This window comes from Actinokineospora globicatena (assembly GCF_024171945.1).
Lineage (GTDB): Bacteria > Actinomycetota > Actinomycetes > Mycobacteriales > Pseudonocardiaceae > Actinokineospora > Actinokineospora globicatena.
Genome location: NZ_JAMTCR010000009.1, coordinates 1 through 57,533 on the forward strand (window position 1 = coordinate 1; position 57,533 = coordinate 57,533).

At 71.1% G+C, this 57,533-nt stretch carries 50 protein-coding genes, 1 rRNA gene and 1 pseudogene (1 of these 52 running past the window's edge); 27 read left to right on the forward strand and 25 right to left on the reverse strand.

Annotated features, from left to right (window positions below; genetic code table 11):
• Window positions 1-193 precede the first annotated feature (193 nt).
• Window positions 194-310: ribosomal RNA gene (gene rrf, locus LV79_RS33220) — 5S ribosomal RNA — on the forward strand.
• Window positions 311-651: 341 nt separating this feature from the next.
• On the opposite strand, the gene LV79_RS33225 is transcribed toward rrf, so the two are convergent.
• From LV79_RS33225 to LV79_RS33250, 6 genes are all read right to left on the reverse strand, one after another.
• On the reverse strand, window positions 652-1,587 hold the full coding sequence (locus LV79_RS33225) for a GNAT family N-acetyltransferase (RefSeq protein WP_253842298.1): 936 nt from the start codon (window positions 1,585-1,587) through the stop codon (window positions 652-654).
• A 171-nt stretch (window positions 1,588-1,758) separates the two neighbouring features.
• Window positions 1,759-3,405, reverse strand: a complete 1,647-nt coding sequence (locus LV79_RS33230) for a glycosyl hydrolase family 18 protein (RefSeq protein ID WP_253842299.1) — start codon at window positions 3,403-3,405, stop codon at window positions 1,759-1,761.
• A gap of 149 nt (window positions 3,406-3,554) precedes the next feature.
• Window positions 3,555-5,078 (reverse strand): glycoside hydrolase family 3 protein, encoded by a 1,524-nt coding sequence (locus LV79_RS33235; RefSeq protein WP_253842300.1) that lies wholly within the window; start codon window positions 5,076-5,078, stop codon window positions 3,555-3,557.
• Window positions 5,078-5,911: a carbohydrate ABC transporter permease gene (locus LV79_RS33240; RefSeq protein WP_253842301.1), complete on the reverse strand. Its 834-nt coding sequence runs from the start codon at window positions 5,909-5,911 to the stop codon at window positions 5,078-5,080. Before LV79_RS33240 ends, LV79_RS33235 begins: the two co-directional genes overlap by 1 nt.
• 4 nt (window positions 5,912-5,915) lie before the next feature.
• Complete coding sequence (locus LV79_RS33245) at window positions 5,916-6,893, reverse strand: carbohydrate ABC transporter permease (protein ID WP_253842302.1); 978 nt, start codon at window positions 6,891-6,893, stop codon at window positions 5,916-5,918.
• Window positions 6,894-6,902: 9 nt separating this feature from the next.
• Window positions 6,903-8,201 carry a sugar ABC transporter substrate-binding protein gene (locus tag LV79_RS33250; protein ID WP_372495525.1) on the reverse strand — a complete coding sequence of 433 codons (1,299 nt, stop codon included), beginning with the start codon at window positions 8,199-8,201 and terminating at the stop codon, window positions 6,903-6,905.
• A gap of 183 nt (window positions 8,202-8,384) precedes the next feature.
• Here LV79_RS33250 and LV79_RS33255 point away from each other — a divergent pair, with 183 nt between their 5' ends.
• A complete protein-coding gene (locus LV79_RS33255; protein WP_253842303.1) occupies window positions 8,385-9,173 on the forward strand; it encodes a GntR family transcriptional regulator in 789 nt (262 codons plus the stop codon).
• Window positions 9,174-9,445: 272 nt separating this feature from the next.
• On the opposite strand, the gene LV79_RS33260 is transcribed toward LV79_RS33255, so the two are convergent.
• The 4 genes from LV79_RS33260 to LV79_RS33275 form a co-directional block, all read right to left on the reverse strand.
• Entirely contained in the window at window positions 9,446-10,957 is a 1,512-nt protein-coding gene (locus LV79_RS33260; RefSeq protein WP_253842304.1) for a beta-N-acetylhexosaminidase, read from the reverse strand.
• A 112-nt stretch (window positions 10,958-11,069) separates the two neighbouring features.
• Entirely contained in the window at window positions 11,070-12,080 is a 1,011-nt protein-coding gene (locus LV79_RS33265) for a lactonase family protein (RefSeq protein ID WP_253842305.1), read from the reverse strand.
• The gene (locus tag LV79_RS33270; RefSeq protein WP_253842306.1) at window positions 12,077-13,684 is read right to left on the reverse strand and encodes an N-acyl-D-amino-acid deacylase family protein; all 1,608 of its coding nucleotides are present in this window, start codon (window positions 13,682-13,684) and stop codon (window positions 12,077-12,079) included. Before LV79_RS33270 ends, LV79_RS33265 begins: the two co-directional genes overlap by 4 nt.
• A 1-nt stretch (window position 13,685) precedes the next feature.
• On the reverse strand, window positions 13,686-14,990 hold the full coding sequence (locus tag LV79_RS33275; RefSeq protein WP_253842307.1) for an alanine racemase: 1,305 nt from the start codon (window positions 14,988-14,990) through the stop codon (window positions 13,686-13,688).
• A 314-nt stretch (window positions 14,991-15,304) separates the two neighbouring features.
• Between LV79_RS33275 and LV79_RS33280 the strand changes: the two genes are divergently transcribed.
• From LV79_RS33280 to LV79_RS33300, 5 genes are all read left to right on the forward strand, one after another.
• Complete coding sequence (locus LV79_RS33280) at window positions 15,305-16,252, forward strand: sugar kinase (protein WP_253842382.1); 948 nt, start codon at window positions 15,305-15,307, stop codon at window positions 16,250-16,252.
• Window positions 16,249-17,004, forward strand: coding sequence for an IclR family transcriptional regulator (locus LV79_RS33285; RefSeq protein ID WP_253842308.1), 756 nt, complete (start codon window positions 16,249-16,251; stop codon window positions 17,002-17,004). The genes LV79_RS33280 and LV79_RS33285 overlap by 4 nt, the downstream gene beginning before the upstream one ends.
• 63 nt (window positions 17,005-17,067) lie before the next feature.
• Complete coding sequence (locus LV79_RS33290; RefSeq protein ID WP_253842309.1) at window positions 17,068-17,445, forward strand: RidA family protein; 378 nt, start codon at window positions 17,068-17,070, stop codon at window positions 17,443-17,445.
• 83 nt (window positions 17,446-17,528) lie between these two features.
• Window positions 17,529-18,488 carry a sporulation protein gene (locus LV79_RS33295; RefSeq protein ID WP_253842383.1) on the forward strand — a complete coding sequence of 320 codons (960 nt, stop codon included), beginning with the start codon at window positions 17,529-17,531 and terminating at the stop codon, window positions 18,486-18,488.
• A gap of 39 nt (window positions 18,489-18,527) precedes the next feature.
• Window positions 18,528-18,902, forward strand: coding sequence for a PPOX class F420-dependent oxidoreductase (locus LV79_RS33300; RefSeq protein WP_253842310.1), 375 nt, complete (start codon window positions 18,528-18,530; stop codon window positions 18,900-18,902).
• 113 nt (window positions 18,903-19,015) lie between these two features.
• Here the strand turns inward: LV79_RS33300 and LV79_RS33305 are convergent, their stop codons facing one another.
• Window positions 19,016-19,798: a peptidase M10A gene (locus tag LV79_RS33305; RefSeq protein WP_253842311.1), complete on the reverse strand. Its 783-nt coding sequence runs from the start codon at window positions 19,796-19,798 to the stop codon at window positions 19,016-19,018.
• A 224-nt stretch (window positions 19,799-20,022) separates the two neighbouring features.
• Between LV79_RS33305 and LV79_RS33310 the strand changes: the two genes are divergently transcribed.
• Window positions 20,023-20,745 (forward strand): response regulator transcription factor, encoded by a 723-nt coding sequence (locus LV79_RS33310; RefSeq protein ID WP_253842312.1) that lies wholly within the window; start codon window positions 20,023-20,025, stop codon window positions 20,743-20,745.
• Window positions 20,746-20,752: 7 nt separating this feature from the next.
• Here the strand turns inward: LV79_RS33310 and LV79_RS33315 are convergent, their stop codons facing one another.
• Both LV79_RS33315 and LV79_RS33320 read right to left on the reverse strand, forming a co-directional pair.
• Window positions 20,753-21,568: a peptidase M10A gene (locus tag LV79_RS33315; protein ID WP_253842313.1), complete on the reverse strand. Its 816-nt coding sequence runs from the start codon at window positions 21,566-21,568 to the stop codon at window positions 20,753-20,755.
• Between the two features lie 105 nt (window positions 21,569-21,673).
• A complete protein-coding gene (locus LV79_RS33320; protein WP_253842314.1) occupies window positions 21,674-22,480 on the reverse strand; it encodes a DNA/RNA non-specific endonuclease in 807 nt (268 codons plus the stop codon).
• Between the two features lie 488 nt (window positions 22,481-22,968).
• On the opposite strand from LV79_RS33320, the gene LV79_RS33325 reads away from it, so the two are divergent.
• From LV79_RS33325 to LV79_RS33340, 4 genes are read left to right on the forward strand one after another with little or no spacing between them, the layout of a single operon-like run.
• A complete protein-coding gene (locus tag LV79_RS33325; RefSeq protein ID WP_253842315.1) occupies window positions 22,969-25,461 on the forward strand; it encodes a nitrate- and nitrite sensing domain-containing protein in 2,493 nt (830 codons plus the stop codon).
• Between the two features lie 26 nt (window positions 25,462-25,487).
• On the forward strand, window positions 25,488-25,955 hold the full coding sequence (locus tag LV79_RS33330; RefSeq protein WP_253842384.1) for a roadblock/LC7 domain-containing protein: 468 nt from the start codon (window positions 25,488-25,490) through the stop codon (window positions 25,953-25,955).
• Window positions 25,955-26,326 carry a DUF742 domain-containing protein gene (locus LV79_RS33335; RefSeq protein ID WP_092774327.1) on the forward strand — a complete coding sequence of 124 codons (372 nt, stop codon included), beginning with the start codon at window positions 25,955-25,957 and terminating at the stop codon, window positions 26,324-26,326. Before LV79_RS33330 ends, LV79_RS33335 begins: the two co-directional genes overlap by 1 nt.
• Complete coding sequence (locus LV79_RS33340) at window positions 26,307-26,903, forward strand: GTP-binding protein (RefSeq protein WP_253842316.1); 597 nt, start codon at window positions 26,307-26,309, stop codon at window positions 26,901-26,903. The genes LV79_RS33335 and LV79_RS33340 overlap by 20 nt, the downstream gene beginning before the upstream one ends.
• A 383-nt stretch (window positions 26,904-27,286) precedes the next feature.
• Here the strand turns inward: LV79_RS33340 and LV79_RS33345 are convergent, their stop codons facing one another.
• On the reverse strand, window positions 27,287-28,318 hold the full coding sequence (locus tag LV79_RS33345) for a hemolysin family protein (protein ID WP_253842317.1): 1,032 nt from the start codon (window positions 28,316-28,318) through the stop codon (window positions 27,287-27,289).
• Window positions 28,315-29,664: a hemolysin family protein gene (locus LV79_RS33350; protein WP_253842318.1), complete on the reverse strand. Its 1,350-nt coding sequence runs from the start codon at window positions 29,662-29,664 to the stop codon at window positions 28,315-28,317. The genes LV79_RS33345 and LV79_RS33350 overlap by 4 nt, the downstream gene beginning before the upstream one ends.
• 637 nt (window positions 29,665-30,301) lie before the next feature.
• Between LV79_RS33350 and LV79_RS33355 the strand changes: the two genes are divergently transcribed.
• The 9 genes and pseudogenes from LV79_RS33355 to LV79_RS33390 all read left to right on the forward strand — a co-directional run bounded on the left by LV79_RS33355 (window position 30,302) and on the right by LV79_RS33390 (window position 40,652).
• Window positions 30,302-31,402 carry a tryptophan dimethylallyltransferase family protein gene (locus tag LV79_RS33355; protein WP_253842319.1) on the forward strand — a complete coding sequence of 367 codons (1,101 nt, stop codon included), beginning with the start codon at window positions 30,302-30,304 and terminating at the stop codon, window positions 31,400-31,402.
• Between the two features lie 39 nt (window positions 31,403-31,441).
• Window positions 31,442-32,812 carry a tryptophanase gene (locus LV79_RS33360; protein WP_253842320.1) on the forward strand — a complete coding sequence of 457 codons (1,371 nt, stop codon included), beginning with the start codon at window positions 31,442-31,444 and terminating at the stop codon, window positions 32,810-32,812.
• Window positions 32,813-32,853: 41 nt separating this feature from the next.
• The gene (locus LV79_RS33365) at window positions 32,854-33,510 is read left to right on the forward strand and encodes a DUF998 domain-containing protein (protein ID WP_253842321.1); all 657 of its coding nucleotides are present in this window, start codon (window positions 32,854-32,856) and stop codon (window positions 33,508-33,510) included.
• 495 nt (window positions 33,511-34,005) lie between these two features.
• Window positions 34,006-34,821 (forward strand): uracil-DNA glycosylase family protein, encoded by an 816-nt coding sequence (locus tag LV79_RS33370; RefSeq protein WP_253842322.1) that lies wholly within the window; start codon window positions 34,006-34,008, stop codon window positions 34,819-34,821.
• 160 nt (window positions 34,822-34,981) lie between these two features.
• On the forward strand, window positions 34,982-38,089 hold the full coding sequence (locus tag LV79_RS33375) for a phage tail family protein (protein WP_253842323.1): 3,108 nt from the start codon (window positions 34,982-34,984) through the stop codon (window positions 38,087-38,089).
• 23 nt (window positions 38,090-38,112) lie between these two features.
• On the forward strand, window positions 38,113-38,976 hold the full coding sequence (locus LV79_RS33380) for a hypothetical protein (protein ID WP_253842324.1): 864 nt from the start codon (window positions 38,113-38,115) through the stop codon (window positions 38,974-38,976).
• Window positions 38,966-39,637: a leucine-rich repeat domain-containing protein gene (locus tag LV79_RS33385; RefSeq protein WP_253842325.1), complete on the forward strand. Its 672-nt coding sequence runs from the start codon at window positions 38,966-38,968 to the stop codon at window positions 39,635-39,637. The genes LV79_RS33380 and LV79_RS33385 overlap by 11 nt, the downstream gene beginning before the upstream one ends.
• Window positions 39,525-39,869 (forward strand): annotated as a pseudogene (locus LV79_RS34925) (DNA topoisomerase IB-related protein); the annotation flags it as partial. The gene LV79_RS33385 and the pseudogene LV79_RS34925, both read left to right, overlap by 113 nt.
• 6 nt (window positions 39,870-39,875) lie before the next feature.
• On the forward strand, window positions 39,876-40,652 hold the full coding sequence (locus LV79_RS33390; RefSeq protein WP_308208981.1) for a DNA topoisomerase IB: 777 nt from the start codon (window positions 39,876-39,878) through the stop codon (window positions 40,650-40,652).
• On the opposite strand, the gene LV79_RS33395 is transcribed toward LV79_RS33390, so the two are convergent.
• Window positions 40,632-43,013, reverse strand: coding sequence for a glycoside hydrolase family 65 protein (locus LV79_RS33395; RefSeq protein ID WP_253842327.1), 2,382 nt, complete (start codon window positions 43,011-43,013; stop codon window positions 40,632-40,634). The genes LV79_RS33390 and LV79_RS33395 overlap by 21 nt on opposite strands.
• Entirely contained in the window at window positions 43,010-43,744 is a 735-nt protein-coding gene (locus LV79_RS33400; RefSeq protein ID WP_253842328.1) for an HAD family hydrolase, read from the reverse strand. The genes LV79_RS33395 and LV79_RS33400 overlap by 4 nt, the downstream gene beginning before the upstream one ends.
• Here LV79_RS33400 and LV79_RS33405 point away from each other — a divergent pair.
• Entirely contained in the window at window positions 43,743-44,240 is a 498-nt protein-coding gene (locus tag LV79_RS33405) for an STAS domain-containing protein (protein ID WP_253842329.1), read from the forward strand. The two genes, LV79_RS33400 and LV79_RS33405, sit on opposite strands and share 2 nt — an antisense overlap.
• 323 nt (window positions 44,241-44,563) lie before the next feature.
• Complete coding sequence (locus LV79_RS33410; RefSeq protein WP_253842330.1) at window positions 44,564-44,821, forward strand: WhiB family transcriptional regulator; 258 nt, start codon at window positions 44,564-44,566, stop codon at window positions 44,819-44,821.
• Between the two features lie 10 nt (window positions 44,822-44,831).
• On the opposite strand, the gene LV79_RS33415 is transcribed toward LV79_RS33410, so the two are convergent.
• Window positions 44,832-45,614 carry a SigB/SigF/SigG family RNA polymerase sigma factor gene (locus LV79_RS33415; RefSeq protein ID WP_253842385.1) on the reverse strand — a complete coding sequence of 261 codons (783 nt, stop codon included), beginning with the start codon at window positions 45,612-45,614 and terminating at the stop codon, window positions 44,832-44,834.
• Between the two features lie 17 nt (window positions 45,615-45,631).
• A complete protein-coding gene (locus LV79_RS33420) occupies window positions 45,632-45,958 on the reverse strand; it encodes a hypothetical protein (RefSeq protein ID WP_253842331.1) in 327 nt (108 codons plus the stop codon).
• Window positions 45,959-46,210: 252 nt separating this feature from the next.
• Here LV79_RS33420 and LV79_RS33425 point away from each other — a divergent pair, with 252 nt between their 5' ends.
• Genes LV79_RS33425 through LV79_RS33435 form a run of 3 tightly spaced genes read left to right on the forward strand, consistent with a single transcriptional unit; the run spans window position 46,211 to window position 47,159 of the window.
• Window positions 46,211-46,609, forward strand: coding sequence for a phage holin family protein (locus LV79_RS33425; protein ID WP_253842332.1), 399 nt, complete (start codon window positions 46,211-46,213; stop codon window positions 46,607-46,609).
• Window positions 46,606-46,890 carry a DUF3618 domain-containing protein gene (locus LV79_RS33430; protein WP_253842333.1) on the forward strand — a complete coding sequence of 95 codons (285 nt, stop codon included), beginning with the start codon at window positions 46,606-46,608 and terminating at the stop codon, window positions 46,888-46,890. Before LV79_RS33425 ends, LV79_RS33430 begins: the two co-directional genes overlap by 4 nt.
• A 2-nt stretch (window positions 46,891-46,892) precedes the next feature.
• Window positions 46,893-47,159, forward strand: coding sequence for a DUF4235 domain-containing protein (locus LV79_RS33435; protein WP_253842334.1), 267 nt, complete (start codon window positions 46,893-46,895; stop codon window positions 47,157-47,159).
• Window positions 47,160-47,163: 4 nt separating this feature from the next.
• Here the strand turns inward: LV79_RS33435 and LV79_RS33440 are convergent, their stop codons facing one another.
• Entirely contained in the window at window positions 47,164-47,361 is a 198-nt protein-coding gene (locus LV79_RS33440; protein ID WP_253842335.1) for a hypothetical protein, read from the reverse strand.
• A 101-nt stretch (window positions 47,362-47,462) separates the two neighbouring features.
• Here LV79_RS33440 and LV79_RS33445 point away from each other — a divergent pair, with 101 nt between their 5' ends.
• Window positions 47,463-49,397, forward strand: a complete 1,935-nt coding sequence (locus LV79_RS33445) for a SpoIIE family protein phosphatase (protein WP_253842336.1) — start codon at window positions 47,463-47,465, stop codon at window positions 49,395-49,397.
• A gap of 732 nt (window positions 49,398-50,129) precedes the next feature.
• Here LV79_RS33445 and LV79_RS33450 read toward each other — a convergent pair.
• The 5 genes from LV79_RS33450 to LV79_RS34750 form a co-directional block, all read right to left on the reverse strand.
• Window positions 50,130-50,618 (reverse strand): hypothetical protein, encoded by a 489-nt coding sequence (locus LV79_RS33450; protein ID WP_253842337.1) that lies wholly within the window; start codon window positions 50,616-50,618, stop codon window positions 50,130-50,132.
• A complete protein-coding gene (locus LV79_RS33455) occupies window positions 50,619-51,038 on the reverse strand; it encodes a hypothetical protein (protein WP_253842338.1) in 420 nt (139 codons plus the stop codon).
• A gap of 35 nt (window positions 51,039-51,073) precedes the next feature.
• A complete protein-coding gene (locus LV79_RS33460) occupies window positions 51,074-52,561 on the reverse strand; it encodes a CYTH and CHAD domain-containing protein (RefSeq protein ID WP_253842339.1) in 1,488 nt (495 codons plus the stop codon).
• Window positions 52,562-52,662: 101 nt separating this feature from the next.
• A complete protein-coding gene (locus LV79_RS33465; RefSeq protein ID WP_253842340.1) occupies window positions 52,663-53,778 on the reverse strand; it encodes a carboxylate-amine ligase in 1,116 nt (371 codons plus the stop codon).
• A 268-nt stretch (window positions 53,779-54,046) separates the two neighbouring features.
• On the reverse strand, window positions 54,047-57,533 hold the 3' portion of the coding sequence (locus LV79_RS34750) for an nSTAND1 domain-containing NTPase (RefSeq protein ID WP_253842343.1). It continues 212 nt past the right edge of the window; only the last 3,487 of its 3,699 coding nucleotides appear in the window; its start codon lies off the right edge, out of view — the gene reads right to left on this strand; the stop codon is at window positions 54,047-54,049.

Here is a 57,533-nt window from a genome sequence, read left to right on the forward strand (position 1 = left end):
CTGGGTTGATAGGCTGGAGATGGAAGCCTCGTGAGGGGTGGAGTCGACCGGTACTAATAGGCCGAGGGCTTACAACAAAGAAGCTACGCATCCACTGTACGGTGTCTGAGACACCAACCACTCCACACCTGGGGTCGACCAGTATATGTCTGGGCGCCTGGTGTGGGTCGAGGTTGTGATTGTTTCATAGTGTTTCGGCGGTCATAGCGGTGGGGAAACGCCCGGTCCCATTCCGAACCCGGAAGCTAAGCCCACCTGCGCCGATGGTACTGCACTCGTGAGGGTGTGGGAGAGTAGGACGCCGCCGGACAATCATTCGGGAAGCCCCCAGCACATCGTGCTGGGGGCTTTTCCGTTTTCCGGGGTTTGTGGTGGGCTGGGTTGTGGGGTTGTCCACAAGGGGCCTCTACGACACCCGTGGCAGGACCGCGAAGCAGGGGCCGAAAAGCATGGCCCTGTCCGCTACCGACGCTACGGGCACCGCACACACACAAAGCCAAGTCCACCCCATCGAGCAGTTGGCACCAGCGCCTTCGTGGAGCGGTGAGCGGCCAACATCGTCGGCGGGCGTTGTTGGCCGAGGGTGGGGGAGGTAGGTAAAGAAAATCGCGCCCTCAGCCATGCTGAGGACGCGACTAGAGAAGCCTGGGTTCAGCCGATGGGCAGCTCCGCGCGGACGTCATCGCCCCGGTGGATCAGCGTCGCACCACAGGTCCTCAGAGCGCCTAGGGCGGCTGCGTTCCCCGTCGTGGTGTCAGCCACTATCGTCCGCACACCAGCGGCCGCGGCCTCCGCGACCAAAGCCCGCAACGCCGCTGTTCCGATGCCCTTGCCGCGGGCGGAGCGGCCGAGCCACATGCCGGTCTCGGCCTCGTCCTGGGAGACGCGGGCCAGGCGGATCATGCCGGAGAGGCTGCCCTCGGATTCGACCGCGTACATCACGGTGCCGTTGGCGCCGTGGAAGTGGGAGCGGTGGAACTCGCGGAAGGCGTTCTCGGTGGCCGGGGTCCAGGTGTCGGAGCCCTCGGGGACCGGCATGACGTCGATGGGGCGGGCCTCGTGCACGGCTACCGTGAGCAGGCGCTCGGTGGTGGCCTCGTCCAGGGGGACCAGGCGGACCACCGGGTTGGTGGGCTTGTCGGCGCGCACCACGTCGTGCATGCGTTCCAGGAACCGGCGGGCCACGCCCAGTTCCGCGCCGTCGAACTCTCGCATCGCGTCGACCATGTCGGTGATGATGCCACCGTAGAACGACCAGCCGAGGCGGACCGCGTCGTCGCCGACGGTCAGCAGGACCCGTCTGCGGTCCCGGTTGTCCCTGGTGCGCCGCACGTACCCGGCGCGGACCAGCCGGTCCACGAGCGCGGTGACCGACGCCGAGTTCAGCGCCAGCTTCCCGCTGAGCCAGCCGGGCGTCGCCGCGAGCTCCTCGCGCCGCGCGTCCAGCAGGTGGATGAGCGCGCGCAGGTCGGTGGGGTGCAACCCGTTGGCCGCGGCGAACTCCGCCGCCATCAGGTCGAGCCTGCCGGTGATCCGGCGCAGCAGGTGGACCAGTTCCAGTCCCGCGTCCCCGTCGTCCACGTCCACGTGGCACCTCCGCGTGAGCGCTGCCGTCGTGGGCAGCGCGCCGAGTGTGGATAAACAAGCCTTGCGGCGGACCTGGGGTCCGCCGGGGAGAACCCCCGGGGAAACGGGCTGAGCGGCTGCCCGGGGTTGACCCGAGCAGCCGCCCACATCCGGCCCGTCCCAGCCGGAGATCTAGCCGCGCAGCGCGGTGATCAGCTCACCGTTGGAGGTGTCGCCGGAGAGCTCCCAGAAGAAGGAGCCACCGAGACCCTGCGCCTTGCCCCAGTTGCGCTTGCCCGCGACAGTGGCGGGGGTGTCGTAACCCCACCAGTTGCCACCGCAGAACGCGTAGGCCGTGCCACCGATGGTGCCGGTCGCGGGGCACTTGGTCTTGAGGACCTTGTAGTCCTCGAAACCGGCCTCGTAGGTGCCCGGAGCGGCGGCGGTCGCGGTGCCACCCGGGGTGGCCTGCGTGACGCCGGTCCAGCCGCGGCCGTAGAAGCCGACACCCAGCAGGATCTTGCTCGCCGGGATGCCCTTGGACTTGAACTTGTTGATCGCGCCCTCGGTGGTCCACTTGTCCTTCGGGATACCGGGGTACGCGGTCAGCGGCGAGTGCGGGTTGGTCGGGCCCTTGGCGTCCCACGCACCGAAGAAGTCGTAGGTCATCGGCATGACCCAGTCCAGGTACTGGACCGCGCCCGCGTAGTCCGCGACGTCGAGCTTGCCGCCGTCAGCACCGTCGGCCGAGGTGGCCGCGGTGATGAGGTTGTTGGCGCCGAACTTGTTGCGCAGCGCCTGGGTGACCGCCTTGAAGGAGTCCGGACCGCTGGTGTCGCAGGTCAGGCCACAGGCGTTCGGGTACTCCCAGTCGATGTCGATGCCGTCGAACACATCGGCCCAGCGGGGGTCCTCGACGAGCTTGTAGCAGGAGTCCGCGAACGCGGCCGGGTTCTTCGACGCCTGGCCGAAGCCACCGGACCAGGTCCAGCCACCGAAGGACCAGAGGACCTTCAGGTTCGGGTACTTCTTCTTCAGCTTGCGCAGCTGGTTGAAGTTGCCCCGCAGCGGCTGGTCCCAGTTGTCGGCGACACCGTCGACGCTGTCGGCCGCGGTGTACGCCTTGTCGTAGTCGGCGTAGGCGTCACCGATGGTGCACTGGCCGTTCTGGACGTTGCCGAACGCGTAGTTGATGTGCGTCAGCTTCGCCGCGGAACCGCTGGTGTCGACGTTCTTCACGTGGAAGTTGCGCCCGTAGACGCCCCACTGGATGAAGTAACCCACGAGCTTGTCACCGGGGGGCGGGTTGCCCGTGGTGGTGGTCGTGGTGGTCGACGAGGAGGTCGTCGTGGTCGTCGAGGACGACGTGGTGGTCGTCGTCGACGAGGTCGGCTTCGTGGTGGTCGTAGTCGTCGTGGTGGTGGTGCTGGTGGGGTTCGTGCCACCGCCACACGCCTGACCGTTGAGCGTGCAGTTGCTCGGCGAGCCGGGGCCCGAGCCGTTGAAGCCGAACGAGGCCGTACCGCCAGCCGGGACGCTGCCGTTCCAGGACAGGTTCGTGAACTTGTAGTGGTTACCCGTCTTGGTCAGCGCGGCGTCCCACGCCGACGGGATGCTGGTGCCCGCGGGGAGGTCGAACTCGACCGCCCAGCTGCTCAGCGCGGAGCTGCCACCGTTGCGCACGGTGACCTTGCCCGTCCAACCGGAGCCCCAGTCCTGCGTCTTCTGGAACTCGGCGGTGGGCGAGGCGGCGCCACTGGCTGGCGCGGCCACGATGCCGAACGTGACGGCGGCCGCGGCGATGGCCGCCGCGGTCAGGTGCCATCTGATCCTGGACAATTGTTCACCTCGGGAGGGAGCAGGGATAACACTGTCTACCGTGGTCCAGACCAATTATTCGGGACAAGGTCTAGACCAATAGTCTCACTCGAATGGAGCAATGGCGCCAGTCGAACGGACCGTCTGGGTGCGCGTGCGACCACGCGCGGTCACCGGTCGGCGAGGCCGGTGGGGTTGGTGTGCCTGGTCTGACCGGACACCGCCGAACCGCTGATCACCTCCGCCGCGGCGCGCAGGCTCGAGCGCGAGCCGCCGAAGGTGTCGATCCGGCCCAGGGTGCCCAGATCGGGCCCTGACGTGCCGGTTTCCACGTGCACGACCGCCGTCGCCGTCTTCAGCAGCTCGGCGACCAGCGCCAGCACCGCCGGGTGGCGGTGGGCGTCACGGGTGGTCACGACGACCTCCCTGCCGTGCGCCAGTTCGAACAGCTCGCCCGGCTCCGCCGCGGTCACCCGCAGGGCCCTCGTGCCGGGGAGCAGTTCGACCAGGTGTGGACCAAGACCCCACGGGACGGGTCCCGCGGCGATGGTCGGTTCGACCTCCACGTCCACCACCAGCGGCTCGGCCGAGAGCGCGGGCAGGTGGCTGGTCCGCAGCGCCTTGCGCGCCACGGCCATGCCCAGCGCGCCGTCGTCGCGCCGGGGGACACCGTCGTGCGTGGTGACCCCGCCGCTCGGCGGCACCCCGAGCGACCGGGTGCGCTCGGCGGCCTGCGCGAGGCGCTCCTCGGTCAGCGTGCCCGCGTGCACCTCGGCCACGATGCGCTCCACGATGGCCGCCACCGCGTCCGCGTCGGCGATCTCACCGCCGATGCACAGCGCGTCCGCACCGGCCCGCAGCGACCGCACAGCGGCGTCCGCGAGCCCGGCGGCGTTGCCCAGGTGCCCGGCCACCGCGCCCATCTCCAGCGCGTCGGTGACCACCGCCCCGGTGAAGCCGAGTTGACCGCGCAGCACGTCCAGGATCGCCGTCGGGTTGACCGTGGCGGGCTCGGACCCCCACTGCGGCACCACCAGGTGCCCGGTCATCACCGAGCGCACCCCGGCGGCGATGGCCGCCCGGAACGGCACGAGCTCCACCGCGTCGAGCTCCTGCGGGGTGCGCGGCAGCACCGGCAACGTGAAGTGCGAGTCCGATGTGGACGCCCCGTGCCCGGGGAAGTGCTTGGCGCAGGCGGCGACACCGGCGCTCTGCATGCCGCGCACGTAGGCGGCCACGTGCGCGGCCGCCGCGTAGGGGTCGGCGCCGAAGGCGCGCACCCCGATGATCGGGTCGTCCAGGGTCAGCGTGAGGTCCGCGCACGGCGCGAGGTCGAGCGTGACCCCGCAGGCCGCGAGCCGGGTGCCGAGCGCGGTGCCGACCTCGGCGGTGAGGCCGAGGTCGCCTGCCGCGCCGAGCGCCAGCGGGCCGGGCAGCGTGGATCCGGTGGCGGCGTCGAGCCTGGTGACGTCGCCACCTTCCTCATCGATGCCGATGACCACGTCGTCGCGCTCGCCGCGCAGTTGCGCGGTGAGCGCCGCGACCTGCGCGTCGTCGACGATGTTGCGACCGAACAGCACCACGCCGCCGAGACCGCCCGCGATCCGCTCGCGGACCCAGTCCGGCGCGCTCGTCCCGGCGAACCCCGGGAGCAGTACCGCCTCGGCGAGCGCGTGCAGCCCCGACCGCGCCATCAGCCCTTCACCGCCCCGGCGGTCGAGCCGGAGACCAGCTTGCGCTGCACCAGCAAGAAGAAGATCAGCGCGGGGATCGCGTAGATCACCGAGGCGGCCATGATGCCGCCCCAGTCGGTGCCGAACGCGGTCTTGAACGACGAGAGCCACACCGGCAGCGTCTGCTTGTCCTTCTCGCGCATGAACACCAGCGCGTAGAGGAACTCGTTCCACGCGGTGATGAAGCTGAACACCGAGGTGGCCACCAGACCGGGACCCAGCAGCGGCAGCGTGACGCGGGTGAACACGCCCCACCGCCCGCAGCCGTCGACCATCGCGGCCTCTTCGAGCTCGATCGGGATGCCCTTGACGAAGCCGCGCAGCGTCCACACCGTGAACGGCAGCGTGAAGGCCACGTAGACCAGCAGCAGGCCCCACAGCGAGTTCAGCAGGTCGGCGTCGCGCATGATCAGGTACATCGGCACGAACAGCGCCTCCAGCGGCGCGAGCTGCGCCACCAGCACCAGCATGATGAAGCCCTTGCGGCCGCGGAAGCGCAGCCGCGCCAGCGGGACCGCGGCCAGCAGCCCGGCCACCAGGGCGAAGGCGACCGCGCCGAGGGTGACGGTGAGGCTGTTGGTGAGGAACGTCGTGAAGCCCGGCTTGGTGATGGCGTTGACGAAGTTCTTCAGCGTCGCCGACAACGGGACCAGGTCGTAGGCGGGCGAGAGGATCTGCGCCGGGGTCTTGAGCGCGGTGGTGAACATCCAGTAGGTCGGGAACAGGAAGAACCCGGCCAGCACCAGGCCGAACACCGCGAGTGCCACGCGCTGGGCGGGCGACTTGTGCAGCATGGCTCTACAGCTCCGTTTCCGGTGAGCGGACCAGCAGTCGCATGTACCGCCAGGTCACCGCGACCAGGACCACCAGCATCAGCACCGCGACCGCGGCGGACACGCCGAAGTGGCTCGCCGCGATGCCCCTGAGGTAGAGCAGCACCGGCAGCGTCGTGCTCTCCCCGTCCGGACCGCCCTGGCGGATGGCCCAGACCTGGGTGAAGACCTTGAAGTCCCACAGCACCGACAGGAAGGTGACCAGGGTCAGCAGCGGCCGCACCGAGGGCCAGCTCACCGCGCGGAACGCCGACCACCCGGAGGCGCCGTCGATCGCGGCGGCCTCGTAGAGGTCGCTCGGGGTGTTGACCAGCCCGGCGTAGAGGGTGAAGGCGATGAACGGCACCGCCTGCCAGATCACGAGCAGGCCGATCACCGCCAGCGTGGAGGTGCCGCTGGTGAACCAGGAGTAGCCCTTGAACGAGTCGAACCCGATCAGCACCAGGGTCTTGTTCAGGATCCCGTACTGCTGGTCGAAGATCCACTGGAAGACCGTGGTGGTGGCGATGATCGGCGTGGCCCAGGCCAGCACCAGGCAGACCTGCAGCACGCCGCGCACCCAGCCGCTCAGGTGCCGCATCAGCACCGCGATGCCCAGGCCCAGCAGCAGCGTGGCGAGGACGACGGTGATGGTGAACAGGAGCGTGCGCAGCCCGATGACCCAGAACTCCGGGTCGGTCAGGATCGAGGTGTAGTTGTCGAACCCGACCCACTTGATCTCGCCGCGGACGAGCTCGCCGAGGTCGAGCTTGCGGAAGCTGATCGCCAGCACCTGCAGCGCGGGCCAGGCCAGCAGCGCCAGCATGACCACCACAGCGGGTGCGAGCATCAGGTAGGGGAGGGCTGTCTCGGACAGGGGGCGACGGGCCCGGCGCCGCGCGCCGGGCCGCGCGGCCGGCGGGGGAGTCCCCGCCGACCGCGCGGTGTCCACGGTTGAGGTCATCGTGTCCCGCTAGCCGGAGAACGCCTTGTTCAGCGTTTCGTTGGCGTCCTTGGTCGCCTGGTCGACCGGCTTGGCACCGGTCAGGAACGCGGTGAGCAGGTCCTTGATCGGGTTCTGCCCGGCCTCGATGGTCGCCCAGCCCGGGGTGGCCGGGACGGCCCGGCCGTTGACCGACGCCTTGGCCATCGCGGCGTTGACCGGGTCGGCCTCCAGGGCGCTGACGTCCTTGGAGGTGCCGGGGATCATGCCGACCTTGGCGAACTCACCCTGGTACTTGTCGCTGGCGATCAGCTTCAGGTAGTCGCGGGCGAGGTCCTTGTCCTTGCTGTTGGCCGGGATGGCCAGGTTCGAGCCGCCCTGGAAGACCGGCGCGGTCTTGCCTGCGGTCTTCGACGGGATCGGGAACGCCGAGGTCTTGTCCTTGATGGACGGGTCCGACTTGGCCGCGGTCCCGACCTCCCACGGCAGACCGATGAACATCGCGACCTTGCCGCCGCCGTAGATGCCCGCCTGCTCCGGGGTCTGCTCGTCGGCGTCCTTGGGCGCCTTGGTGCCCGACTCCTCGACCAGCTTCTTGTAGAAGTCCAGCGCCGCCTTGGCCTCCGGGCTGTCGAGCGTGGCGGTGAACTTGGTGCCGTCCTTCTTGGCGATGTCGCCGCCCTCGTCCCAGATGAACGACAGCAGGGTGTACCAGTTCTGGCCAGGCAGGTAGAGCGCCTGGAAGTCCGGGTCGCTGCCGAACTTGGTCTTCAGCTTGCCGATCGCGGCCAGCCACTCCTCGCGGGAGGTGGGCGGCGCGGTGATGCCCGCCTGCTCGAAGAGGTCCTTGCGGTAGAGCACCTCGCGGTTGGCGGCGTAGAACGGGATGGCGTACTGCTTGCCGTCCCAGGAGCCGGACTCCTTGAGGGCGCTGAGCCAGTTGGCGCCGTTGAAGTCACCGACGTTGGCGGTGAGGTCCTCGAGCACGTTCTCGCTGGCGAACTTGGGCGCCTGGGTGTTGCCGATCTCGATCACGTCAGGCGCGTCGTTGCTGGCCAGGGCGGTGGTCAGCTTGTCCTGGATGCCGTTCCACTGCTGGATCTCGTACTTGACGGTGACGTCCTTGTGCGAGTCCTGGAACTCCTTGTGCAGCCCGTCGGTCAGCACGGTGGGAGCCGACCCGTTCATGAGCCACACGGTCAGCGTGCGCGGACCCGAGGGCGCGCTCGTCTGCCCGCCCGTGTCGTTGCCGGAACCGGACCCGGCACACCCCGCGACCGCGAGTGCGACCGCGAACCCCCCGACCATTGCCTTCGACCAACTTCTCACGGTGATGCATTCCTTCCGGACGCTGCTCCCCCCGGCACGAGAGGAGCGAAGGACTTGAGTGGTTTAGACCATTGCGATTAGAGTGGTCCGAGCTTCTCCGGCTTGTCAAGATAAATGCTTAAACGTGACATCAGATGTCCACCCCGACACGGGTCGCCGACGCACGGGCGAGCGAGGAACAACATGGGTGAGAACCTGCCCGGCGATGCCGTGGAAAACGGGAAGAAATCGCCTCGAACACCGAAGCACTGGGAGCTCAAGGAGCGCCTGGCCGAGCTGCTGCGCGCGGTCTCGCCGGGCGGTTCGCTGCCCGGTGAACGCGCCCTGGCCAGCGAGTTCGGCGTCTCCCGCACGACCGTGCGCAAGGCGCTGGCCGAGCTGACCGCCGAGGGCAGGCTGACCAGGGTGCACGGCAGCGGGACCTTCGCCGGGGAGGGCAAGCTGACCCAGCGGCTGCAGCTGTCCTCCTACACCGAGGACATGCGCTCGCACGGGCGCAGACCGACGTCGTCGCTGCTCGACGCCCGGATCGGGGCCGCCGACCCGGAGCTCGCCGCCCTGCTGGGCATCCGCTCCGGCGACGACGTGCTGCGGTTGCGCAGGCTGCGCCGGGCCGACGGCGAGCCGATGGCCATCGAGACCTCGAGGCTGCCGCTGCCGCGCTTCCCCGGCCTGGACCGCTACGTCGGCGACGGCTCGCTTTACGGCGTGCTCTACCAGCACTACGGCGTGGAGCTGGGGCACGCGGAGGAGACGATCGAGACCGCGCTGGCCACCCCGGCCGAGGCCGCGCTGCTCGGGAATGAGGCGGGCGCGCTCATGCTGCTGCTGTCGCGGCATTCGTTCGACACCGACGGCCACCCGGTGGAATGGGTTCGGTCGGTATACCGCGGCGACCGTTACAAGTTCGTTGCGACCCTGGTGTCGCCGCAATCGTCGGATGATTCCGTGCACGCCCGGCTTGAACGCTGAACAACGATTCCGGTCCGGCGTGTTCGCCGGGCCGGAATGCATTCCCCGACCACCGGTGGTGGCCGCGCGCGCGGTTGTGCGATCGCGGTCGCGCTGGTGGTCGGCGCCTTTTCCGGGCGGGTGCGGGTCGACGGTCTCGGCGTGCTCCCCTCGGGGTCTCGACGTGCTCTGCTGGGTGGTGCTCTGCTGGGTGGTGCCGGGGTGGTCGGTGCTGCGGTCCGTCCTGGTGCGACTGGGGGAGCCGGGTGCCGGTGGGGGCGGCGCGGCGGCGGTCACCGGTCCGCGCGGGGCCAGCCGGGCGCGCCCGGTCTGCGGTGCCACGGCCGGGGTCCGGCCAGTGGCCGGTACTCCACGCCCAGGGCGTCGAGGCGGGGCAGGTGGTGGGTGGCCACCCGGTCGACGAACTCCTCGGGGTCCACGGGTCCACGTGGGCTCCAGACCACCTCCGCGAACGCCGCGAGGCGGGGGAAGGCAGCGTAATCGACGCGGCGCGGGTTGTCGAAGTGCTCGGACCACAGCTGCGCCTGGGCGCCGAGCACCCGCTGGTGCGCGGCCTCGGGCAGCTCGGCCGGGACCGGCTCGTAGGCCCGGACGTCGGTGAGGGTGCGCACGAAGCCCACCGGGGTCGGCTCGTCCGGGTCGTCGGACTGCCGGTGGTCGAGGTAGACCCGCTGCTCCGGGCACATGACCACATCGTGCCCCGACACCGCCGCCCGCACACCCGCTGCCTCACCCCGCCAGGAGGCCACGATCGCGCCTTCCGGCAGGTCACCGGCGTCGAGGATCTCGTCCCAGCCCAGCACGCGTCGCCCGTTCGCGGCCAGGTGCGCGGCCAGCGTGCGGATGAACCAGGCGTGCAGGTCGTCGGGGGAGTCCAGGCCGAGCTCGGCGACCCTGGCCTTGACCGCGGTGCTGGCGTGCCACTGCGTGGTCGGCACCTCGTCGCCGCCAAGGCAGATCACCGGGGAGTCGAAGACGGCCATCACGTGGTCGAGCACGGCGCGGAAGAAGTCCACCGTGGACTCGGCCGGGTCGAGCACGTACTCGCTGACGCCCCAGGCGTGCCAGACCGGCACCTCGTCCTTGGTCACCCCGAGTTCGGGGTAGGCGGCGATCGCGGCCTGGCTGTGCCCGGGGACGTCGATCTCGGGCACCACGGTGATGTGCCGCGCGGCGGCGTAGGCGACGATCTCGCGCAGGTCGTCGGTCGTGTAGAAGCCGCCGTGCGGGCGGTTGTCGTGCGTCGGGTCGCCGTCGGGCTGCCTGCCGACCCAGGACCCGGCCCGCCACGCGCCGACCTCGGTCAGCCTGGGGTAGCCGGGGACCTCCACCCGCCAGCCCTGGTCGTCGGTCAGGTGCAGGTGCAGCACGTTGAGCTTGTGCGCGGCCAGCAGGTCGATGAACCGCAGCACCCCGGCCTTGGGCATGAAGTGCCGCGCCACGTCCAGCAGCACGCCGCGCCAGCCGAACCGGGGGTGGTCGGTGATCACCCCGCAGGGCAGCTCCCACGGACCACGGTGGATGTCGGCGGCGCGGAACGCGTCCGGGCCGAGCAGTTGCCGCAGGGTCTGCGTGGCGTGGAAGGCACCCGCCGCGTCGTGCGCGACGGCGTCTACGCCCGTGGACGTTATGGAAAGTCGGTATCCCCCGGCGAGTGGCACGGCGACCGGGTCGAGCGCCACTGTGGAGGGGTCGAGCAGTGCCGCGGTGGACTCGACCGCGAGCACCCCGGGTTCCCGCCGGGCCGAAACCGGCTGGGGGAGCAGCGTCTCGAAGCCGGACATCGGCAGCAGCGTCCCTTCCACCTCAAGGTTGCGCTATGTGCAACCTTTGTTTCACTGGCAGCAACGCAGTGGATGGTAGGGCCGCCATCGCGGTCACACAAGCACCGCTCGACTAGGCGAACGCGACCCAGCAGGCACCACGCACCGTGACCTCACCCGCGACCGGGCCCAGCAGTCCGGTCGCCGGGTCTCTCGGCAGCCAGACCACCGAGCCGGGGCGTTGGGTGGCCACGTAGAGCCAGGTCCCGCCCGGTCCGAGCGCGCAGTGCCTCGGCCAGGCACCGCCCGCCGGGGAGGTCTGGACCAATTGTGGCGCACCGGGGCCGATCCGCAAAACCCCGACCGCGTCCTCACCGCGCGTGGTCGCGTAGAGGAACCGCCCGGCACCGTCGCTGATGATCTCCGCGGGGTAGGTCGGGTCCGGCGCGCCCGGCCCGGTGACGTGCGCGGAGTCCCCGCGCTCCAGCGTCCCCGCAGTGGCGTCCCACGCCGCGGCGGTGACCGTCGGGCGCAGCTCCCCGAGCACGAACACCCGCGTGCCGTCCGGGTGGAACACCAGGTGCCGCGGCCCGGTCCCGGCGGGCAGGTCCATCCGGGAGTGCTCGGCGAGCGCGCCGGTCGCCTGGTCGAAGCGCAGCACGAACACCGCGTCGAGCCCCAGCGCCGTCGCCAGCAGCCACCGCCCGCTCGGGTCCGGCACCACCTGGTGCGCGTGCGGCGAGGCGGCGCTGCCCGGGGTCTCCAGCAGCAGCGCGGACCCCAGCGGGCCGAGCGACCCGTCGCTGCCGATCGGGTGGCTGGCCACGACGCCGTCGCTGTAGTGCGCGGTCACCAGGTGCTTGCCGAACACCTCGAGGTGCGTCGGCCCCGCGCCGCCGGAGGGCTGCGATGTCAGCACCACGGGCCGCTGCGGGTCGGAGATGTCCACGGCGGTCACCACGCCGTCTGGCAGCTCGGACACCGCGTACAGGGTGGACCGGTCCGCCGAGAAGGCCAGCGCGGAGGGCTCGCGGACCTCGGGCAGCGCGCCGGTGACGGTGAGGGCCCCGTCGCGCACGGTGGCCACCACCACCCCGTCGCCGTCGAGCGTGCCGATGTAGGCGGTCTGGTCGGGGCTGGTCATGATCGGGCACCTGTCCGTCGGATGGAGTGGCCGGGCAGCGCGCCGGTCGGCTCGCCGTCGGTGAGCACCGGCACGCCGTTGACCAGCACGTGCTCGATGCCGGTCGCCCGCTGCCGGGGCTCGGTGTAGGTCGCGGTGTCGCCGACCGTGGTCGGGTCGAACAGCACCAGGTCTGCGGCGCTGCCCACGCGCACCACGCCGCGGTCGGTCAGCCGGAGCCTGCGCGCGGCCCGCCCGGTCAGGTGCGCCACGCACTCCTCCAACCCCAGCACGCCCTGCTCGCGCACGTAGTGGCCCAGGTAGCGCGGGAAGGTGCCCCAGGCCCTCGGGTGCGGCCGGTCGCCGACCAGCAGGCCGTCGCTGCCGCCGGTGTGCCCGGGGTGGGCCATGATCGCCCGCACGTTGGCCTCGTGGCCCACGTGCATCAGGCACGAGGTGCCCAGCCGCTCGGCCAGCAGCGTGTCGGCGAACAGCGTGAACGGCGCCACCCCGGCCGCGGCGGCCGACTCGGCGACCGAGCGGCCGACCAGGTGCCGGTTGGCCTCGAGCCGCACCCCGTTGACCTCGATGGTGGTCCAGTCCACCGGGACGCCGTGGCAGCCGTCGGACCCGGCCACCTCCAGGTCCGCCCTGATCCGCTCCCGGGTGTCCACATCGGACAGGCGGGCCAGCGTCGCGTCCACCCCGCCCTCCGCCGCCCAGCTCGGCAGCAGCGCGGAGAGGTAGGTCGCGCCCGCCAGGTACGGGTAGCTGTCGAGGGTGATGTCGGCACCGCGCGCGGCGGCCTCGTCGAGCAGGGCCAGCAGGTCGCCCGCCTTGCCCTCGTTCTCCGGGAAGTTCATCGTCGCGTGCGCCAGGTGCAGCGGGCAGCCGGTGCGCAGGCTCAGCTCGACCATCTCCCGGTACGCCGCCAGCGCGCCCGCGCCGTAGCTGCGGTGGTGCGGGCTGAAGTACCCGTCGTGCGCGGCGACCACCTCGCACAGCGCGTCCAGCTCCGCGGTGTCGGCGTACATGCCGGGCGCGTAGGTCAGCCCGGCGGAGAGCCCGACCGCGCCCTCGCGCAGCCCGGCGGCCACCACCTCGCGCATCCGCGCCAGCTCCGCGGGCGTCGCGGGCCGGTCGGCCCAGCCCATGACCAGCATCCGCACCGTGCCGTGCGGCACCAGGTACGCGGCGTTGACCGCGATCCCCTTGTCCAGCCTGCCCAGGTAGCAGCCGACGTCGCGCCAGTTCCAGTCGAACCCGGGCGGGTCGCCGTTCCACCCGGCCAGCTGCGCGCGCAGCAGCCCCAGCGTGGTGTCGTCGACCGGCGCGTAGGACAGCCCGTCCTGCCCGAGGACCTCCAGGGTCACCCCCTGCGAGACCTTGGCGACGTGGTCGGGCTCGGCCAGCAGCCGCAGGTCCGAGTGCGAGTGCATGTCGATGAACCCGGGCGCCAGCACCAACCCGGCCGCCTCGACCACCCGGCCGCGCCCGGCCAACCCGCCTGCCGGGTCGATGGCGACCACCCGGCCCGCGGCGACGAGCACGTCGGCCCGGTAGCCGGGGGAGCCGGTGCCGTCTACGACTGTTGGCCCTCGGAACAGGGTCTCCGGTTCGGTCATGTCAGAAGAAGGTACGGACAAGGTCGACGACCGTCTCCCCGTCGGTCCCGGTGAGCGGCACCAGTTGCCACTTGTCGAACACCGTGCACGGGTGCGACAGGCCGAGACCGACCCAGTCGCCGACCGCGATCCTGGTGTGCGAGCCGACGGCGAGGTACGCGTGCTGGTCGTTGAGCGCGGTCACCCTGGCGTCGTGCAGCCCGTGCGTGCCCGTCGGGGTCCGCAGCACCTGCGGCTCCGGGAGATCGATGTCGTAGGGCACGTCCCGCTTGCCCACCGCCAGCAGCGCCAGGTCCGGCTCCGGCCGCGACACCACCTGCGCCCACGCCCGCAGCGCCGACCGCAGCTGCGGCACCGACGACACCCGCGGGTGCGCGCCGAGCGGGGAGATGTCGCGGTAGAAGCCGTCGTCGTGGGTGATGTAGGCGCCGCTGCGCAACACCGGCAGCACCGGCAACCCGGCTGGCCACGGCGCGGTGAGCGCGTCGGCGACCCGGTCGAAGAACGCGCTGCCCCCGGCGGTGACGAGCACCTGGTCGGTCTCGAACTTGCCGCGCAGCATCGCGACGGTCTCGCGCAGCCGCGCCAGGTACGCGTCCACCGCGGCGATGCTCCCGTCGCTGGCGTCCGGCCCGGCGGGACCCTCGTACCCGCCGACACCCGCCAGCGCCAGCACCGGGCTCGCCACGACCGCGTCGGCCACCGCCCGCGCCGTGGACTGGTCGCGGACCCCGGTCCGCCCACCGGCGACGCCGACCTCGACGAGCACCCGCACCGGCCGCGCTAACGGCGCCACCGCGGTGAGCGCCTCGGTCATCAGCTCGACCCCGCGCACCGAGTCCACCCAGCAGGTGAACTCGAACTCCTCGTCCGCCGCCAGCTCCCCGGCCAACCAGGCCAGGCCGCCCGGGTCGAGCAGCTCGTTGGCGAAGAGCACCCGGCTCACGCCGAACGCCCGGTACACCCGCAGCTGCCCGACCGTGGCCGCGGTGATGCCCCACGCGCCGTGGTCGAGCTGGCGGGTGAACAGCGCGGGCGCCATCGTCGTCTTGCCGTGCGGGGCGAGCGCGAGCCCGCGCTCGGCGCACCACGCCGCCATCGTCGCCAGGTTGTGCTCGACGGCGCCGTTGTCCAACGCCACCACCGGACCGGTGAACCCGTCGCGGAACAGCCCCGGGCGCCGCGCCAGCGCCTCCCGCACGGTCAGCCCGAACAAGCCGTGCGGGACCGACTTGAACCGCCAGTCCAGCCGCTCGTCGGCCAGCCCGGCCACCGCGCCCCGGTCGATGCGCCCGGAAACAGCCACCCGTGCCCCCTCGCAGTCGTGCGGGCGCTCGGCGCGCCCGCGTGTCGTGGTCCGCTCGGCCCAGGTGGATCGGGCCCAGCACCTCAGCCAACCGCGCCGGTGGTGGCGGCGTCACCCGCCGACCAGGCACTCTGGCGGTTCTCACACCGCGGGACGGCCTGGTCGCCGCCGATTGCGTTCCACGCAACGACTAGTGCGCCATGTGATACGCAGTGTGTAGCATCTGGCGGGTACCGGTTCAACGTCGCCGGTCGGTGGCTGGTGGAGGCTGGGTGCGCAACGCAGGGGTGGAGGTCGTGTGCCTCGGTGAGTCCATGGCGGTGTTCGTCCCGGCCGAGCCGGGACCGGCCGACCGGGTCACCAGCTGGACCAGGACCGTCGGCGGCGCCGAGTCCAACGTGGCCCGCACGCTGGCCGGGTTCGGGGTCCGCGCCGCCTGGGTGAGCGCCGTCGGCGCCGACCCGTTCGGCCGCGCCGTGCTCGCCGCGGTGTCCGCCGCCGGGGTGGACGTCACCGGCGTCGCGGTCGACCCGACCCGCCCGACCGGTCTGTACATCAAGGAGAGCGACGCCGCGGGCAGCCCGGTCCGCTACTACCGGCGCGGCTCGGCCGCCTCGGCGATGGGCCCGGACGCGCTGGACCGGGTCGACCTCGCGGGCGCCCGGCTCGTGCACGTCAGCGGCATCACCGCCGCGCTCTCCCCGACCTGCCTCGCCCTGCTGCGCGCGGTGATGGACCTGCCCAGGACCACCCACCGCGTCTCCTTCGACCTGAACTGGCGCCCCGCGCTCTGGGCCGACGGTGACGCGGGCGTCCTCCAGGAACTCGCCGACCGCGCCGACATCGTCCTCGTCGGCCTGGACGAGGCCGAGGTCGTCTGGGGCGCGACCACCCCCGCCGAGGTCCGCACCGTCCTCCCGACCCCCAGCACCCTGGTCGTCAAACAGGGCGCGGTCGGCGCGACCCTGCTGCGCCACGGTCTGCCCGAGGTGTTCGAGCCCGCGCTGCGCGTCGAGGTCGTCGAACCCGTCGGCGCGGGTGATGCCTTCGCCGCGGGCTTCCTCGCCGCGACCCTGCGCGACGAACCGCCCGCCCGTGCGTTGCGCGCGGGCCACATCCGGGCCGCGACCGTGCTGCGCACCCACCACGACGTCGCCGACCCGCTCCCGGCGCCCGCGGTCGACGACCTGCTCGACGCCGACCCGGCCACCTGGGCCGCCACCAGTTGGACCAGCGCGGGCATCGGGGTGCGCGCCCGATGAGCCAGAGCCTCGACCGCGCCCTCGTCCTGCTCGACGCCCTCGCCGACGGCCCGCGCACCCTCGACCAGCTCGCCGAGCACGCGGGCGTGCACAAGACCACGGTGCTGCGGCTGCTGCGCACCCTGGAGTCCCGCCGGTTCGTGCAGCGCGACGACGCCCGCCACTACCGGCTGGGCACCGCGCTGTTCGACCTCGCCAACCGGTCCCTCGACAGCAGGGACGTGCGCCGCGCCGCCGAACCCGCGCTGCGCGAGCTCAACGAGCTGACCGGGCACACCGTGCACCTGGCCAGCTACGAGGGCGGCGAGGTCGTCTACATCGACAAGTTCGAGAGCCGCCACCAGGTCCGGATGTACTCGCGGGTGGGCAAGCGCGCCGCGCTGCACTGCACCGCCGTCGCCAAGGTGCTCGTCGCCGCGATGGCCCCGGACCGCCGCGAACGGCTCGCCGCCGCCATCGACTACGTGCCGATGACCGCCAACACGATCACCACCGCCGAGGCCTACCTCGCCGAACTCGCCGCGGTCGCCGAGCGGGGTTACGCGCTCGACGACTCCGAGCACGAGGACTTCATCCACTGCGTCGCCGCGCCGGTGCGCGGGCAGCGCGGTGAGGTGCTCGCCGCGGTGTCGGTGTCGGTGCCCAAGGTCCTGCTCGACCACGACGGCCTGCTGGCCCTGGTGCCCGACCTGCTGCGCACGGCCGCGTCGGCGTCCGCCGCCTGCGGTCACACCGCCGCCGCCCAGACCTGATCGCCCTGACCCGATGACCGCTGATCGATGTCTGTAGACCGAGTTCGACCCGAGAGGAACACCATGCCCAGGACCGCACTGACCCCGTTCGCCGCGCCGTCGGACGTGCCGATCTCGCCCGGTGTGCGCAAGGGCAACATCGTCCAGGTGGCGGGCCAGGTCGCCTTCCACCCGGAGACCGGCGCCGTGGTCGGCAGCACCGTCGCCGAGCAGACCGAGCAGACGATGCGCAACGTCCTCGCGGTGCTCGCCGAGGCGGGCGCCACCGAGGCCGACGTGGTCATGTTCCGCGTGTACCTCACCGACACCGCGCACTTCGCGGAGATGAACGACACCTACGCGAAGTTTATCTCCGACCCGCGCCCCGCCCGGACCACGGTCTACGTCGGTCTGCCGGAGGGGCTGCTGGTGGAGATCGACGCGCTCGCCGTGCTTGACTGAAAACGGACACGGGGAGCGATCAACCACGCGGGCCGTGGCGCGTCACTAGGGGTGAGCAAGCTCCCCGCGAGGAAAGGGTGACGATGGTCTTCAAGAAGGTGCTGCGGGCGCTGGGGGTCGGCGGGCCGTCCGTCGACACGGTGCTGTCGAACTCCCGTGTGCACCCCGGTGGTGTGCTCACCGGTGAGGTCAGGATGGTCGGCGGCGACGCCGACTCCGACATCGACTACGTCGCGCTGTCGCTGGTGGCCAGGGTCGAGCGGTCCGACGACAGCGTGGCGCCGGTGGAGTTCGACCGCGCGGTGGTCGCGGGCCGGTTCAGCCTGCCCGCGGGCCAGCAGCGGACGATCCCGTTCCAGCTGCCGGTGCCGTGGGAGGCGCCGCTGACCGAGGTGTTCGGCACGCACCTGCACGGCATGGCGCTGGGGTTGCGCACCGAGCTCGCGGTCGCCAAGGCTGTGGACAAGGGTGACCTCGACCCGGTGCAGATCGTGCCGCTGCCCTCTCAGGAGGCGGTGCTCGGCGCGTTCGGGCAGCTCGGGTTCCGGTTCAAGACCGCGGACCTGGAGGCGGGCCGCATCCACGGCGTGCCCCAGCAGCTGCCGTTCTTCCAGGAGATCGAGTTCTACCCGCCGCCGCACCTGGCGCGCGGCATCACCCAGGTCGAGCTGACCTTCGTCACCGAGCCGCAGGGCATGGCCGTGGTGCTGGAGGCCGACCGCCGCGCGGGCCTGTTCACCTCGGGTGGCGACGTCTACGGCCGCTTCCACGTCAGCCACCACGACGCCGAGCGCACCGACTGGCGCGCCCGGATCGAGGAGTGGCTCACCCAGGTCGCCGGTCGGCGCGGCCAGTCCCACGGCCACGAGTCCCACGGCTACCAAGCCCACGGGCACCAGTCGCACGGCTTCCACGGCGGCCACCACGGCGGCCCCGGCGTCGGCGGCATCGTGGCGGGCGCGGCGGCGGGCATCGTCGGCGGCATGGTGCTCGGCGAGGTCTTCGACGAGGTAGGCGACTTCTTCGGCGGCGACGAGGACTAGCGCTGCCGGGTGACACCCGGGCCGGGTAGCGTGGCCCGGGTGTCACCCGATTTCGAGCTCTTCTGGCGCGAACGCCACCTGTGCACGCTGACCACCCTGCGCCCCGACGGCACCCCGCACGTCACCCCGGTCGGCGCCACGTTCGACCCCGACACCCGCGTCGCCCGGGTGATCACCTCCCGCACCTCCCGCAAAGCCCGCAACGCCACCGCGACCGGCCGCGCCGTGCTGTGCCAGGTGGACGGTCGCAGGTGGACATCCCTCGAAGGCGTCGCCACCGTCACCGACGACCCCACCACCGTCACCGACGCCGAACACCGCTACGCCACCCGCTACCGCCAACCCCGCCCCAACCCCGACCGAGTCGTCATCGAAATCACCGTCGACCGCATCCTCGGCACCATCCGCGACTGAACCCGGGCGGCCAGAAACCCCGAGGCGGCAAGTAACCCCAAGGCGGCTGGAAGCCCGGGGCAGCGAAAACCCCGGTACGGCGCCGAAGCGCCATACCGGGGTTCGTCAGTGGCCTATTTGACGGTGCCCGCGGCCTTGAGGCCTGCGTAGTCACCGGCGCCCAGCAGGCGGCGGGAGGTGTCGCACGGGGCGCTGGAGGGGGTCATGGTCTGGGCGGCGTTGCGGACCTGGTCGACGTGGGCCAGTCCGGCGGTGTGCAGGCGTTCGTGGGTCATGGTCGTCTCGAGGTCGTAGAGCTGGCCCGCGCAGTTGGCGGGCTTGCTGGTGAACCAGGTGTAGACGACGTTGTCGATCAGGGCGTCCGAGGCGATCACCACGCCCTTGGCGTTGAAGAAGGTGCAGGTGTAGGCGAGCACCTTGGGCGGTAGGGCGCCCCAGCCGGTGACGCTCTTGCCGTCGTTGCCGGTGCAGGTGAGGTCGGCGGCGACCTGCGGCTTGGCCGTCGAGGTGCCCGCGTACTTGTAGCTGGTGGTGAAGCTGTTGGCGAGCCCGCACCGGTTGAGGCCCTTGCCGACGGTGTCGCCGGAGCTGGTGATGGCGGCCAGTGCCGTGCTCGCGACCGCGGGTGGTGCGCCGTCGCCGTTGTAGTACCAGTTGTAGACGCCGGTGACGCGCCACGTCTTGATCGCGTAGCTGCTGTCGCTGCACGCGGTGTCCTCGGTCGGCGCCGCGGCGCCCGCGTACTGCGCGTCGTCATCATCGGCCGCGTAGATGGCCTGCCCCACTACGAAGACCTGCTCGTCGGCCACCGTCGGTCCGCGCACCGCTCCCGGCACGACGGCGACGGCCGCGGCGAGGAGGGTGGCGACGGCGACGGTGACCTGGCTGCGGCGCATGACAGATGTCCTTCCACTCGATGAGATGTGGCGTGGGTCACTATGGCAATCAGGATTGCCCGGGTCGGGAGCGAAAGAGTTGAGCGCAGGGTTGCCGTTTGGTTGCGCGGGGTAACCACCTGTGGGTGACATCCGCGTCGTGCGGGGCGATTCGTCCCGTTTTACGGTGAGGATCACGTCGGGGGCCGGTGCCCAGGCCCATGTCAGAGGGGGTGAGTGGCGCGATGGCGCGGATCCTCGCGGTGGACGACGACCCGGACGTGCTGGTCGTGCTCCGGCTGCTCTTCGACGCCTCGGAGCACGAGCTGCTCTGCGTCGGCGACGGGCGCGCGGGCCTGCGGTTGCTGCACCAGACCCGCCCGCACCTGTTCCTGCTCGACCTCGGCCTGGCCGCGGCGCCGGGGATGGACGGCTGGGACGTGCTGGAGCGGGTGCGCGACATCGCCGACCTGCCGGTGCTGCTGCTCTCCGAGCACGGCGGCGTGGCGGACAAGGTGCGCGGCCTGCGCGGCGGCGCGGACGACGTGCTCAGCAAGCCGTTCGCCGCGGCCGAGCTGCTGGCCAGGGTGGAGGCGCTGCTGCGCAGGGCCGGTGCGGGCGCGGGGGACGGGACCGTGGTCTACGACGACGGCGAGGTCCGGGTCGACCCGCGCACCCGCCTGGTCGCCGTGGGCGGCCGCGAGCTGGAGCTGACCGGCACCGAGTTCCGCCTGCTCAACGTCCTGGTGCGCAACGCGGGCGCGGCGCTGACCCTGTCGGACCTGCTGGCCTCGGTGTGGGACGACCCGACCGGCATCGCGCCGGACCGGGTCAAGTTCGCCGTGCTCCGGCTGCGCCGCAAGCTGGGCTGGTCCGGGAACGGCTCACCCCTCTCGGCCGTTCGCGGGGTTGGTTACCGCTACCGGCCGAGAGGGGTGAACCGGGCTCGTCCGGTCACATCCAGCTGACGCTTCCTTACCGGGTGGCGCGCGCCGCGAGGGCCTTGAGACCCGCGTAGTCACCGGCGCCCAGCAGGCGGCGGGAGGTGTCGCAGGCGGAGCTGGCGGGGGTCATCACCTGGGCGGCGTTGCGGACCTGGTCGACGTGGCCGAGCCCGGCGGTGTGCAGGCGCTCGTGGGTCAGCGTGGTCTGCAGGTCGTACTTGGCGCCGGTGCAGTTCGCGGGCTTGGTGGTGAACCAGGTGTAGGCGACGTTGTCGATCAGGGTGTCCGAGGCCACGACCGCGCCGCGCGCGTTGTAGTAGGTGCAGGTGTACGCCAGCACCTTGGCGGGCAGCGCGCCCCAGCCGGTCACGGACTTGCCGTCGTTGCCGGTGCAGGTGGCGTTCGTGGCCACCTGCGGCTTGACCGAGGTGGTGCCCGAGTAGGTGAAGGTGCTGGTCAGGTTCGCGGCCTGCCCGCAGCGGTTGGCGCCCTTGGCGACGGTGTCGGTGGCGGCGGTGATCGTCGACAGCGCGGTCGAGGCGATCGCGGCGGGCACACCGGCGTTGTTGTAGAGCCACTTGAGCGTGGTGACCTTCCACGGCTTGAGCGCGTAGGTCGAGTCGCTGCACGAGGTGTCGGCGGCGGCCTTGGTGGCCGCGGAGGTGTTGGCGTCACCGGCGGCCGCGTCGTCGCTGTGGACCTCGCCGGACTCGTCGAAGGTGTAGGCGGTGGCCACCAGGTACAGCTCGCCGTCACCGGCGGCGTCCGCGACCGGCTGCTCGACGAGCATCACGGCGCAGGCAGCGAGAACGGTGGCCAGTGCTGCGGTCGTCTTGCTGCGGCGCATCGGAGGTCCCCTTTGGCTCTTGGCTTGATGGGACAAGCCTCAGCCGCCGGGGGAGCGGGCCGGGTACGCGTGCGGGTGTGTTTCGGGTGCGGTGGGAAACCCAGGTCAGGACCAGGAAATCTGGTCGGTGGAGGTCAACGGCTCGCGGGCGGCAAGATCCTGGGCGAGCGGCGGCGCTGTGTCGGCGGTGGTCAACACCGGGTCGAACCGCAGTCCGGCCCTCGGTTCGAGCTCGGCGATCGGCACCTGGTAGACCCGGAACTCGGCGAACTCCAGGCTCTCCACCCGGTTCAGGTCCTGCGTCAGCACGAACGCGCTGGCCCGCAGCGCACCGGACTGGACGGAGGCGATCACCTTCCAGAACTCGCGGGGTAGTGCGACACCGCGGTAGGGCCGGTCGTCGGCGCCCAGCACCGGACCGCCGAACACGCTGACCCGCAACCGATCCACCTCGACGTCCGCGTAGAGCGCGTCCTCCAGCCTGCCCCACAGCCCCTGCCGCACGCTCTGGTTGAAGTCGTCCACCTGCGGGGTGATGTTGGTGAACCGGAACGAGTCGCGGTTGGCCCGCTTGGCCTCGGACAGCGACCCCCACAGCAGATCCGCCCGCCGCGCCAGGTGCCCCCGGTCGAGTCGGTTGCCCGCGTACACCTCGTCGCCGACCTGGATCTCCGCGGGCAGCCGGGGGTCCTTGGTGAACGCGATCCCGGTGCGCGGCAACCGGTGCATCGCCGTCCCGTCGATGTTCCACGCCACCCACCTGGCGAACCGCCGCGACGTGCTCAACGCCAACGAGAAGTGCGTGTAGTCCAGCGTGCTCGACCCATCAAGCCGGTACACATCGTCGACCAGGTCCGCGTCGACCTCCGGCACCGGCAGCGCCACGTCGAGGAATTCCGGCTCGTACCCCATGGCATCTCCCGTCCCCACACGCACGGTCGCAGCCGCCCGAGAGTGCCGTTGATCACCCCCCGTTGGCAAGACCACCACCCCCGCCCTACCCCCGGGGATGGTGTCCACATGACCACAGGGGCAACGAGGAGGTGCGTAGTGCTGTTGATCACCCGCCGTGGGTGGGACCGGGCCCCCGTCTGCCCTCGGGGAGGGTGTCCGCATGGCCGTGGGGGCAACGCGCAGTGGTGGGTCGGGGGATTGGTACAGGGTGGAAGCGCTCCCGGTGTGCGGTGTACGGGTGGCCTACCTGCTGTTCACCCTCTTGGTGATCCCAGCGCGCGGACCCGTCACTTCCGCTTGTGGGTGAACCGGTACGCTTCATCCTTGCGTACCGCGTGTGATCGTTGGCGCTGAGTTAGATTGATCTTGAATAGATCGGGTCTGTCACTCGCCGGGGCGATAACCCGCTTGGTGGCGTGAGTGGCAACCGACGAGTGTGGAGAGCTGTGAAGCGGAACAGCGGGTCGCCCGCCAAGTCGACCACGACGATCCGGTCCCGCCTCACCGGCGTCGTGGTGGTGCCCAGCGTCATCCTGTTGGTGATGTGGGCGGTCTTCTCGTCCTACACCGTCTTCGACGGCATCTACCTCAAGGCCGTGACCAGCGGCGTGAAGGACGCCTCGATCCCCGCGGTCGACACCTTCGCCGCGCTGCAGCGCGAGCGCCAGCTGACCATGACCGCGCTGAGCACCGCCAACCCGGACACGCTCGCGCTCAAGACCCAGCAGCAGACCACCGACAAGGTCGTCGGCGAGCTGCGGTTGGCGCTCGACGGCCTCTCCGCCAACGCCCCCGCCGAGGTCAACGCCCGGGTCCAGGCGCTCAACCAGGCGCTGGCCCCGCTGCCGCAGCGGCGCGCGCAGGTCGAGTCCGGCCGGGCCAACCGCGACGAGATCTACACCTACTACAACACCGTGCTCGACGCCGGTACCGCGCTGTTCGACACCCAGGCGCGCATCGTGCCCGACTCGGTCGTCGTGCAGGCCGGTCTGACCGCCACCGACATCTTCCGCGCCGCCGACCGCATGTCGCGCGCCTCCTCGCTCGGCGCCGCCGCGCTCGCCGCGGGCTCGTTCACCGCCGACCAGCACGTCGAGTTCGCCAACCTGGTCGGCTCCTACCGGGCCACCGCCGCCTCCGCGTCCGCCGTCGGCACCGACGAGGTCAAGGCCCACTACCAGCGGCTGACCAGCGCCGAGTCCTGGCTGCGGCTGACCGCGGCGGAGAACGCGCTCATCGGCGCCGCGCCCCGGCTCACCGACACCGGCAACCGCCGCGCCGAACCGCTGGCCATGCCGGTCAACCCGGGGGAGTGGGAGGCGGTCACCCAGAGCGCGTCCGAGGAGCTGATCAAGCTCGCCATCGAGCAGGCCACCGGCGGTGTGGAGCTGGGCCTGCAGCGCGCGGACGACAAGTTCTTCGAGGTGATCATCGGTAGCCTCATCGCGCTGCTCGCCGTGGTCACCGGCATCGTGCTCGCCGTGCGCATCTCGCGCAGGCTGGTCAACAAGGCCCTCGTGACCCGGCTCGACCAGCTCAAGAGCGACTCGCTGCAACTGGCGCACGAGAAGCTGCCCAGCATCGTCGACCGGCTCCGCCAGGGCGACCGGGTCGACGTCGGCGCCGAGGTCCCCCCGCTCGACTACGGCACCGACGAGATCGGCCAGGTGGCCGACGCGTTCAACGCCGCCCAGTACACCGCCATCGCCGCCGCGGTGAAGGAGAGCCAGGCCCGCGAGGGCGTCAACCGCGTCTTCCTCGGCATCGCGCACCGCCACCAGGGCCTGGTCCACCGCCAGCTCAAGATCCTGGACAAGATGGAGCGCGAGGAGGAGAACCCGGAGCACCTCGACTCCCTGTTCCAGCTCGACCACCTCGCCACCCGCGCCCGCCGCAACGCCGAGAACCTGATCATCCTCGCCGGTGAGCAGCCGGGTCGGCAGTGGCGCAAACCGGTGCGGCTGCTCGACATCCTGCGCGCCGCGGTCGCCGAGACCGAGCAGTACGTCCGGGTCCGGGTCCGCCAGGTGCCCGACGTGGCGCTCAACGGCGTCGCCGTCGCCGACACCATCCACCTGGTCGCCGAACTCGTCGACAACGCGGCCTCGTTCTCCCCGCCGCGCTCGCAGGTCGAGGTCTACACCAGCCAGGTCTCCGGCGGTGTCGTCGTCGAGATCGAGGACCACGGCCTCGGCATGACCGCCGAGGACCGCGAGCAGCACAACCAGATGCTGGCGCACCCGCCGGAGTTCGACGCGATGGCGCTGCGCGGCGAGTCCCGCCTCGGCCTGTTCGTGGTCGCCCGGCTGGCCGCGCGCCGCGCGATCCGGGTCGAGCTGCGCGAGTCGCCCTACGGCGGCACCGTGGCCCTGGTGTTCATCCCCGCCGACATCGTCGCCGAGACCCCGGACTTCGTGCCGGAGTCCGACGCGCCGAGCCCCCGCCCGCGCAAGGCGCTCGACCGGGCCGCCACCGGCGCCGTGGTCGACAGCGACACCGTCGTGGAGCTGGTGGAGCCGCGCGGGGGCATCGACAAGTTCTGGTCCGACGCCGTGGGGGACGACCCCGCCAGGGCGGGGGCCGAGGCGGCGCACGCGGATCTGTGGCCGCTGACCGACGAGGAGGCCCCGGACCACCACCCGGGCGCCGGTGCCGGGAACGGGGTGGGGGACTCGCACACGGACAACGGGCACCGCGACGGTGCCAGGGCCGCGGACGGCGCACCAGCCGTGCGCGGTGAGCGCCCGACGCTGCCGCGCAGGCAGCGCCAGCAGAACCTCGCGCCGCAGCTGCGCGACGAACCGCTGCTGCCGGACTGGGAGAGCGAGCCCGACCCGCCGGAGCAGGGCGAGCAGACCGCGGCCAGGGTGCGCGACACGATGGCCGCCTTCCAGCGCGGCACGAAGCAGGCGCGCAGGACCGATGGAGCACAGCAGTGAACCCCCCGGGTGCGGCGGCGGGGTTGATGGCGGGGACGACGGGGAAGGAACAGCCCAAGGTGAACGACAAGATCGGCCAGGACCACCAGCTGAACTGGCTTTTGGACGACCTGGTCCGCCGGGTCGTGGGGATCCGCCACTCGGTCGTGCTCTCCGCGGACGGACTGCTGCTCGGCCGCTCGGCCGAGCTGTCCAAGGACGACTCCGAGCACCTGTCGGCGATGGCCTCGGCGTTCCAGAGCCTGGCCAGGGGCACCGGCCGCCAGTTCGGCGGCGGCCAGGTCCGCCAGACGATCGTCGAGATGGACCACGCGTTCCTGTTCGTCACCGCGGCGGGCCGCGGTGCCTGCCTCGCCGTGCTCGGAGAGGAGGACGCGGACGTCGGGATGATCGCCTACGAGATGAACATGCTGGTCAAGCGGGTCGGCGCGCACCTGGCCTCGGCTCCGCGCGGCGGCGCGCCGGTCACGGTCCCCGGCCGTCGGCCCTCGTGATGTCCGGCGAGGCGGACTGGTGGTTCGACGAGGCGGCCGGACCCCTGGTCCGCCCGTACGCGATGACCAGGGGGCGCACCCGGCCGAACGCGCCCAACCTGAACCTCGTCACCCAGGTCCGGGTAGCCCGCCAGCCGTCGGACCCCTCGACCCTGTCCCCGGAGCACCTGCAGATCATCGAGCTCTGCACGGTCCCGCTCTCGGTGGCCGAGGTCGCCGCCTACCTCAACGTCCCGCTCGTGGTGGTCAAGGTCCTCATCAGCGACCTGATCGAACGCGGCGACGTGCAGGCAGGCGCGTTGTTCCAGACCACCGAGATCAACGACACGAAGTTGCTCCAAGCGGTACTCGATGGCATTCGGAGGATCTGAACAGGTGAGCGACGCCCCGGTGGTCCCCACCTCCATCAAGATCGTCGTAGCTGGCGGCTTCGGCGTCGGCAAGACGACCATGGTCAACTCGGTCAGCGAGATCCCGCCGCTGCGCACCGAGGAAGTCCTGACCGAGGCCAGCGTCGGCGTCGACGACATGCGCGGCATCGAGGGCAAGGAGACCACCACGGTCGCCCTGGACTTCGGCCGCATCACCATCAACCCGCAGGTCGTGCTGTACCTGTTCGGCACCCCGGGCCAGAACCGCTTCTGGTTCATGTGGGACGAACTGGCCCACGGCGCCCTCGGCGCCATCGTCCTGGTCGACACCCGCAGGCTCGACTCCAGCTTCCCCTCGATCGACTTCTTCGAACGCCGCGACATCCCGTTCATCATCGCGGTCAACGGCTTCGAGGGCTCCTGGGAGCACACCGCCGACGAGGTCCGCCAAGCCCTCGACATCGCCCCCACCGTCCCCATCATCAACTGCGACGCCCGCCTCAAGGACTCCAGCAAGGACGTCCTCGTCGAACTCGTCCAGTACACGATGGACCTGCTCAGCAAAACCCCGGTCTGACCTGCCCTTCTCCGGTTTCCCCACCCCGCCGATTTCCGTCTTCCGGGTGACAGGAGTTATCCACATGTGGATCTCCAGCGGGGTGCTTTCAAGATCCACTGTCGGTGGGCCCCAGTAGACTGGCCCTGGGGCCGCCCCCCGGGGAGGGTGGGGGCAGGGGCAGGCTCGGGTGGGGCGGGCGGGGCTGTCAAGGGGGTTTGCTCGAAGGTGTGACGGCGGGGGCGCGGAGACCACGCGATCGCGAGAGCCGCCGGAACTTGGTGAGTCCACTGTGGACGAAAGCGACGGGTCGGTCGGTTCGTGCCTCGACCGGGGCTTGGGACGTGGCGCGGCCCGAGGGTGGGGAACCACGCTCGGGCCGCGATCCGGGGCTGGATCCGGTGCTAGGAGTCCGTCTCGTCGTCGAACTCGCCGAGGATCTCCTCGAGGAGGTCTTCCAGGGCGGCGAGGCCGACGATCTGGTCGTCGGTCGACACCAGTGCCAACTGGGCGCGCTCGGCGCGCATCCGGGCGACCGCGTCCGCGGCTGTCGAGTCGGCGGGGAGCACCAGCGGTTCGGTCATGAGGTCGCTGGCCAGCACGGCGGTCCCGGCCAGGGTCGCGCGCACGGCGTCGCGCACGTGCACCAGGCCAACAGGTTCCCCGGCGTCGTCCAGCACGATCAGCCGGGAGCGGCCGCTGGTCCGGCACACGTCCTCGATCTCGGCCACCGTCGCCGACGACGGCGTTGCGACCATCGCCGAGCGGGGAGCCATGACCTGGCCGACGGTGGTTCGTTGCACCTGCAGCACGCCGGACAGGATCTGGTGCTGCTGCTCGGGCAACAGGCCGTGCTCGCGCGACTCCCGCAGCAACATCCGAAGATCGTCCGGGCCGTGTGCCTGGGCCACGGTGTCTTGCGGCTCGACCTTCACCGCGCGCAACGTGGCGTTGGCCAGGCCGTTGAGCATGGTCAGCACCGGGCGGGTGACCCGGGTGAACGCGCGGAACGGCAGCGCCAGCCACTGCGCCGAGCGCTCCGGGTGCGAGATCGCCCAGGACTTCGGGGCCATCTCGCCGACCACCATGTGCAGGAAGACGACGATCACCACGGCCAGCACGAACGCGATCGGGTAGCTCCACGACGGCGACAGCCCGAGGGTGCTGAACAGCGGGTCGAGCAGGTGCGCGACGGCGGGCTTGGCCAACGCGCCCAGACCCAGCGTGCACAGGGTGATCCCCAGCTGCGCGCCCGCCAGCATCACCGACAGCTCACGGGTCCCCGCGACCGCGGCCCGCGCGGCGCGGCTGCCCTCGGCCGCCGCTTCCTCCAACCGGTGCCGCTTGCTCGCCACGAGTGCGAACTCGGCGGCCACGAAGAACGCGTTCGCCACCAGCAGCACGAACGACACCAGCAACGCCGGTCCGGTGCTCACGCGGGTACCTCCGCGTCCGAGCGGACCGACACCAGCACCGTGCGCGGCACGTGCCGGTGCACCTCGGTGACCGCGACGACCGCCTTGTGCGGACCGTCGTCGAGGTCCGAGTCTGCGATGCCGACCTCCACCTCCACGTGGTCACCGGGGCGCGGCACCCGACCGAGGCGCTGCATGACCAGCCCGCTGACGGTGTCGTAGCCCGCGCTCTCGGGCAGTTCGATCCCGGTCACCTCGGCGACCTCGTCGACCCGCCACCGCGCGGGCACCGACCACGAGCCGTCCGCGTGCGCGACCGCCTGGACCTCCATGTGGTCGTCCTCGTCCAGGATCTCGCCGACGACCTCCTCGGCGACGTCCTCGAAGGACACCACGCCTGCGAACCCGCCGAACTCGTCGACCACGCAGGCCAGTTGGCGGTGCTCGGCGCGCAGCCGCTCCAGCACCTCGGGCAGCGGCAGGCTGTCGGGCAGGTACAGCGGCGCCACGGCGATGTCGCGCACCGGGGTGCTCGCGCGCGCGTCCGGGGACACGGTCAGCACCTCCGCGATGCCGACCACGCCGATCACGTCGTCGATGTCGGCGCCCACCACCGGGAACCGGGACCGGCCGGTGTCGAGCAGCTCGACCACCCGCACCGCCGGGTCGTCGGCGCGCAGCAGGTGCACGTCGACCCGCGGCGTCATGACCTGGCCCGCGGTGAGGGTGCGGAAGTCGAGTCCGCCCTCCAGCAGCCGCGAGGTGCCCGCGTCGAGGTGACCGCCCTGGCGCGACTCGTCGATGATGCCGCGCAGGTCCTCCGCCGTCGCGCCCTGCGGCAGCTCCTCGATCGGCTCGATGCCGACCGCGCGCAGCAGCTTGGTCGAGGCGGTGTCGAACATCCGGATCAGCGGCCCGGCGATCGCCAGGTACACCAGCGTGGACCGGCTCAGCGATTTGGCCAGCGCCTCGGGCTTGGCGATCGCCAGGTTCTTGGGGGCGAGCTCGCCGAAGACCATCTGCACCACGGTGGAGAACAGCAGCGCGACCACGATGGACAGCGCGGTGCTCACCCCGCTGGGCAACCCGGCGAGGCCGAGCAGCGCGGCGGTGCCGTCGCCGAGGAACGGCTCTGACACGTAGCCGACCAGCAGCGCGGTGACGGTGATGCCGAACTGGGCGCCGGAGAGCATGAACGAGAGCCGCTGGGTCACCCGGTACGCGCGCTCGGCGGCCTTGTCGCCGTCCTCGGCGAGCTGGCGCAACCGGTTGCGGTCGACCGCGACGTAGGCGAACTCCTGGGCGACGAAGTACCCGGTCGCCGCGGTGAGCAGCAGGACCGAGACCACACCTATGAGGATCAGCACCGGCTCTCCGGGGCGGCCACGCCGGGGCGGCGGGAGGGGCGGATCAGTGGCCGGGCGCTACCCGGCCCGCGACTGCAGCCGTCGGTGGAACACATGCGAACAACGCTAACACGATGTCCGATTCACCGTTGTGCCGACGAGGTAGGGGCTGTCCATCATGGACTCTTCGACGAGTTGGCCGGGGTGCCGCTGTCAAGCAGACTCCCCGATCGGACCATCGGATGTCTCACGTGACGCACATCGCTTTCCCGTGCTCCGCCCACGCAGCGTCACGGGTGCGCGCACGTGCGTCCGCACGGGCGCGCAGTCGTCCAGACCGCGCCGGAGCCCGCGTCGCGGCTGTAAGCACTGCTCAGTCGATCTCGGACGGGGTACGGCCGAATTGGTAAGTTTTTCACGAAGTGAATTGCTTCACATGAAATCGGTCGCTTTTTCGCGACCCTCCGTGCCTGTGGCATTGTCACTAGCACGGCGTCCACAATCCGGCAACGGCGGTTTTCGGCAGCTCTTCTCATTTACCCTCTGTAAGAGCGCGTTCGGAGTGGATCACCGCGTTGGCGGTACTGGCTTGTTCGTATTCACCCGTACGTTGCCTGGTGTCGTCGGTGTGGGTGAATGGCTGGGTAGGGGTCTGCACGTGAGGATCACGCGGTCGGGGGCGGTCACGCTCAACGAACACACCGGGGCCCAGGTGCGACGGTTGTGCGCCGTGCTCGGTCTGGCCGAACAGGCCGACGAGGTCGGTGCCGTGCTCGCCGACATCATCGGCCCCGCGGGTACCAGGGCGCTCGACGAGCCGCCGCTGTGGCGCTCCGATGTGGCCGATGACCACACGCCCGTCGAGTACTCCGTGGCGTTCGAAGAGGACGGTACGCACACGCTGCGGCTGCTGGTGGAGTCGGTGGCGCGCAAGCCGGGGCCGACGGCCAACCTCGCCGCCGCGCTGTCCTGCTTAGACCGTCTGGCGCAGCGCTACCCGTTGGCGCTGGACCGCTTCGACGCCGTGCGCGGGCTGTTCCTGCCCGATGAGCCGCGCGGGGTGTTCTCGCTGTGGTTCTCCATCGTCGTCACCAGGTCCAGGGTCGCGGTGAAGATCTACCTCAACCCGGAGGTGCACGGCCAGGCCGCCGCGCCTGGGCTGGTCGCCGCCGGGCTCGACCGGCTCGGCCTCACCGCCGCGTGGCCCGACCTGAGCTCGCACGCGCCGCGCCCGACGTCCACATTGGACCGGTTCTCGTTCTTCGCCATCGACCTCGACGACACGCCGCGCTCGCGGGTCAAGGTGTACCAGAGCCACTTCCGCGCAGGCCTGCGCGAGCTGACCCACCTCGGGGCCGCCTGCCCGCTCACCGATGCCGACGTGCTCGCCGACTTCGACGCGACCATCGGCGGCCGCGAGAGCTACGACGGCAGGCCGCTGGTGACCAGCTACATCTACCTGGCCGGGCAGCGCGAACCGAGCGGGTTCTCGGTCTACCTGCCGGTTCGCGACTACGTGCCCGACGACGCCGTGGCGCTGGCGCGGACCAAGACGCTGCTCTCCGCGCACGGCTTCGACGCCGCCGTGCTCGACCGGGCCATCGCCGCGGTCACCGACCGTCCACTTGAGTCCGGGGTCGGGCTGATCGCGCACGTCTCGCTGCGCATGGGCCGCCCGCGCCCCGGTGTCACCGTCTACCTCTCCGCGGAGGCCTATGCCGTCGCCGCCCCCGGCGGGGTCGCGGCGGGCGCGGCATAAACCAGGGAAAACCTCAAGGAAAAAGGACGTAAACTGCCGATGCCGCTCATGGAGCCGTACCGCGTCAAGGTCGTCGAGCCCATTCCCATCCTCACCAGGGCCGACCGCGAGGCGGCGATGGCCAGGGCCGGTTACAACCCGTTCAACCTGCGCGCCGACGAAATCACGATCGACCTGCTCAGCGATTCCGGGACCGGCGCGCTCTCGGCCGCGCAACAGGCGGCTGGCGCGATCGGCGACGAGACCTACGCGGGTTCGGCGTCGTGGTTCCGCTTCCGCGAGGTCGTCGACGAGCTCACCGGGTACCCGCACATCTTCCCGGTCCACCAAGGGCGCGCGGCCGAGCGGATCCTGTTCAACGCGCTGCTCGAGCCGGGCCAGTTGTGCGTGAGCAACACCCACTTCGACACCACCCGGGCCAACGTCCTGCTCGCGGGCGGCAAGCCGGTCGACCTGCCGTGCGCGGCCGCCGCCGACCTCGACAGCGACCACCCGTTCAAGGGCGACATCGACCTCGACGCGCTGCGGGCCGCGCTGGAGGGTCCCGAGTCGGTCGGCGTGGTCGTCATGACGATCACCAACAACGGCGGCGGCGGACAGCCGGTGTCCATGGCCAACCTGACCGCGGTGCGCGACCTGTGCCGCGAGCACGGGGTGCCGTTCTTCCTCGACGCCGCCCGCTTCGCCGAGAACGCGTGGCTGGTCGTGCAGCGGGAGCCGGGCTGGTCGGACAAGACCCCGGCCGAGGTCGCCAGGGCCGCGTTCGAGCTCGCCGACGGTGCCGTGGCGTCGCTGAAGAAGGACGCCATCGCCCACATCGGCGGGTTCCTCGCGCTGCGCGACCCTGAGCTGGCCGCCCAGTGCGAGCTGGTGCTCATCGCCACCGAGGGGTTCCGCACCTACGGCGGCCTGGCCGGGCGCGACCTGGAGATGCTGGCGCAGGGCCTGCGCGAGGTCGTCGACCCCCGCTACCTCGCCGCGCGCGCCGCCGCGACCCGCTACCTCGGTGACCTCATCAAGGCCGCGGGCGTGTCCATCGTCGAACCGGCGGGCATCCACGCCCTCTACCTCAACGCGGGGCGGCTGCTGACCCACCTGCCGCCCGCCCAGTACCCCGGGCACGCGCTGGCCACCGAGCTCTACCTCGCGGGCGGCATCCGGTGCGCCGAGCTGGGCACGCTGTACCTGGGGGAGGAGGACGAGAACGGGGTGCTGCTCAAGGCCGCGCCGTACGAACTCGTCCGGCTCGCCATCCCGCGCCGGGTCTACACGCAGAGCCACCTGGAGTACGTGGCCGAGGTGGTGGGGGAGATCGCCAAGAACCCCGAGCGGGTCCCCGGGTACCGGATGGTGTCCGCGCCGAAGCTGCTGCGCCACTTCAACTGCCGGGTCGAGCCGATCCGGGCATAGTTCTCAGTTCGCCCACAGGGTCCGTCCCTACCCTGGTCCGCATGGCTGTGGTCACGCGGACGGGACGGACCGGACTCCTGTGGGCGCTCGGGGGGCTGCTCGGTGGTGTCGCGGCGCTGCTGGCGCTGCACGTGCTGCCGCCGACCAATGAGATCAGCCCGGTCCGGCGCACCATCAGCGAGTACGCCCTCAGCGACAACAAGTGGCTCTTCGACGCCGCGATCGTGCTGATCGCCGCCTCCTCCGCCGTGGGCTTCGTGGAACTGTGGCGCCGCCGCGCGCACGTGCCCACCGCCGTCCTCGGCGCCATCTGGACACTCAGCTTGCTCACCGTCGTCCTGTTCACCAAGAACGACTGGTCGGTAGGCCCCAGCACCGGCGGCATGATCCACCGCTACGCCAGCGTCGCCGCGTTCCTGTCGCTCCCCTCGGCCGTCCTCCTCGCCGCGGGCCGCGCCTTCCCAGCCCACCCCGCCTGGCGCTGGGCCACCCGCACCTGCGGCGCCCTCTCCCTGCTCTGGTTCAGCACCATCGTCATCGGCGCCCTCAACATGCTCACCGGCGGCCAACCCTGGTGGCGCTTCGTCCCCCTCGGCCTCGTCGAACGCCTCATCGCAGGCTCCGCCGTAGCAGGCCTCGCCCTCCTCATCCTCGGCCTCCTCCACCTGGACCGCCGCCCCCTCCCCACCTCTCCCTAACCCCACCCAGACCTCCGCCATCCCCCCATCCCGAGTTATCCCCAACCCCCCACCTCATCCCCACCCACCACCTCATCCATTCCCCACCCGCCACCCCACCCGGCAGGCTGTATATCGGGGGCACTTCATCCGGTTCGATCATGAACCGCTCACCTGGCCTCCCCGACGCGCGTCCCGGTTGGCCACAGCTCCGCGCCACCACCCCGGTCTCTCCACAGCCGCCCCCGCCCCACGTCGATTCGACCTTGAACCCACCGCCGGACCCAGATCACCCCCCATCCGGCCCCAGTTGTCCCCAACCCCCCGACCTGCCCACAGCCGCCACCTCACCCATTCCCCGCCCGCCGCACCCCCTGGCAGGCTGTATATCGGGGGCTGCTCAGCGCGGTTCGATCATGGTCTCGCCGCGTCGGACCGGTGGGTTGCGCCATCCCGACCAGCGGCAGGTCGTGCGGGTGGTGTCACGTCTGACGTCCGACCGGCGATACGGTCTTCGTGATCGAAGTCTGTACCGATGAAGCCTGGTCACCGCCGGTGGTCGGGGTGTACCCGTTCGGCCGACCGGCGGTGCGGCGCGGGCCTCGGCTGCCGCGGACCGATCGCGCCCAGGCGTTCCTGCTCGGCGTCTACCCCGGCGCGCTGCGGGTCCGGTGGCACCGGCCCGGGGGCGGGCGGGTCGCCGCGCTCGCCGTCGACGACGAGCCCGACGCCTGCCCGACCGGCACCGACCTGGCCGACCGGGTCGCGACGTGGCGCGGTGCCGTCGGGTGGCGCGCCGAGTGGGGCACCGTGGAGGTCACCGACCCGCCCGACGCCGCGCGCTTGGTCGTCACCGAGGTCCTCGACCCGCTCGGCGTCGACCCCCATGCCGTCTACGCCACCCACTGCGTCCCCACCTACTTCGTCAAGTCCGGCGACCGCCAGGCCAACGCCATCGCCGAGTACGACCGCTTCGCCGCGACCACCGGCCTGCCCCGCGCCGCCCTGCACCGCCGCCCCGACCGCCGCGAACTCGTCCACCGCGCCCTGCGCCAAGAGGGCCGCGAACTCCTGCGCCAACTCAAGGACGCCGACGCCCCCCTGGTGATCACCCTCGGCCGCGAGGCCGCCGACGTCTTCGCTGGCCTGGCGGGCACCGACCGCGTCCCCTTCCGGCAGACCGGCACATACGGCACCTCCCACCCCATCCCCCTCGGCGCCCGCGAACTCCGCTGGATCCCCCTCATCCACCCCGCCACCCGCCGCGGCGTCGGCTGGCGCAACACCCACACCCGCTGGGCACTCGAACACAGCCGCGGCGGCCGACCGTAAGTGCCACAAGGGGTCCATGCCTGCCCGTGCGGGAAGCGGTGATCGTCCGACCACCCGGCCTCGCGCCCTGTCCTTGATCCACCCGAGTCCCCCAGACTGAAGCCGGTGCCGCTCCAGTTCGGGGGGACGCGTGAAAACACCTGCCGAGGGTGCGCAGGCGGTGGAACGGGCGGATGTCAAGCCCAAAGCCCCTGGCGCGAGCCCGATCCGGTTGGGCAGGGCCGTCAACCCCGCTGCGGTGCAACGGTTGCAGCGGGCCGCTGGGAACCGCGCCGCGACCCGGCTGCTGGCGCAAAACCTCCCCGTGCAACGCAACGCGGACCGCGCCGGTGCGGAATCCGACGCCAAGTTCGCCGCCGTCACCGCCGAGGTCGAGACCAAGCAGGGTGTGGCGAAAGCCCATCCGGCACCGGGTACCGAGGCGGCCGCTGCCGCTGCCGCCGCGACACCGCCGCAGGACGACAAGCAGGCGCAGGGGAAGACGGCCAACGCGGAGAGGATGAACGCCGCGAAGCCAGGGGAGTTCGACAAGGCGGCGTTCGTGCGCGCGGTCAACGAGGCCATCGCCGCGCAGGCACCCAAGAACCTCGACGAGGCCGACAAGTTCGGCGACTCCGGCAAGGCCGACGCCGTCAAGGGGCAGGTCCAAGGACAGGTCACCCAGGGCAAGCAGCAGTCGGCCGAGCAGATCGAGACGACCACCAAGGCGCCACCGGACACCGGTGCGGCCGTAGACAAACCCGTCACCCCGCTCGCCCCCGGCCGGCCGCCGCCCACTCCGGCACCCCCCAACGCGGCGAACACCGTACCCGACAAGGCGCCCGTCGCGGCCACCGACTTCTCCGCCGGTCCCGCCCAGGTCGACCAGCAGATGGCGCAGGCGGAGGTCACCGAGGACCAACTCGTCAGGTCCAACGAGCCCGAGTTCACCGGTGCGTTGCGGGAGAAGAAGTCCGCGGAGGCGCACGCCGTGACAGCACCCGGTCAGGTGCGTTCGGCGGAGGCGCAAACGTTGGCGGGCAACAAATCCGACGCCGCCCAGGCCGGAACGTCAGCGATGGCGGCGTTCGCCGGAGACCGGGCCAAGGCCGGTGCCGAGGTCTCGGCGGGCAAGCAGGGCGCCAAGAGCAAAGACGAGGTCCAGCGCGCACAGGTCACCGCGACCCTGCAGAAGGTCTTCGACGCCGCGAAGTCCGATGTGGAGACCATTTTGTCCGAATTGGACAAGAAGGTCGATGACCGGTTCACCGCAGGGGAGCAGGCGGTCCGCGACGCGTTCACCGCCGAGCACAAGCGCAAGATGGACGAGTACAAAGACAAGCGGTACTCCGGGTTGTTCGGCCCGGCCAAGTGGATCAAGGACAAGCTCGCCGGGATGCCCGAGGAGGCGAACCGGATCTTCGACGCGGCCAGGCAGACCTACGTCAACGGCATGCGGCGTGTCATCTCCGACGTCGCCGACCTGATCGGTGGCGAGCTCAACCGCGCCAAGGCCCGTATCGCGGCGGGCCGGGCCGAACTGCGCACCGCCGTCGACTCGCTCGCGCCGCACCTGCGCTCGATCGGCAAGGGGGCGGCCGACGAGTTCGCCGGGAAGTTCGACGAGCTCACCGAGTCGGTCGACGCCAAGGGCAACGACCTCGTGCACACGCTGGCGTCGAAGTACAACGACGCGCTCAAGTCCGTCGACGAGGAGATCGCGGCCGAGAAGGAGAAGAACAAGGGGCTGGTCGCCAAGGCCGTTGCCGCGGTCAAGGGCGTCATCGACACCATCCTCAAGCTCAAGGACCTGCTGCTCGGCATCCTCGCCAAGGCCGCCGCGGTGATCGCGGCCATCCTGCGCGACCCGATCGGCTTCCTGGGCAACCTGTTCAGCGCGGTCGGTGCCGGGCTGCGCGTGTTCCTCGGCAACATCGGCGACCACCTCAAGCGCGGCCTGGTCGGCTGGCTCCTCGGCGCCATGCCCGCCGCCGGTGTGCCGCTGCCCGCCAGGTTCGACACCCCGGGCATCGTCACCATGATCGCGACGGTGCTCGGGCTGACCTGGGACACCATCCGCGCCCGGGTGGTGCGCCGCGGCGTGCCGGAGCGGGCGATGGGCGCGGTCGAGTCGGCGGTCCCCGAGGCGGCCCGGCTCAAGTCCGACGGCGTCGGCCCGACCCTGGGGACCGCGCTCGGGGACGTCAAGGGGCACCTGTTCGGCAAGGTCGCCGAGTACCTGGTGCCGACCGTGCTGGTCGCGGGCATCACGCTGATCGTCAGCATGCTCAACCCGGCGTCGGCGTTCATCCGGGCCATCAAGATGATCATCGACTTCGTCCGGTTCCTGGTCGAGAACGCCGCCCAGATCATGGCCTTCGTCAACTCCGTCCTCGACGCCGTCATCGCCATCGCGGGCGGCAGCGGCGGCGGCGTCCCCACCCTCATCGAGAACACCCTCGCCGCGGGCATCCCGCTGCTCATCGGCGCCCTGGCCGCCCTCCTCAACCTCGGCAGTGTCACCGCCAAGGTCAAGTCCGTCATCCAGTCCCTCAGCAAACCCGTCATCAAGGCCGTCGACCGCGTCATCGACAAACTCGTCACCGTCGGCCGCTCGATCCTGGCCAAGCTCAAGCGCTCCGCGCCGCCCAGGTCCAAGTCCCCCGCATCCCAGCACCGCGACCCCGCGCGCAAGGACGCCCCCGCACGTAGGGACAGCCGCGCACCCAAGGACACCCCTGCGCGCAAGGAGACCCCAGCGTCCAGGCAACGCGACCTCGCCGCCGCCATGCGCGCCGCCGTCATCGCCATCCGCAACGGCACCAGCCGCGAGGACGTCGTCTCCCACTTCCCCGCCATCCGCCTGCGCCACCGCCTGGCCACACTCCGCCTGCACACCGACCGCCGCGAAACCCACCGCGACTACGTCCACGCCGAAGGCACCCTCCAACGCGCCACCACCACCCCGCACCCCATACCCGTCCCGCCGTCCCCCAGCCCCTGCGACACCGGCATCGCCCTCGCCGCCAAAGCCCACGCGTCCTGGTGGAAGAACATCCTCTCCAAGGCGAAGCTCGGCGACGGCACGCAGCTGTGGAACTCCGATGTCCTCGCCGGGACCGAGGCGGCCGCCGTGGGAATCGCCGCTCAAGCCGATCCCGTCCCATTTCGGGCGACCCACCCGAGATCGCCGTTCGACAAAGCGGCCGCGATCCGGTTCTTCTTCCGCCATCCTCCGTCGAGCGCAAGACATTCCTGGACGCGCTGGGCGGGGATGCAGGCGCGCTGAAGAACATGAAGGACCCGGCGAGGATGTCGTCGACCGCGGGGCAGGCGGTGGTGGACGCCGTCGGGGACATGACCTATGTCGTGGCGCTCGGCCCCGGTTACGGGAAGTGGGACGGCCTTCCGAAACAACGGCCTGACCCGGATCTCAAAGCAGTTGTCCACAGCATGAAGCTGCTCCCGTTCCTGCGGTCGATGGTCCGGGAACGGGTGGCCGGGGGGATCACCTGGCGGCGGTTCTGCTGGTTGTGGGACCACCAGCAGGGCAGTCGGGACTACATCAAGGACCGGTTCCGCGCGCTCGACAGCAACATGCACGAGTGGATCCCGACGGACATGATCAAGGAGGTCGTGGCGGGCGCCCTCGACCACAAGCGGCTGAACACCGTGCAGGACGGCCTGGACTGGCTGGCGCTGCACCACGCTCTCCGGTCGCCGACCAACCGGGTGATCTGGCAGGTGGTCGCCAACGGGGTGATCGACCTGGGTGCGCACCCGGGGACATTCGCCACCGTGGCTGACAAGAAACCCACGTTGACCGCGGGAACGGAAGATTTCCACAAGAAGCTCCGCGCTCTGTACCGGGACAACAAGCGGGGAACTGCCACGGCCTTTGTCGAATTGTTGATCGAGATGCACAAGGCGGACGCCAGTGCTAGCGTCTCCAGCCATAAACTGATCTGGAATGGCGTGCTGACCGGGTTGGCGCCGCAGTTGTGGAACGCGCCGGTGGACGCACTGTTCAAGGTGGCGCCAGGAGTGTTCGCGCGGGACATCACCATAGCGTGGCTGTCTGATACCCAGGTCGAATCATTCAAGGGTGTGGGACAGGATTTCGAGAGGGCAAAGGGTGCGATCGTCCCCGAGAGAGGATCAGCAGGTGGACCCTGAGGTGCACAACTCGCTCACCCGGATACTCGGACACGCGGCGCCGTACGAGTGGGCCGAAGTGGATCGCGTCGACTCGGTGCTGGTGCGGTTCGCCAAGTCGGTGGACGGGCTGTCCGACCTCCCGCGGTTGGGCGCGCTGGTCCTGTCCGCCCCCGATGTGACCGCGATCCCGGACCTCGCGGACTTGCCGCTCCTCTCGATCCTGGAGGTCTCCGACAGCGACGTCACCGATGTGCGGGCACTCACCACAGCCACTCGCCTCCGGGATGTCTCCCTGCTCAGGAACAAGATCACCGACCTCGTGCCGGTCCTGGACTGCGCCCGCCTCGAATCCTTGGACGTCACCGGCAACCCGCTGTCGGAGGACTCTTACCGCCGTGTCCTGGCCGAACTGCGCGACAGGGGGGTTCGGGTAGTCGCATCCCAGGAACGGGAGTGGAGGCTGACTCTGGCCCTGCACGCCGCGGGCCTTCCGTTCTCCTATTACCTGGGCGGCGACGACAGGCACCTGTTGTCCCGCCCCGGCGTGACCCGCAGCCCGTACCCGCATGTGGGCCACATCAACGTGCCGCCCGACGAACTCGAGCACCTTCTCGACCACGACCCCGCGGGTATCGAGCCCTTGTTCGACGATCCCGATCGAGTGCTCTGGCACCTGTGACCAGGTTTTATCCGCTGTGGCCCGGGGAATACCGGGGCTCGTGCGGTTGCGGCGTAGTGATTGTGGGTCCGCGGGGATTCGGCGGAGGCGGGTGGGGCGGGGGTTCTCGTACACCCGGGATGACGGGCGGGTGGTGACGGGGGAGGAGAAGGAGCGGATCCGGGCGTTGGCGGTGCCGCCTGCTTGGGGGGAGGTGTGGATCTGTCCGTTTCCGACGGGGCACATCCAGGCTGTGGGGGTGGATGAGGCGGGGCGCAAGCAGTACCTGTACCACGAGCAGTGGCGGGTGGATCGGGACGCGGAGAAGCACGAGCGGGTGTTGGTGTTGGCGCGGCGGTTGCCGGGGGTGCGGGAGAGGATCGAGGCCGATCTATCCGGGCGGGGGTTGACCAGGGATCGGGTTCTGGCGGGTGCCTTGCGCATCCTGGACCGGGGTGTGTTCCGGGTCGGGGGTGAGGAGTACGCGGAGGAGAACGATTCGCGTGGGGTGTCGACGCTCCTGAGAGGACATGTGGTTCCGCGCAACGGCCAGCTGTACTTCGAGTTCCCGGCCAAGAGCGGGCAACAGCGTGTCGCCACGATCAAAGACCCGTTGCTGGGCAAGCTTATCGTCGCCCTGCGCAAGGGCAAGAAGGACGACGACCGGCTGTTTTGCCACAAAGACGGGGAAATCCGGGCCGCGGAGGTCAACGAGCGGTTCAAGGAGTTCGCGGGGGACGACTTCACCGTCAAGGACATGCGGACCTGGACTGCCACCGTGTTGGCCGCCACCGAGTTCGCCGCCCACGATGGGCCGCCGAGCAAGCGCGCGGTCTCGGCCGTGATGAAGGCGGTCGCCGAGCAGTTGGGCAACACCCCCGCCATGGCCAGGAAGTCCTATGTGGACCCAAGGGTGGTCGAGGCGTTCACCGACGGCCGCACGATCCAGACCGCGCTCAAGCGGCTCGCCGGGAAGGGGCCGGACGAGATCCGGGAGCCGCTCGAGCGGGCGGTCCTACGGCTCCTGCGTACCTGAGTCGCCCGCCTTGGTGCGGCGGCGCGGCTCCCGGCCCGGCGGGGCGGACGGCGTGGGGAAGTCCGGGGGAGCGGGGATCGGCAGCGTCACCTCGCCGTCGACCACGACCGGGGAGCCGTGGTGGCTGGTGTGCACGGGGTCGCCGGAGATCAGCCGGTAGGTGGCCTCCTCGCCGGTGATCTCGACCTGCAGCCGGCTGCCCTGGAAGCACATCCGGAACGCCACCCGCTCCAGCGCCGACGGCAGCCGGGGCGCGAACGTCAGCTCGCCGCCGTGGTCCCGCATGCCGCCCAGACCGGCCACGATCGCCTGCCACGCACCCGCCAGCGACGCCATGTGCAGGCCGTTGGCCACGTTGTGGTGCAAGTCGTTCAGGTCAGTTAGCGCTGCCTCGGCCAGGTAGGCGTAAGCGAGGTCCAGGTGACCGCACTCAGCCGCGACGACCGACTGAGTCCCCGCCGACAACGACGAGTCGCGGACAGTGCGAGCCTCGTAGTAGGCGAAGTCACGCGCCTTCTGTTCTAGCGTGAACGCGTCCCCACGCAGGTGCAGGGCAAGAACCAGGTCGGCCTGCTTCACGACCTGCCTGCGGTAGAGCTCGAAGTACGGGTAGTGCAAGAGCAGCGGGTACTTCTCTGCCTCGGTCCCCTCGAAGTCCCACTCTTCGTGCGCGGTGAACCCCTCGGCCTGCTCGTGTACCCCGAGCATCTCGTCGAAGGGGATGCGCATCCGGTCCGCCGCGCGCGACCACTCCTCTATCTCCGTGGCGCTTACCTCGAGCCGGTTCGCGACCCGCGGGTTGCGCTCGCACGCCGCGATCGCCTCGCGCAGGTTCTTCTGCGCCATCAGGTTCGTGTAGATGTTGTTGTCGACCACCGCCGAGTACTCGTCCGGCCCGGTGATCCCGTCGAGCCGGAACCCGTCGTGCGGGTCGTGGTGGCCCAGCGACCGCCACAGCCGCGCGGTCTCCACGAGCAACTCCGTGCCCGCTTCCCGGTCGAACTCGGTGTCGAGCGTCGCCGCGTGGTACCGGGCGACCGCGTCGGCGATGTCAGCGCTGACGTGGAACGCCGCCGTCCCCGCGGGCCAGTACGCCGAGCACTCCTTACCGTTGATCGACCGCCACGGGAATGCCGCACCGCGCTTACCCAGCACTGCCGCGCGCTCTTGCGCCAACGGCAAGGTCGCGTGCCGCCACCGCAGTGCGTCTCTAGCCGCCTCCGGCATCGTGTACGTCAACACCGGCAGCACAAACGTCTCGGTGTCCCAGAACGCGTGCCCGTCGTACCCGGGGCCAGTCAGCCCCTTACCCGGGATCGCGCGGCTCTCCCCGCGGGCCCCCGCCTGCAAGATGTGGAACAGCCCGAGCCGCACCGCTTGCTGCAACTCGTCGTCGCCGTCGATCTCGACGTCCGCGGCCGCCCAGAAGTCGTCCAGGAACGCGCGCTGCTCGGCCAGCAGTCCGTCCCACCCGGTCTGCAGCGCCCCCGCCAGCGCCGCCTCCACCTGGGCGCGCAGCGCGGGCCCCGAGCGGGTGCTCGACCAGCCGTACCCCAGGTACTTGGTCAGCCGCAGCACCCCGCCGACCGGGATGTCCGCCGCCACCGTCAGCCGCGCCAGGTCGTCCTCGGCGCTCACCTCGGTGCGCAGCCCGGGCAGGTCCTCGACCTCGTGGTCCATCCCCGCCGCCAGCCGCAGCCCGGACTCCTTGGTCCGGTGCACCAGCACCGCCCGCAGCCCCGAGCAGTGGCTCGACTCACCGGCCAGCGGCGACTTCAGCGCCAGCGCCACCCGGGGGTCGCGGGTCCTGCTCTCGATCGGCTCGTTGGCCAGCAGGTCCGACTGGACCACCAGCTGGGTCTCCTCGGGCCCGCCCGCGTCCCCACCGACCGCCTCGACCTCGTAGCGGATGGCCGCCACCGCGCGCTGGGTGAACGACACCAGCCGCTGGGTGCGCACCCGGACCCGGCGACCGGTCGGCGACTCCCACAGCGTCTCGCGGGTCAGCACCCCGGTGCGGAAGTCGAGCGTGCGGTGGTGCTCCAGCGCCCGCCCGTAGCGCATGTCCAGCGGCTCGTCCTCGACCAGCAGCCGGATGATCTTGCCGTCGGTCACGTTCACCACGGTCTGCCCGGCCTCGGGGTAGCCGTACCCCGCCTCCGCGTAAGGCAGCGCGTGCTCCTCGTAGAACCCGTTCAGGTACGTCCCCGGTAGCCCTACCGGCTCACCCTCGTCGAGACTGCCGCGCAACCCCACGTGCCCGTTGGACAGCGCGAACACCGACTCCGTGCGGTGCAACTGGTCCACCGCGAGGCCGCTCCACCGCAGCTCCCACGGTGCTAGATCGAAACCGCCGCTCACTTCGCCCCGTTCAGCAAGTCCGCCAAGTCGTCGACCACCACGTCGGCCCCGCGCTCCAGCAGCTGGTCCGCCTGGTCAGCCCTATCGACGCCGACGACGTAACCGAACCCGCCCGCGCGACCAGCCTCTACCCCCGATAGCGCGTCTTCGAACACCGCGGCCTCACCCGGCGCCACTCCTAGAGCGCGTGCACCGGCCAGGAACGAGTCCGGGGCGGGCTTACCGCGCAGCCGCTGCTCCACGATCGTCAGACCGTCGACGCGCACCTGAACGAACGGTGTTAGCCCTGCCACCTCTAGTACGTGCTCGCCGTTGGCCGAAGAGGTCACCACCCCGATGCTCAACCCCGCCGCGCGCGCCGCCTCCAGGTACGCGACCGAGCCCGGGTAGGGCTGCACGCCCTTCTCCTCGATCAGCCGCAGCAACGCGTCGTTCTTGCGGTTACCGACCCCGTTGGTCGTCTCCGCGTCGGGTGAGTCATTCGCGTCGCCCTCCGGAAGCCGGATCCCGCGCGAGGCCAAGAAGGTGCGCACACCGTCGGCTCGCGGCCTGCCGTCGACATAGGCGGCGTAGTCGTGTGGGGTGAACGGCGAGCGGTCGCCGTCAGAGCGGTGCGCGAGGAACTCGTCGAAAGTCTGTTTCCACGCGATCTGGTGCAAGGTCGCGGTGCTGGTGAGCACGCCGTCGAGGTCGAACAAGCAGGCCGTGACACCGTCGGGCAGACCGATCATGCCTGAACGCTACCGGCGCGACGGGTGGGCGGCAGGGCAACCGGTGGCCCGCCGCGTCGCTTTCGCGCTGCCGCCCACCCGGCGCGGCTGGGAGAATGCCGTCATGCCCGCCTCCACCCCCACCCCCGAGCCGGTCCCCGGCGCCGCGCCATCGCCGCCGCTGCTGGAGGTCACCGTCGACAAGCACCCCGAGGGGGCCGTCGTGGTCCGCGCGGGCGGCGAGATCGACCTGCTCACCGCGCCCCGCTTCGCCGACGCCATGGCCACCGCCATCGACGGCGGCGCGAGCCTGGTCGTGGTCGACCTGGACCGGGTGACCTTCTTCGGCTCGGCCGCCGTCGCCAACCTGGCCAGGGCCGCCGAGCGCGCCGACGCGGCGGGCACCGTGTTCCGGCTCGTGGTGGGCGCGTCGATGGCCACCAGGGTGCTGGAGATCAGCGGTCTTGCGGACCTGCTCGAGCTGCGGCCGACGGTGGCCGACGCGCTCGCGGGCTGAGCTGCCGGTTACCACCGGGTTACTGCGGAGAGTGACAGAGACCACCCCTGCTCGGGAACGCGCGGGGGTGGTCGCGCGTTGGACAGGATGTCGCCGCGCGGAGGAAGACCCGCGGACGTTTCCCGGAGATGTTCCCCCAACGTCGCTGGACGCACGCCCGTGTGCCCCCGCGATGGCGACTCACGCCGCCGACCGGACAACCCCCACCCCGTCCGGTCGGCGGCACCACCCAGCACCGTCCCGCACCGCCCCGATCACCGACCGTCATCACCCGGTTGTGGTCGGGGCGTTTCGCGTTCGGCCCACCCGGGTATCGCGGTGGGGTGAGGAGCGCCCTTGAGCCGTGGCAGGACCGCGGCGCCTGCCAGACCTTGCCGGTCGACCGGTTCTTCAGCCCGGACAACGAACGCGGACTCGCCAGGGTCCGCCGGGTCCGGGCCGCGAAACTGGTCTGCGCGCGGTGCCCGGTGCTGCGGCGGTGCCGCGACCACGCCTTGCGCACCGCGGAGCCCTACGGCGTGTGGGGAGGGTTAGACGAGCACGAGCGGGCCGAGATGCGCCGCGCGCGCAGCGCTGACTAGTCGTCGCTGGCTAGTCGTCGTCCTCGGTCATCGCCGCCCGCAGCGCGCTGAGCGTCTTGGCCAGCAGCCGCGACACGTGCATCTGCGACAACCCGACCTGGTCGGCGATCTGGGTCTGGGTCTGGTTGCCGTAGAACCGCAGCAGCAGGATCTTGCGCTCGCGGTCGGGCAGCCTGGCCAGCAGCGGCTTGAGCGTCTCGTGGTACTCCACGTCCGCCATGCCGCGGTCCTCGACACCGATCCGGTCCCCGACCGATCCGGTCGACTCGTCCACGCCGATGATCTCGTCCAACGACCGCGACCGGTACACCGCGCTCGCCTGGAGACCCGCGTAGACGTCTTCCACCGGTAGGTCCAACCGTTCCGCCAGCTCGCGCGGCGTCGGCGCCCTCCCCAGGTGCTGCGACATCTCGGCGGTAGCACCCGCGAGCGATAGATGCAGCTCCTTGAGCCTGCGCGGTACCCGCATAGACCAACTGGTGTCCCGGAAGTGCCTACGCACCTCGCCCATCACCGTGGGCACCGCGAACGACATGAAGTCGCTACCGCGCGTCGGATCGAACCGGTCGATGGCGTTGATTAGCCCTACCGTCGCTACCTGCAAAAGGTCATCGTAAGGCTCGCCGCGGTTCGCGAAGCGCCGCGCGACGTGTTGCGCAAGAGGCAAGAACGCGGTGACCAGCTCAGAGCGCAGTTTCGCCCGCCGCGTACTGGTCGGAGGTAGCGCCGCGAACTCCTCTAGAACCGGGTTGAGGTGGGCGTATCCCGAGTTATCAGCACGATCGCTTGCCATATCGGGTTGCGGTTGCGTCACTCCTGGCCCGTCCTGTTCGCCATGCCGAACTCGATGACCAGCTCCGAGAAGACCGGCCCTGGGCGCACCTCGTCGCGCACCCACTCGGCCAGCGAGGACACCAGCGTCCACCCGAGGCCCGAGCGCTCCAGCGGCACCTCGTCGAGCACCGGGACCACGCACCGCGCCAGCACGCCACCCTCGGCGACCTGCAGCCTGACCTCTAGCGTCCCGAACGGCACCGCGCGCCCCAGCAACATCGCGCACGCCTCGTCCACCAGCAGCCGCAGGTCCGCGATCGAGTCGATGTCGTAGTCGCGCCGCATCGCCACGGCAGCGGACACCGTTCGAACCAACGGCAGCTGGGAGTGGGAGGCGTCGACACGCAACTCCACTACCTCGCCTGTCCCCTGAGTAGGTCCGGGAGGGTAGGCGGGCGCCATCCTGCGGCGCGGAAAGTGCGGGTCGGTCACGGGTGCCGAATACCCAACTCGGGCACTCCCACACCTGTCACCGCTTCCCTTACCCCCTGCACGGGCGTGCACACGTGCCGACGCACAGGAGTAACCGCACGTGGTGGCGGGTAACCCAGGGGTATGAACGAGGCGAAACAAGAGCCCTCCACCGGAGAACTGGTCGGCAAGCTCAGCGAGCAGGTGTCCCGCTTGCTGCGCGACGAACTCGCGCTGGCCAAGGCCGAACTCAAGGACAAGGGCAAGCAGGCGGGGATCGGCGCCGCCCTCGGTGGCACCGCCGGGGTCCTCGTCTGGTTCGCCGTGGCGACGTTCGTGGCCGCCGCCGTCGCCGGGCTCGCGACCGCGCTGCCGGTCTGGGCAGCCGCCCTGATCGTCGCGGGCGCGCTGCTGCTGGTGGCCGGGGTACTCGCCGCCGTGGCGGCCAACCGGGTCAAGCACGCCACCCCGCCCATCCCGGAGCAGGCGATCAAGAGCACCCGCCAGGACGTGGCGACCGTGAAGGAGAGTGCCCACCGATGAGCAAGAGCGCCGAACAGGCCGCGCTGCGCGCCGACATCGAACAGGCCAGGGGTGAGTTGGCCGAGACGGTCGACGCGCTCGCGGCCAAGACCGACGTCAAGCGCAGGGTGGGGGAGAAGACCGAGCAGGTGCGCGGCGCGCTGACCGAGCGTGCCCACGAGGCCAAGGCCAAGGCCGGTGACGCCGTGGTGGTCGCCCGCCGCAACCCGGTCCCGGTCGCCCTGGGTGCCGCCGCGGTCGCCGCGCTGGTCGCCCTGCTCGTCCGACTGCTGGGGAGGTAGTCGTGCGACTGCTCTACCGGCCGTTGAGCCTGCTGATCAGCGTCCTGGGCGGACTCCTGGCGGGCCTGGTGTTCAAGCGGGTCTGGCGCGGGGTGACCGGTGACGACGAGGCGCCCGAGGCCACGTCACCGGAGCACTCGACCCGGGAGGTGCTGCTCGCCGCCCTGCTGCAGGGGGCGATCTTCGGCGTGGTGAAGGCGAGCGTGGACCGCGCGGGCGCCAAGGGGTTCCACCGGCTGACCGGCGAACACCTCGACGAGAAGGACTGATGCGTCAGTCCGGCGGCTCCTGGGCCTCGGGTTCGGGGGCCGCCGCGTCGGTCTCGTCGGCGCTGTCGGGGTCGGCCTCGGCGTGGTCGACCCGGGGGGCCTCGTGGGTCCGCTTGCTGGCGTAGTCCTCCAGCGGCTCGGTGCTGCGGTCGAGCAGGTCGTCGTCCGGCTTGGTGTCCGGCCCGTCATGGTGTTGGCTCACGCTGGTCGGGTATCCACCGCGGACCCCGCTCACACCGGTGGGGTCGATGTTGCGCGTCACCCGGGTGGGGGCCACGCTTGCCCGCGGGGACCAGCGTCGTGATGGGGGGCACCGAACTGCACGAGACCCAGGCCGCGGCGCTCGCGTTCGAGACGGCGCCCGCGATCATGTGGGTGTTCGCCGGGCCGGGGCACCGCATCGTCGCCGCCAACCGGTTGGCGCGCGCCAGCGTCGGTGACCGCCCGGGGCTGCTCGGCACCCCGGTGCGGGAGGCCGTGCCGGAGGCGGCGGGCCAGCAGGTGTTCGAGATGCTCGACCAGGTCGCGCGCACCGGCGAACCGCAGCTGGGTGTGGAGCGGCGGGTCGAGATCGACCTGACCGGCGCGGGTGACCTGGTCGAGGGCTACTTCACCTACAGCGTCGTGCGCGTGCCCGGCCCCGACGGCGACCCGGTGCTGGTCGCGCACGTCATCGACGTCACCGCCTCCGTCCGCCAGCGCCACGCCGCCCAAGCCGAGGTCGCCGAGGTCCGCCAACGCCTGGCCGCCGAGCGCCGCGTCACCCTCCAACTCCAGCGCAACCTGCTGCCGACAGGCCTGCCGCTGCTGCCGGACCTCGGGCTCGGCGCCGCGTACGTGCCCGCGGGGGAGTGGCTCACGGCGGGCGGCGACTGGTACGACGTGGTGACCATGCCCGGCGACCGGGTCGGTTTCGTGCTTGGCGACGTCGTGGGACATGGGCCGACGGCTTCCGGCGCGATGGGTCAACTGCGCGCGGTCGCTGCCGAGCGGTTGGTGCGGGGTGGCACGGTCAGTGAGGTCCTGCGCGCGCTCGACACCATCGCCCGGCTGTCCCCGGACGCGCGAGGGTCGACGGTGTGCGTAGTGGTGCTCGACCGGCTGACCAGGGTGCTGGAGCACGGCAGCAGGGGGCATCCGCGCCCGTTGGTGCTAGGTGCCGACGGAGTCCCGCGGTTCCTCGAGGGCCAGGTAGGGCCACCGCTGGCGTTCCTTGACAGTGACTCGCCTGTCTCTTACTCCACCCTGAGCCAGGGCGAGACTTTGGTGCTCTATTCGGATGGCGTGGTGGAGGCACCTGGGCGCGGGTTCACGGAGTCGCGCGATCGGCTCGTTGACTGCGTTGCCCACGTCGCGGTGCAGAACGCTGGCAACGACCCGCGAGAGTTGCCCGACCGCTTGTGTTCGGCGCTCGCCGCTCTAGTCGACAACCAGACCTCTCGCGATGACGTGACCGTTCTCGCTGCCACTGTCCTTGCCGGTCCGGCTCCACGGCTGGAGTTGGCGCTACCTGGCGTGGCTGAGCAATTGGTCGTCCTGCACCGTGAACTCAACGCTTGGCTTGACGCTCTCTCTGCCCACCGTGACGACCGCACCGCTATCGCACTGTGCGTCGTAGAGGCGGTCACGAACTCGATCGAACACGGCTACCGCGACCACACTGGCATCGTCACGGTCGTAGGCGAACTCGACGGCATCGGCGGCGTGACCGTAACCGTCGCCGACACCGGCACCTGGCGCGAACCCGTCGAACGCACCCCTTACCGCGGCCGCGGCATGCTCATGATGCGCGAATGCAGCGACCACCTCCACGTCGACACCGACGAAGACGGCACTACCGTCCACATGCGCCGCGCCATCCGCCGCCCCCCGGTACCGCTACCGGACTTCGACCCACCACACCCGGTCACGGCCCCTCACGCCTTGTCGGTGAAGACCGAGATCACCGGCACCACAATCCGCGTCTTCGCCACCGGCGTCCTCGACTCCTCCAACGCCCCGGAACTCCGAGCCGCCCTCCAAGAAGCCTCCCGCAGCGGCCCCGGCGAATGCCTCATCATCCTCGCCGCCGTAGACCTCCTCACCAGCGCCGCCCTCCGAGTCCTCTACGAACAGGTAACGGACCTCCGAGCCGCCAACCGAGCCCTCCGCCTCATCACACCCCCCGACAGCCCCGCCGCCGCAGCCTTCACCGCCAGCGGCCTAGACCACCTCCTCCCCGTCCACAGCACCGAATAACCCACCCTGCCCCTCGCGCCTGTTTCCCCCGCGCCCCACCAGGCTGGCCCGCCGAGCCACCCCCCGCTCCACCAGTCCCGCCCGCATCGCCCCACACGCCCACCCACCTTGCCTCCACGCGCCACCAGCCCCGACCGCTTTGCTGCCCCGCGCTCCACCAAGCCCGACACCAAGGCCGCCCACGCTCCACCAAGTCCCCGCCCCCCAGTCCCAGCCCACCCGCAACGACTGGCGAAGCCCCCACAACGTCGGCCCCCAAGCACCCGCCGACAACGTTGCCCCCAAGACGCCCGCCGACGACGTTGGCGCCCCGCGCTCCACCCGAGTCGCTGGTGCCAGGCCGGCTCGATGGGGTGGACTTGTTTTGTGTGGGGGGACGGTGCCCGTAGCGTCGTTCAGCGGACAGGGCCATGCTTTTCGGCCCCTGCTTTGCGGTCCTGCCGCGGGTGTCGTAGGGGCCCCGCGCAAAATAAGTTCGTCGCATCGAGCAAGGCTCGAAACTCGCGTCAATCCGATGGCGCAGCCGAGGCGTCCACCGCAGCGCAGCGGAGGCACGAGAGCCGGATTCCCCCAGCTCACAGCACACCCGCAAGATCAACCCGCCCCAAAGTCCCCCGAATACACAGCCTACCCAGGGGACGCAACGGCTGGAGAGTCTGAAAGTAGAGCCTGTGGACAACTCAACCCCTTGTGCGCAACCACGCGCGCAAGATCAAACTCCCCCCACCAGCCTCAAGCAACATCCCCAACCCCCAGCACCAAACCAGCCTCCCCCGACGACAGCCCGAAGTACCCCTCCACCCCCACCCGCTCAACCCAAAACGTCACATGAGCCTCCCAAAACGGCTGCTCAGTCGCCGACGTCCCCACACCTACAAACCCAACCACCGCCCCCACCCCCCGAGCAGCAGCAAGCATCCCCGTCACATAAGCCCAAGACCGCCGCACCAACAAGTTCAAGCGGTCCGCACCCTCAGGCAAGTCATAGTCAACAACCGACCGGCCGTTCACCGCGCCCTCATACCCCACAAGGTCACTGAACCCCGACCGCAGCCCCGAGTACGTAGCGCGCAACGCCGTAGCCACCACAGCGCCATCCGCCTCGACGGTCCACCCCAGCCCCGCCGCAGTGCGCATCCACCCAGCAGGTAGATCTGCCTCACTCACGCCAGCTAAGTCCACGTCCGCAAGCAGCGCCCGCATAGCGTCGTTGCAACGCACTCAATCCACCCCAAGAACTAGCGTTAACTCTGCCCGCTCCCGGTCAATAGTCAGCACAGGCTCAGCTGGCGGCGGTGGATACCGCGAGTGAGACGTCAGCAGCAGCACCAGTTCCCCATCCTCGAGGCCAGCGTTGCCGATCCCAAAAGTCAGCCTCCCACCGCTTTCCCTCAGGAACGGAAGGAGCTCGTCGGCGAAGTCAGCCAGGCCGTGCACCAGTTGTCCGTGGTAGTCCGAGACGTTCTCGGCGACATAGGTCAGGGCGGGGTTGAACTCGATGCCGAGTCGCTCCGTGAACACTGCCTTCATCGAGTCGGTCAGTTCTACCCCGCCGCCGAGGTGGTAGGTGTGGCCGTCGAAGCCCACGGTTCGGGCGATGTCGGCGCGGGGCATGGTGTCGACCACGATCTCGTGCTCCACCCACGGGTCCCCGAAACCGAGGATCTGCCAGACCACTACCGCAGCCAGCCCGGGCCCTTGACGCCCAGGACCTTCTTCCACACCCGCCCGAACGACTCCTCGGCGCGGCGGCCACGTGCCTCCTGGCGGGCGTACAGCACCCCGTAGGTGAACCCGTTCTCCCCGCTCAGGTGCGCCCGCACGCCCATCCCGCGCAGCGCGCCCCGGGCCACGGCCACGTCCTGCCGGACCCCCAGCACCGACTGCGACTTCTTGACCTTCTTCCCCCACCGCTCCAGCTTCGGGCCGAACGCGGGGGCGACGGCCTCCGCCGCGTAGCGGGCCTTCTTCGCGTCCTTGCGCACCTGGTGCAGCGCAGCGTCCCGATCGGAGGCGCTGTCCACGGCGGCGACCGAGGCCTGCAGCGTCCGCCACGCCTTGATCACCGGCTTGCGCAGCTGGTGGACGGCGGGCCGACGCGCCTTCTTCGTCCACGGCGGGTCGGCCAGGAGCGCGTCCAGGTCGCCGAGGAACGCGAGGTAGCGGTCACCGTCCAAAGCGGACAGCAGCTCCTTGCGCGCGTCCGCCTCGGTCCGGCTCAGCTCGGCGTCCACCTGCGCCGGGACAGCGCCCAGCACGTCCTCGGACGGCAGCGCACGCAGCTCGGCCGCCAACTCCGCCGCGAGCACCTCCGCGTCCCGGGCGGGCGACGCGATCCCGCCGATCCACTTCAGCTCCGCCCGCAGCGCGTTGACCCGGTCGGCGTCCAGCAGCGGCCGGAAAGCCCGCAACGCGCTGCGCAACCGGCGGCATGCGACCCGGAACTGGTGGATCGAGTCATCGGTGTCCAACCGGATGCCGGTGTCGTTGGCTCGAATCGCGGCGGTCTGCGCCAACAGGTACGTCACCGCGACCTCGGCGGCGGTCGGGTTCGACGACAGCGGGGCGGGCTTGCGCGGCCTCGCGCGGTCACCCAGCGCTTGAGCCAGCTTCGACGTCGACTTCGCGGGCGTGGCACCCAGCACGGCACCGACCGCGGCGAGGACGTCGAGGTCGGTGGCCTCCACCTCCAGTTCCCGCCACGAGTGGGACGTGCCGTCCACCGGGTGCGCCGTCACCGCGTCGTCGGCGATGAGGGCGATGGTCGTGCCGTCGGCGTCACGCAGGTCCCACTCGTCGCGGTGGGTGGTGATCCGCACGACCGGGGTCAGCGCGGCGCCGAGGGTGTGCGAGCGGACCAGGGCGGCCAGCGCGGCGGGCACCGTGGTCTTGGCGCGGCCGAGCGGGAACCGGATCTCGTCGCGCACGTGCGGGGCGACCGGGAGCTTGGCGTGCCACCCGGCGTCGTCGCCACCGGTGCGCCTGCGCAGCGTGATCCCGGCGCGGGCCAGCCGAAGGTCCTCGGTGTCGAAGTACGTGGCGTCCAGGTCGGCGCCGCGCGGACCCTCGCACGAGTGCACCGGACCCGCGCCGGTCAGGTCCGGCAGCGTGTAGTCCGCCGGTGCCTCGTACTTGCGTTCCGTTTCGCGCACTCTGGTAGCCACCCTCCCACTATTGCAGAGCCGGGCCAGCGGACCCGGCTCAACGCGGGGCACAGAAGAACCCCGGCGCCCATGTCAGGCGCCGGGGTTCCCGGTAGGACGGCCTATCGCGGCTGTAACCCCGCCAGGCTGGCGCCCTTCGTCTGCGCGGCGAGCATCGCCACCACACCGTCGAGCCCGGCGGCCCGCTGACGGGTCGCGCCATCGCCCGTCTCGTCCAGGGACGCCAACGTCGACCGCACGAACTCCAACTCGTCCGAGCGTCGCAGCGCGGGCGCGTGCCTGGCGACCAGGTCGGCGAAGATCTCCGGCGCGGGTCGGTACCCGTCCGACCACGGGTCTGGGACGACCGCGCCCCACCCGTCCTTGGCCGCCCGCCACTGCGCCGCCCGCACGACCTGCGTGGGTACCCGGGGGAAGTCCCGGTCGCCGTCGAGCGACTCGGCCACGATCGAGCGCACCAGCACCGCCAGCAGCGCGGCCTCCCGCGGGGTGGGCGCGACATCGCTGATCCGCGTCTCCACGGTCGGCTGGTCCTCCGAGGGGCGCACGTCGAAGTACACCATCTTGCGGTCGAGGATCGCCCCCGTGGCCAGCAGGTCCTCCACCAACTCCTCGTACTGCTCCACCGAGTCCAGGTACGGCGGCGGCCCCGCGGACGGCCAGCGCTCCCACAGCAGGTGCCGGGTGCTGGCGTACCCCGTGTCACGCCCGTCGTGGAATGGCGAGTTCGCGCACACGGTGATCAACGCGGGCAACCACAACCGCAGGTGGTTCGCCGCCCGCAACGCCGCCGCCGTGTCCTCCACACCCACGTGGACGTGGCACCCGCAGGTCATCCCGGCGAACATGAACTCGCCGACGTGGGCCGTGATCTGCCGATACCGCGCCCCGGGGCCGACCGGCGTGAAATCCGGCTGCTGGTGCGGCACCGTCCCCGTGGCCACCAACAACGCCCCCTGCTCGCGCGCGGCCCCTGCCAACGCCCCGCGCAACTCGGTCAGCTCTTCAACGACCTGGTGAGCGGAATGGCAGATCCCGGTCGCCGACTCGACCATGGCCCGCAGCAACTCCGGCTTCAGGTCCGGGTCACCGTCAACAGCCGCGGCCCCGCGCTCGGCGGTCTCCGGCCCCTGGTCCACAAGCCTGCCCGCCGCGTCGACCAGGAAGAACTCTTCCTCGACGCCCACGGTCAGCGTGGTCGAGTCGTCGATCGCCACTCGGTGTCCTCCTCGTTCTCGACTGCTGTGCGGTGAGTACCCGCTCAGCACCCACATCACCCTCGGACTATCCAGCCCGACACCCCGCCGGTTTCGCTGTAAAGACGGGGCCGGATAGGTCGCGGGCCTGCGGGATCCGCGGGTCTCGCGCCACACCCGCTGTGTCCTCAGTCGACTGTGGAAAGCGTGACCGGGTTCGCCCGTCGCCGGGCGTGGTGGCCACGCGGGCTCGCCCAGTCGACCTTCTGGGAACACCCCGCCCTACCGGCTACCCGCACCTGGTCAAGTAGTCCGCTCCCACCAAGATCCGGCACACGCGCGCCGCGACCACCTCGGGGTCGAGGTCCCACAGCCCGACGGTGCTGTCCGCGCTCGCGGTCGCCACGACCCGGCTGTCCGGGGTCACCACGACCTGGTTGATCAGCCCCGCGTGCCCCCTGATCTGCGCCACGACCGCACCCGTCGCGCTGTTCCACAGCCGCAGCACCTGGTCGTCGACGGTTCCGGTGATCAGGGTCCCGTCCTCGGCGAAGGCCAGCGCGCGCACCGCCGACCCCGGCTGACCGACCTCCCGCAGCGGGGCCCCGGTGTCCGCCGACCAGAGCCGGACCACGCCGTCCCCGTGCCCGGTGGCCAGGGTGCGGCCGTCGGGGCTGATGTCCATCGACACGACGCTCGCCGCGGTCCGGGTGAGCGCGGAGCGCGCGGTGAAGCCGGGCACGTCCCACACCTGGACGCTGTGGTGCTCCACGCCGTCGCCCATCTCGTACACCCCGGCGAGCAACCGCCGACCGTCCGGTGTGAACCGCACGACGTTCGCCGCGGCCGCGCGGCCGACCGGTGTCACCGTGGTGACCGGGTCGAGGTCGGGCAGGGTCCACACCTGGACCGCGTCGGACCCCCGCACCTCGGCCGTGCGCGACGGCGTGGCGATGAAACGGCCGTCCGGCGACACAGCAAGTGTCGACAGCAGCCGCCCCGGTACGGAGCGCACCAGTGGGCGGTCCGCTCCCGGTCGCCAGACGCTGATCTTGTCGCCCGCGACGCGGACCTCCGTGCCGTCCGGGCTGAACGCCACCGCGGCGAGCAGCGGGTCGCCCGGTGCTCCCGCGTCGGGATCGGGTCGCCGCACCGCCCGCGCTCTTCGGTCACCGAGGTCCCAGTGCCGGATCGACCCGTCCGCGTGCGCGGAGGCGATGGTGGTCCCGGCCGGGTCGACCGCGACGCCGGTCGCCGAGTAGTCGCCGATCTGGGGCACGTCGCCCTCGTACGACCGGCCGCCCCGCCGCACCACCGCCACCTCACCGCTGAGGAAGGACCCGACCAACATCGTCGATCCGTCCCGGGACAGCGCGAGCGTCGCCGTCAGGTTCGCCCCCACCGGGACGCTGTCGTCGATCCGCCGCTTCGAGGTGTCCCACAGGTCGACCACGCCGCGCACCGACGCCGTGGCGAGCAGGTCGGTCCCCGGCACGAACGCGACGCCTCCGCTGATCCCGGCGAACCTGTCGCCGCCGAGGGTGCCGCGCGCCGCCCCGGTCGCCGCGTCCCACAGCCGGATGCTCGGTCCCACGTTCACCGCGCTCAGCAGACCCCGGTCGGAGAACGCGACCGAGAGAACCGCCAACCCCTCGCCCGCCAGCGTGACCCGGTACAACGGGTTCTGGTCCCCGGCGCGGAACACGTCGACGACGCCCCCTTCCCGGCCCATCGCGAGCAGGGCGCCGTCAGGGCTGTACGCCAGACTGGAGACAAGTCCCCCGGCTGGCGCCGCGATCCGCCCGGTTACCTTGCCGGAGTGGGGTTCCCACTCGATGACGTCGCGGCCGTTGGCGCGGTCGACGCTCGCCAGCACCCGCCCGTCGGGCCGCCACGCCACCGCTTGGGTGCCGGGGAGCGTGTGCGTGAGCGCGCCGGTGCGCACGTCCCACACCCGCAGCGCGGGCGTGATCGAGGCCCCGCGCGTGCTCATCGACGCCGTCGCCAGCATGGACCCGTCCGGGGAGAACACGATCGAGTTGACCCCGCGCGTCTGCCCGGTGAACCGCGTGGGCAACGGCGTGTGGGTCGCGGTGTCCCACAGCTGGATCCTGCCCTCGACGCCGCTGAAGGCCGCCAGCGCGCCGTCCGGGCTGGCCGCCATCTTCAGGTAGACCATGCCCGGGCTCAGCCTGCCCGCGTAGGGGAGGGACTGGGTCGACAGCAGCGCGCCGCGGGCCTCCGCTGTGGGGGCGGTGCGCCAGGCCCGCAGGGCCAGGGTCATCGCTTCGCGCGGGTTCCTCGACATCGCGAGTCGGGCGTCGGCGGCGAGTTGGCGGGAGACGGCCTGTTCGCGCTCGTGCTCGGCGGCGGTGCGCTCCACGAAGGCGACCACGCCCGCGGCGAGGGCGAGCACCAGCGTCAACGCCACGGCGGTCAACCTGCGGCGGAGGCGGCGGTTGGTGCGGCGGGCGTCCGCGAGCGACGCCTGGGCGGCGTCGGTGCTGGCCCGCAGGAACCGGTGTTCGGCGGGGGAGAGGTCGGCGCGGTCCTCGGCCCACTCCTGGGCCGCGGTGAGCCGGGCGCCGCGGTAGAGGGCCTCGGGGTCGTGACCGGACGCGTCCCAGAACCCGGCGGCCTCGGTGAGCTGTTGGCGGAGCAGGATCTCGGCGCGGTCGCGGGTGATCCAGTCCCGCAGCCGCGGCCAGCCGTGCAGCAGCGCCTCGTGGGTGATCTCCACGCTGTCGTGGGTCTGGGTGAGAAGCCGAGCGTGGGTGAAGGCGTCGACCAGGCGCAGGTCACCGGGCCGCAACTGGGCGCGGTGGACGCGGCGGCGGGTGTCCTCGGCCCCGTCGGCGATGGCCACCAAGCGTGGGAACAGCGATCGGGCGAGGTCCTGGTCCTGCGGCGTGAGCTTGCCGAAGATGTCCTCCGCGGTGGTCGCCACCGCACGGGCGATGCCGCCGGTGGCCTGGTAGCCCCGCACGGTCAGCGTCGAGCCGTGCCGTTGCTGCCAGGTGACGCGGAGCGCGTGCGCCAGCAGGGGAAGCCGCCCGGCCTGACCGGTGCGCGTCGCCGACCCCAGATCGCGCAGCAGCAGCTCCACCAGACCCGGCTCGACCGTCAGCCCGGCGCGCTGGGCGGGGAACAGCACCGCCTCCCGCAGGTCCTCCTCGCTCATCGGACCGACCAGGACCTGTCCCTCGAACGCGGCGGCGCGCAACGGCGGGTACTCGGCGCACCGCGGGTAGAAGTCGGCGCGCAGGCCGTAGACCACCAGCGCCACCGGCGGTTCACCGGCGGGGCCCCGCCGCGCCAGCAGGTCCAGCACGGCCAGCACCGCGTGCCGCTGCCACTCGTCGCCGCAGGCGGTGAACAGCTCCTCGAGCTGGTCCACGATCACCACCAGCCGGACTCCCCGGCCCGCCGCCCGCAGCCTCGCCACCAGCTCGGCCGGGCGGTGCGCGACGAGGTCCGCCGCCCGCCCCGGGTCGGTGCCCGCCAGCGTCGCCAGGTACCGGGCCAGCACCTGGACCGGCTGCTCGGTCGGCGTCATCAACACCGACGGCCACGCCCGGGACCCCGGTACCGCCCCACTGGCCAGCGCGGGCAGCACCCCCGCCCGCAGCAGCGACGACTTCCCGGCCCCCGACGGCGCCACCACCAGCAGCGCGCCCCCCGTCTCGACCCGCTGGTCCAGCCGCTGCACGACCGCGGCCACCAGGTGCCGCCGACCGAAGAACCAGGCCGCCTGGTCCGGGCGGAACTCCGCCAGC

Coding starts and splice junctions, on each gene's coding strand:
- LV79_RS33335 (WP_092774327.1), top strand. CDS start 25,955: ATGTCCGGCGAGGCGGACTGGTGGTTCGACGAGGCGGCCGGACCCCTG.
- LV79_RS33280 (WP_253842382.1), top strand. CDS start 15,305: ATGGCGGTGTTCGTCCCGGCCGAGCCGGGACCGGCCGACCGGGTCACC.
- LV79_RS33270 (WP_253842306.1), bottom strand. CDS start 13,684: ATGACCGAACCGGAGACCCTGTTCCGAGGGCCAACAGTCGTAGACGGC.
- LV79_RS33365 (WP_253842321.1), top strand. CDS start 32,854: ATGGCTGTGGTCACGCGGACGGGACGGACCGGACTCCTGTGGGCGCTC.
- LV79_RS33340 (WP_253842316.1), top strand. CDS start 26,307: ATGGCATTCGGAGGATCTGAACAGGTGAGCGACGCCCCGGTGGTCCCC.
- LV79_RS33235 (WP_253842300.1), bottom strand. CDS start 5,078: ATGGCGCGGTCGGGGCTGCACGCGCTCGCCGAGGCGGTACTGCTCCCG.
- LV79_RS33430 (WP_253842333.1), top strand. CDS start 46,606: ATGAGCAAGAGCGCCGAACAGGCCGCGCTGCGCGCCGACATCGAACAG.
- LV79_RS33380 (WP_253842324.1), top strand. CDS start 38,113: ATGTCGTCGACCGCGGGGCAGGCGGTGGTGGACGCCGTCGGGGACATG.
- LV79_RS33360 (WP_253842320.1), top strand. CDS start 31,442: ATGCCGCTCATGGAGCCGTACCGCGTCAAGGTCGTCGAGCCCATTCCC.
- LV79_RS33330 (WP_253842384.1), top strand. CDS start 25,488: ATGGCGGGGACGACGGGGAAGGAACAGCCCAAGGTGAACGACAAGATC.
- LV79_RS33320 (WP_253842314.1), bottom strand. CDS start 22,480: ATGGGGTACGAGCCGGAATTCCTCGACGTGGCGCTGCCGGTGCCGGAG.
- LV79_RS33240 (WP_253842301.1), bottom strand. CDS start 5,911: ATGCTGCACAAGTCGCCCGCCCAGCGCGTGGCACTCGCGGTGTTCGGC.
- LV79_RS33405 (WP_253842329.1), top strand. CDS start 43,743: ATGCCTGAACGCTACCGGCGCGACGGGTGGGCGGCAGGGCAACCGGTG.
- LV79_RS33310 (WP_253842312.1), top strand. CDS start 20,023: ATGGCGCGGATCCTCGCGGTGGACGACGACCCGGACGTGCTGGTCGTG.
- LV79_RS33425 (WP_253842332.1), top strand. CDS start 46,211: ATGAACGAGGCGAAACAAGAGCCCTCCACCGGAGAACTGGTCGGCAAG.
- LV79_RS33305 (WP_253842311.1), bottom strand. CDS start 19,798: ATGCGCCGCAGCCAGGTCACCGTCGCCGTCGCCACCCTCCTCGCCGCG.
- LV79_RS33400 (WP_253842328.1), bottom strand. CDS start 43,744: ATGATCGGTCTGCCCGACGGTGTCACGGCCTGCTTGTTCGACCTCGAC.
- LV79_RS33260 (WP_253842304.1), bottom strand. CDS start 10,957: ATGTCCGGCTTCGAGACGCTGCTCCCCCAGCCGGTTTCGGCCCGGCGG.
- LV79_RS33295 (WP_253842383.1), top strand. CDS start 17,529: ATGGTCTTCAAGAAGGTGCTGCGGGCGCTGGGGGTCGGCGGGCCGTCC.
- LV79_RS33415 (WP_253842385.1), bottom strand. CDS start 45,614: ATGGCAAGCGATCGTGCTGATAACTCGGGATACGCCCACCTCAACCCG.
- LV79_RS33315 (WP_253842313.1), bottom strand. CDS start 21,568: ATGCGCCGCAGCAAGACGACCGCAGCACTGGCCACCGTTCTCGCTGCC.
- LV79_RS33245 (WP_253842302.1), bottom strand. CDS start 6,893: ATGACCTCAACCGTGGACACCGCGCGGTCGGCGGGGACTCCCCCGCCG.
- LV79_RS33285 (WP_253842308.1), top strand. CDS start 16,249: ATGAGCCAGAGCCTCGACCGCGCCCTCGTCCTGCTCGACGCCCTCGCC.
- LV79_RS33445 (WP_253842336.1), top strand. CDS start 47,463: ATGGGGGGCACCGAACTGCACGAGACCCAGGCCGCGGCGCTCGCGTTC.
- LV79_RS33255 (WP_253842303.1), top strand. CDS start 8,385: ATGGGTGAGAACCTGCCCGGCGATGCCGTGGAAAACGGGAAGAAATCG.
- LV79_RS33290 (WP_253842309.1), top strand. CDS start 17,068: ATGCCCAGGACCGCACTGACCCCGTTCGCCGCGCCGTCGGACGTGCCG.
- LV79_RS33265 (WP_253842305.1), bottom strand. CDS start 12,080: ATGACCAGCCCCGACCAGACCGCCTACATCGGCACGCTCGACGGCGAC.